The sequence below is a fragment of the Aequorivita sublithincola DSM 14238 genome (assembly GCF_000265385.1).
Taxonomy (GTDB): domain Bacteria; phylum Bacteroidota; class Bacteroidia; order Flavobacteriales; family Flavobacteriaceae; genus Aequorivita; species Aequorivita sublithincola.
The window spans coordinates 57,672-115,342 of the sequence record NC_018013.1; the positions used below are offsets into that span (position 1 = coordinate 57,672).

The window sequence follows — 57,671 nt, forward strand, 5'->3', positions numbered from 1 at the left end:
CTCTTTAGTTACAATAAAAAGTTACATTCGTTAAATCTCTATTCTTCAAAACTGCTGAATAATTTCTGGAAATAGCTCGAGGGCAAACTTCTGCCTCAAATTTCTGTAAAGTAATTCTATCTGTGTATTCAACTAAAAAGACAGCTTTTCCTGCAGCTATAAATGGTGTTAGTTCTTCGTAAAAATCATCTACAAAGGCATCCTCGGTTAAAATCCAATCGAATTCATCAAACAATCGTGGAATCAGTTCTTCAGAATTTTTTTGCCCGATTGAAAGCTTTCTACTGTGTGCCTGTTCAATCAACCAACGAGAATAGGCTATAGCATCTTCTTCAGAAACATCAAAGCCTGTATTGTTTTGATAGCCGTTCATATTGTCTGGTTCAATGCCGTCAAAACCTTTAGTTTTTATCATATTGAATCTAGCTTCCATAATTGGAGCCAATAATTGTATCTGCCGAACGTCCAACCACTTTTCATCTGGATAGCCTTCGTAATCATTTCCTATCACGGATTCGGGGAAATCATCCACATCTGGTCTATAGTTTTCCACGCTTCCAACGGAAAGATAGGCTATTACAGTTTTTCCTTGTGCTTTTAAACTTGCTACCAATTCTGGTGTTGCTGAAAAAGCATCAATATCTATAACATCGGCAACTGTGGTATAATTATTAGAAAGACTATCTAAGCGCCATTCAAAAGTTTTTCCTATTGGAATAACGTAGTTGGAATTGGGCTGTTGCGCTTCTTCAACAGTATCGTCATTACTAGAACAAGCTGTAAAAATGATAACTATAACTATTGAAAACAAAAATTTCATAATTGAGGAGTTTTTATTTGAACGCACTTTTTAAATTTTAAATTGTTCTTATAACTTTATTTAACAGTAGCTTATAAAAACATAAAACCCCTCCAAGATAACTTTGGAAGGGTTTTATTTTTATTGAAAACTAAAATTTATTCCTTGATAAGCCTTTTGGTTATTTGGCCTTCTTTACCTTGAATCATAATAAAATAAGTAGCAGATTCCAGTTGAGAAACATCAATATCCTCTTGAGAAGTCATATTTTCAAGATTAATTGTTGTTATCAATCTTCCACGGATATCATAAATACTTAATTTCTCCAATTGAAGGTTTTGTGAATTTACCAAAACCACCTTATCTTTTGCTGGATTTGGTAGCAGACTAAGGGAATTATAGTCAAAACTATCCACTCCGACCAAAATGGTCACGGTAAGTTCAAATGTACACGTTGCAGTATTTCCACTTAAATCTTGCGCAGTAAATGTAATGGTATGTACACCGTCTGAAAGTTGAGTTCCAGGTGCTGGATTCTGAGTTGTGTTAGTTACTGGATCAGTACAATTGTCTGTCACGGTTGCTTCACCATTAGCAAAGTAATCTGGCAAAGTATATAATCCACCCGTTGGAACAATCACCGTTTGATCTAATGGACAGCTTAGTATTGGTAGTTCTGTATCATTTATAGTAATATCGAAAGAACAAGATTGTACTGGGTTTACACCATCGTCATATTCAAATGTATTTGTAGTAGTTCCAACTGGGAAAGTACTTCCACTGGCCAAACCTGAGGTCTGTGTTAATGTTCCACCACTACAACCTACAGGCGAAACAACGGTATAATCCACTACAGCACCACATATTCCAGTATCATTACCTTGAGAAATATTACCTGGACAGCTAAGAGCTCCTCCGCCTCCACTGCTGATAACGTTTACCATAGCCACACAGTTGGCAGCTGCACCACTATCATTAGTAGCCTGCACTGGAACGTTATTTATTCCAATATCTGCACAGGTAAAAGTTACTGTAGCCGTCAAAGGACTTCCAGCAAGAACAGTGTATCCGCCACATTCAACAGCAATATCATACAATAAATCTTCTGCATTTACAGTTGCAACACCATTTCCGTCTAGTGTAACGTCTAGAACGGCAGCGGTAACTTCATAACCATATTCTATTCCCCAAGTGTTCAAAGTACCTGAGTCTCCACCTGCATTGTCTATTACCTTAAGTTCCCAAACACCGACGGTGCTTTCCCCATCAAATACTGATAAAGGATTGTTAGGGCTAAAAGAACCGTTAATTGTTGGCTCAGAACTTTCACATTCATCTTCCACTGGGTTAGCTGCTTCATCATCTAACGTAGCTACTATGTTATTTCCAGAACAACCAAATCCAGATGAGATTCTTCCTGGTCTGTCTATAATAAGAGCTGTAGTGCCAGAAGGCGATTTAATGGAAACCGAAATATCTCCCACCCAAGAATGAGTTATGTTCACATTCACATTCAAATCTGTAATAGAAACATCTTCGGTAACATTCATAGTTACTGTAACACCGGTTGAATTGCCATCAGGAATAGCAACTCCTGCAGTACTGGTTTGTGAACCGTTCATAGGAATTAAACCAGAACCCACACATATAATTTCTGGAGGATTATTGGTCACATTAATATCGTCCGTTAAAGTAGTCGGCGCGCCAGTACAGAAGTCGTTAACCATATAGGTTACAGTTACCAATCCAGGACCACCTACAGCTGGGTCAAAAGTATAAGTTGTTCCGTTGCCGTTGTCTGTTACACCTGGACCGCTATAAGTGCCACCTGCTGGAGAACCTCCAGATAGACCAGTTTGTATTCCATCAGAAAGGCATACTTCATCTATAACATTCAAACTTGAAAAGTTAGGAGGTAAATCAAAAGCTTCAGTTCCGTCCGTCTTACTGCTAGAAGAACCCTGACTTGCACTGAATCCTAAACCTCTTCTTGCGAATGCTTCCCAAATGGCGCAAACGTGAGCACCACCATACAATGCTTGATCTGCTGCTAAAATAGCATCTCGACCATCTACAAAACCAGGACTACAAGGTTGTAATTTCAAGCCTTCGGTAACGATTGCTAATGCAACATTGTTTCCACCTGTACCATTATAAACATCTGGATTAAAACCATCGGTGGCTATAATTTCCCAAGTTACATCCCATAACATTGTAGCCCAAATTTCTCCGATTCCGTGAGGAACTACTGCGGATTTGATATCATCGTAAGTATGGTCGTTCACAGCGAAATCTGTACTATATCGTTTTGTTCTCACACCATTTCCTGTTATAGGCTGGCCTAACAAATAGGTTCCTACACCACGGGCATCCGTACCAGTATCTCCTGGTTCAATAGTTAACAATAATCCGTAAAAATCACTCCAACCCTCTCCCATCTGCTCGGTGTTATTTAAACAGTTAGTGTTTAACGCTCCTCCAGTAAGTCTGTTAGAAACGCCGTGACAATATTCATGAGTTATAACTCCAGCATCAAGATCACCATCATGCGGTGGATTTGAATTGCTGCATAAAAACATATTCATTGTAGGATTTTGACCATCAGAAGGCGTACCAAAATTTGCATTACAATCTCCAGAAGCCTGGGCATTGGCATTTACGCTATCAGAACCTAAGCCTCCATTTCCATAGTTATTTTCTTGAAAGTTACCACCGGCTTCATCAAAACCATATTGGTAAAGAACGTCGTGAATAATATTGTTCCAATAAAATAAATTAGTAATATATGGAGCTGTATTTGAAGCTGGGTTCTGGTTTAAATCAATAGGAAAATCGAAAATTAAAGAAGCCGTTCCATCAGGACGTGCCGAACCTTTATGAGCATCCACGTTATTACCTGTTGTTACTGTAAATTCAGGACCAGCGACTCCATTAGTATCGTGCCAGCCAAAAGGAGAGGCTGTTGGATTGTCTGGATTATTTTGCAAAGTACGTGCTCCATGGTTAGGAGATTCTACCGGCATTGCGTAAACTCTGTAACCTCCAACCATCGCAGGGGAGAGTTCGAAAACAGAGGTTTGCGTAGTTTCCCTCTTATTATTTACAATTTCATTTTTGTTAAGTGGCCCAACAGCTGGTGAAATATTTACCGCTTCTGCACTGTGGAAATGTTCATTATGGCCATCCATAATATTACAGGAAACCGTCCAATTGTTTTTATCTATTATTTTTCCATTAGAAGCATCTACTCTAAAATTCCACCAATCAGATGAAGTAGTTTCGGCAATTGAAAGTTCCCAAATCAGTTGAGTGCCTAATCCTTCTCTATAATAGTACATCAGTTTAATAGGAATATTTACCAGAGAGATTCCAGCCTTATTATAAACGGCAGCTTTATTAATACCGCCAATATTTTTTACTTCGTTAAGATTCGAAATCTTGTAACCCATTTGGTTAGCAACCGATACAATGGCTGCACGAGCATCAATGACTTGCGAGCTATTTTTAACCGTAGCTTGCACATCGTTTAAAAACTTGTTGTGCTCCATCAAAACGCTTCCCGTTACATCGAAATGCACGCTGGATTCAGTTCCAAAAACCTCCAAACCATTGATGGCCTGCCGTAAATAGATATGGCGAACACCGCTGTTTTTACTTGTGCTTTCCTGTGAAATCACATAATCAGAACTTTTATTCTGAATTAATGTAGCTAAGGTTATTGTGCATTGCTCCATAGCCTTTTGCGCCGCTTCCTTCTCTTTTTCGGCGTTTTTTTGTTGTGCCAAAATTGGAAGAGATGCCAAGCACAACATCATTAATACTAATGTAGATTTTTTCATTTTAAATATAGAATTGGTTTAAGTGATAAATTTAAAGTAAAATCTTACATATTAATCAAATATTTTAGGTTAATTCATAAATTATTTAACATTATGAATAAATAAAGCATAAAAAAAGCCTCCCAATTGGGAGGCTGTGTCTTAAAAAAATTGTGTGTATTAAAGCACTTTTACGTTTACCGCATTCAATCCTTTTTTTCCTTCTTGTAGATCAAATTCTACTTCGTCACCTTCGCGAACTTCGTCGATTAGGCCTGTAACGTGTACAAAATGTTCTTTGTTTGTTCCTTCTTCAGTGATAAAACCAAATCCTTTAGTGTCGTTGAAGAATTTTACTGTTCCTTTGTTCATTGTATTTAAATAAAATAATTAATATAAGCCGCAAAGATAGTATTATTATTGACAAATTATGATTTTAACAAGAATTATTTTAAAAAACTAAAATCGCAACGTTTCTTCTAGTCATTAAATCTTGAGTAATCAAATTCAGTTAAGCCAATTAATTAGTTACTTTCAACTTTTCTTTTTTTACTTTCAACCTTATTATTCAACCATTCTGGATAATCCGTATTATCCTCTGCTTCTAAGATTGTTATTGATTGGTCAGTCTCCGTTTTTAATAAGTCCTTTTGCTTCAAATTCAAAATTTCTCCAGCAGTCTGTAGCCCCGAATAACCAGCTCCTGCAACTCCGTGGCTTACGATACTGGCACCGCACAAATAGAGATTTTTTATTTCGCTTTTGGCTTTATATGCGAATGGCCCAATTTGCATTAGTTTTTTTTCGGTTCCATAAACACTTCCGTCCGTTGAATTTATGTAATATTGGTTCGTGATAGGCGTGCCCAATTCTTTATGAACAATATGTTCTCGAATATTAGGTAATACTTTCTCCAAAGTTTTTATCATTTTCTCTGTAAGCAATTCTTTAAACTGAAGATATTCTTCGGAACGAGGTTCTTTTTCGTCTTTAAATTTTTCAAAAAGTTTATAATCTAGATATGTGATCGCTTCAATACTATGGTGTTTTCCGTCAAAACTAGAAGGATCTTTTAAGGTTGTGCAACTAACAAACATTCCTTCAATTGCCTCATCATTTGTTATATCTGGCATCATCATTCGCTCGTAAACCCTATCCATATCTTCGTTTGGCATTAACCAAATATTTCCAGAATCGAGTCCGGCAGCTTTCACATCCATAGCCACAGTAAGGAAAAGCATTAAAGAGGAGCAAGAATACTTCGTTCTATTTAATTTTTTCTGAAGGCTTTTACTCAAGTTTTCTTCACCTATAAGTTTTTGATAGGTGATATTTGGATCTGCATTGGAAATGACTTGTTTTGCAAACAACTTCTCCCCGCTTTCCAATTCCACGCCAATAACGGTTTTTTTCTTTCCTCCTTCTAAAAGGATTTTTTTAACAGATTGCTGCGTTTTTACAATTCCATTATGCTTTTTGATTGCTGTTGTCATCGCCTTTACAATCGCGCCGCCGCCGCCGCAAGGATAAAAACCGCCGTGAAAATAATGATCCATAACTGCACAATGCAACGGGAAACTCGCTTTTGCAGGAGCAAGCCCGTGATCGCCAAACTGAATATTGAGAATTTTTTTGAGCAATGGATCTTTAATATGCCAATCAATAACTCTTTTTAAGCTAAATAGCGCATACTTACCCATATGCTTAGTGCGAAAAGGAATAGTGAGATGTTGCCAAAATCCTTCAACATTTGGAAGCTTTTGTAGCTCGGAGCTTACAGTTCTGACAAGGTTTAAGTACTTTTTTATATTATTTTCTTCCTTTGGAAATTTTTCAACCAAAGCCGAAACCAAATCATCAAAATTTCCTGGAAAGTTAAAACGTTCCTCACCAATGTAAGCGTGCTCGTATGCTGAAGGATTCATTCTGAAAAAAGTAAGATCGTCCGCAATCCCCAATGATTCATATAGTTTTGCTGTGGATTGCCCTTTTTCCAATAGCCCAACATAATGAACGCCTGGCGTAAAACGATGTCCATTTAGATAAAAACTGTGGCACCAACCCCCGGGAACGTCGTGTTGTTCTAAAACTAAGACTTTCTGGCCAGCACGCGACAAAATAATAGCTGCCGTAAGTCCGCCAACGCCACTGCCTATAATAATTGTATCAAAATGACTTTCAGGAAAATTAGACGAATTATTTTTCAAGCTTATATTTCTGTTTAAAATTCTTTATACGAATCTAAACAAATCTATCACTTTTCTTCAGAAAGAAATACGGCTAGTTGAAAATTTCAAAAATTTACAATTCGACTATGACCTGATTTCTCATAATATCATCAAAAGTTTCTCTTTTTCTAATTAAATGTGCTTTGTCTTTATACCAAAGCACTTCCGCTGGGCGGTAACGAGAGTTATAATTGCTCGCCATAGTGAAGCAATACGCGCCTGCATTGTGAAAAGAAAGAATATCGCCTTCGTGAATTTCCGGAATTCTACGATTGTTTGCAAATGTGTCCGTCTCGCAGATATAACCAGTTACTGTGTAAAAACGATCTCTTCCTTTAGGGCGAGAAATGTTTGAAATTTCGTGTTGCGAACCGTAAAGCATCGGACGGATTAAATGATTGAAACCGCTATCAACTTGAGCGAAAACTGTGGAAGTGGTTTGTTTTATAACATTTACATTTACTAAAAACTGTCCGGCTTCACTCACCAAAAATTTTCCTGGCTCAAAAGCCAATGTTAGTTTTTTACCGTATTTTTTACTGAATTCATTAAAACGTTTGCTCAGTTTTTTACCAAGCTCTTCAACGTTTGTTTCAATATCGCCTTCTTTATAAGGAACTTTAAAACCACTTCCGAAGTCAATAAATTCAAGATTATCAAAATTTTCTGCTGCATTGAAAAGTATTTCTGAAGCGTAAAGAAAAACATCAATATCAAGAATATCACTTCCTGTATGCATATGAATTCCGTTGATATTCATCCCTGTATTTTCAACAATACGCTTAAGCAAAGGCATTTGGTGGATTGAAATTCCAAACTTACTATCAATATGCCCCACGGAAATGTTAGCATTTCCGCCTGCCATTACGTGTGGGTTTATGCGAATGCAAACTGGAGTTTTAGGATGCTTTGTTCCAAACTGCTCCAATATAGAAAGATTGTCAATATTTATCTGCACGCCGAGTTTTACAGCTTTTTCTATTTCTTCCAGAGAAATTCCGTTAGGCGTATAAATAATAATTTCAGGTTTTGCGCCTGCTTCCAAGCCGAGCATCACTTCTTGGATTGAAACCGTATCTAAACCACTACCCATATTAATGAGTAATTTCAAAACTGAAATATTTGAAAGCGCTTTTACGGCATAATATATTCTCAACTTCTCTACCTTATCAAAAGCGCTGGTCAAACGTTTATACTGCTTTTCAATTTTAGCAGCGTCATAAACATAAACTGGGCTCCCAAATTCTTGGGCAATTACCAAAAGGTCTTGATTTTTCATCGGTGAAAAGTGAGTTTTTAAAAATTAAGGCGTAAAAATAAGGATGTCTTCAGAAATACTTCATTAATAATCAATTAAAATTTCAATTTATCAACTTTTGAAAATGTGCTTCTATAAACCTTCAAAAAACATTAGTGCATTCCTGTTACATTTGTTATTTTTGCAATCCATAAACAAGAACAAAACCGCTACTATGAATTTACACGAATACCAAGGAAAAGAAATCTTAAACAGTTTTGGCGTTGAAATACAACGCGGCATCGTGGCAACTACTCCAAAAGAGGCAGTAGAAGCCGCAAAAAAACTTACAGAAACAACCGGAACGGGCTGGCACGTAATTAAGGCTCAAGTTCACGCAGGTGGTCGTGGTAAAGGTGGTGGTGTAAAACTTGCGAAGAACTTACAAGAAGTTGAAACGATTGCAGGAAACATCATTGGGATGGATCTTGTAACTCCACAAACTTCTGCTGAAGGGAAACGAGTTCATCAAGTTTTGGTTACTGAAGATGTTTATTACCCTGGTGATAGCGAGCCAGAAGAATATTATATGAGTGTTCTTTTAAACCGCTCTACAGGAAGAAACATGATTATGTATTCTACCGAAGGTGGAATGGATATTGAAACCGTTGCTGAAGAAACTCCGCATTTAATTTTTACTGAAGAAGTTGATCCAGCTGTTGGCCTTTTGGGCTTTCAAGCTAGAAGAGTCGCTTTCAACCTTGGATTGAGCGGCAAAGCCTTTAAGGAAATGACAAAATTTGTTACTGCACTTTACAAAGCATATAATGAATCTGATTCTTCTCTTTTCGAAATAAATCCTGTTTTAAAAACAAGTGACGATAGAATTATTGCGGTTGATGCTAAAGTGAGTATTGACGACAATGCACTTTTCCGTCATAAAGATTATATGGAAATGCGCGACAAACGCGAGGAAAATCCTGTAGAAGTTGAAGCACAAGAAAAAGGACTAAACTATGTGGATCTTGACGGAAACGTTGGTTGTATGGTTAATGGCGCCGGACTTGCAATGGCAACAATGGATCTTATTAAGCAAGCTGGTGGTGAGCCTGCAAACTTTCTTGACGTAGGTGGAACTGCAAATGCTGAGCGAGTTGAAGCTGCTTTCAAATTAATTTTGAAAGACCCGAACGTAAAAGCAATTTTGGTAAATATTTTTGGTGGAATCGTACGTTGCGACCGTGTGGCACAAGGAATTATTGACGCTTATAAAAATATGGGAACTATCAATGTGCCTATCATTGTGCGTTTACAAGGAACAAATGCAGATGTTGCAAAGAAAATGATTGATGACAGCGGATTGGATGTTCAAAGTGCGATTGAATTTCAAGAAGCTGCAGATAAAGTGAAAGCTGTATTGGCCTAACTATCATCAACATAAACTATTGAAAAAGCCTTTTGGATTTGTCTGAAAGGCTTTTTTTATGACTCTTTTTTCAATCCCGCTAAGGCTCTTAAAATACGGTCGTCTTTTTTAGAATCAAAATCCATATCGCTTATTAAAACATCCAATTCTTCTGTAATTTCCGTTGTATATGATTTGTCTTCTACTGGTTGATTTTGTAAATACTTCAACATCCAAATCAATTTTTGCACTACTATCGGATCGTGTTTGCAATAGGTGCGCAAAGAAGCCATAACGTTATAAAGCAATTCTTTAAATTGGATAATGGCAATTTTTATATGAGCTTCATTCTCAGTTATTAGTACGCCTGTATCATTCTTTTTCATTCGAAGCGCAAAGAGTTCGGTTAAATAATCAATAGCGTTAACAGCGGTTCCTGGATCATTTATTCCAGGCGACATTGCTTTTACAGCAATCTCGGTAATTTGTTTAAACGCTAAGGTATAATTGTCGCGAATGTATTCTCCTCGCGCGAAATTTATATTTGAAAATATATCATCTACAATCTTTTTATCCAGCAGTTTACTCGTTTTTAAAACTGAATTGTTCTTCAAAACAAACAAGCCTTTTGGCACCGTTATATAAACACGAACATCATTCTCTTTACAAATATCGGTTATGTTTTTAATTGAAATATTCTGAAAATAACCACTTCTATTAGAAGTATAACTGTGCCATTCCGTAGTATCTGGAAAATGCGCAACAAGCATTTTAGAAGCTTTCTCTTCGGCTTCAATAACTTCATTTAGTCGATCTATCGCCTCAGCATAAATTCCGTCCATTATATTATTTATCTGAATGCTTTGCGAAATATTATGAATGAAAAATATAAAAGCTGAAAGACAAACAATAGTAAAGAAAACACCTAGAAGTATAGAAAAACCAGGAAGAGTATATTTCTCTTCGCTAGTATTTACAGAAAAAAGGGTAAATATATTATAAACGATTGTCGCTAAAAAAACACCTAATATAATTTGATGTCTTTTGTTAGAAATAAGTCCTGGAAGCAAGCGCGGCGAAAAATTACTCGATGCCTGACTCAACAATAGCATCACCATTGAAAAACTGAAAACCATCATAGAAATTAGGCCACCAATACACGTACTCAGCACATTAAGCGCAGTATCACCATCTTCCACCATTAGCATAGGGAAAACATCGATTATTTTTCTAGAAATACCTTGTTTCTCTAAAATAATCATTCCTAAAGCTAGGAAGAATCCTGCTGTCGCTATAAGTGATGGATAAAAAGCAATTTTACTTTTTACAGTTCTAAAAAAAGTAGCAATTCGTATAAAGAAATGTTTCATCTGAATTTTTTATAAGACATAATGACATATAAAAATCATTGAATTCGGTCAGAATGTCTTGTTTTTAACAATGGAATTGTTGTTGACTATTGATTAATGAAATTAGTAAAAATTTAAACAATATAGACCTATGAAAACAGTTAATAAAAACAATATGTGGTTGCCAGGACTTTTGGACAATTTATTTTTAGAGAATCGTCTTGATGGCTTAAATAATTATGAAACATTTAGCAATCCAGCGATAAATATCATCGAAAATTTGCCGAATTTTGTAGTCGAATTGGCAGTGCCTGGATTAAAGAAAGAAGATTTTACCATTGAATTTGAGGAAGATACACTAAAAGTGGCCTCTAAGAAGGTAGAAGAGAAGAAAGAAGAAACTGATTCTAAATTTAGAAGAAGGGAATTCAATTTTAAGAGTTTTGAACGCTCTTTTAAACTTCCAGAAAACATAAAAACTGAAGATATTCAGGCCAATTACGAAAATGGAATCCTGAGAGTCACGCTTCCAAAGATGGAAGAAAAGAAAGTATTGAAGAAAATGGTTGAGATTTCATAATTGAAATTTAATTTGGTTAGTTAGTTGAAAATGACCGCGTGCTACTCAATCGGTGCGCGGTTTTTTCATGGGATTAATTCGTACCTCTTCTTCGTCTTCCCCCTGTGCTTTTCTGCTCTCTTTTTAAATTTCGTTCTTCTCGTCTAATAACTTCCGGTTTTTTAGGCTCTTCTTTTATTTGTCGACTTTCTTTTCCGTAAACTTTTGGCATTCCATCGCTATCCTTTACTGAATCTCTTAGTGTTTTCAACTCTTCCGAAGTAAGGTCTCGCCACTCTCCTACTGGTAAATCTCCCAATACTAAATTCATAATTCGGATTCGCTGTAGCGCAACAACTTCATACCCCAAATATTCGCACATTCTACGAATCTGTCTATTTAAGCCTTGAACCAAAAATATTTTAAATTCAAAACGGCTAATGCGTTCTACTTTGCAACGTTTAGTTACCGTGTCCAAAATTGGAATTCCCGAGCCCATTCTTTTTATAAATTCGTCAGTAACGTGTCTATCAACTTTTACAATGTATTCTTTTTCGTGTGCGTTGCCAGCGCGAAGAATTTTGTTTACAATATCGCCTTCATTCGTCAACAAAAGTAATCCTTCACTAGGTTTGTCCAATCTTCCAACGGGAAAAATTCGTTCGGGATGATTTACAAAATCCACTACATTATCATCAAAACGGGTATCTGTAGTGCAAGTTATTCCAACTGGTTTGTTCAGCATTATGAACACTTCCTTCGTGTTTTCGGCAATTGGTTTTCCATCCACACAAACGGTATCACCGGGCATAACTCTATCGCCAAGGGTGCTTTTTTCTCCATTTATAGTTACGCGACCTTTTTCAATTAACGTATCGGCTTCGCGACGAGAGCAAAATCCACTATCGCTAATGGCTTTGTTTATTCTAACGGAATCTGGATGGTTCATTTTTTTTTTTACAAAGATACCATTATTGAAGGGCAAAAGGAAAAGGTTAAAATTGATTTAATTCGTCTATTAAACTTTCTGAAAAATTGTAGATTCATCAAAAAATTTAAAAAATGGCAATACTCGGTTCAATTATAAAAGCAGCGATCGACCTTCGAGGAGCAATAGTTTCAGAAAATTCTCCTACTGAATCACAAACTGAAGTACTTAAAAAACTTCTTGAAACGGCAAAAGACACGGCTTTCGGTAAATATTACGGTTTTGCTAAAATTCTTGAAGCAGAAGATATTCAGAAAATATTTGCTGAAAAAGTTCCCTATTTCGATTATCACGAAATGGAAACGGAATGGTGGAGCAAAACTCAAGAAGGTTTAGAAGATATTACTTGGCCCGGATGCCCAAAATATTTTGCACGAAGTAGCGGAACAACTGGAAAAACCTCTAAAAAAATTCCTGTAACTGATGACATGATAGAAGCCATTCGCACTTCAGGAATTAAACAAGTTGGTGCATTGACAAATTTTGATATCGCTTCAGAATTTTATGATAAGGAGATAATGATGCTTGGTAGTAGCACAAATTTGGAGGCACAAAATCAATTTCTGGAAGGCGAGATAAGCGGAATTAGTGCAAGCAATATTCCCTTTTGGTTTCGTGGATTCTACAAACCAGGTGAAGAAATTGCCTTAATGGAAGATTGGGACGAAAAAGTAGAAACCATCTGCAAGCGAGCGAAAGACTGGGATATTGGCGCATTAAGCGGGATTCCTTCCTGGATGGAATTGATGATGAAAAAAGTAATGGAATATCACGGCGCAAAGAATATTCACGAGGTTTGGCCCAACTTGAAAGTTTATACTACTGGCGGCGTAGCTTTTCAACCCTATGAAAAGAGTTTTAATCAATTGTTGGCGCATCCTATAATTGTTATTGATACGTATCTGGCTTCCGAAGGCTTTTTGGCTTTTCAAAATAGACCCGATACTACTTCAATGAAACTGGTTACGGACAATGGAATTTATTTTGAATTTGTTCCCTTCAAACCTGAATATATTAACGAGGACGGTTCACTATCCCAAGATGCTCCTGCCCTAACCCTGGCAGAAGTTGAGACAGACACAGATTATGTTTTGATTATTAGTACCGTTTCAGGTGCTTGGCGTTATTTAATTGGAGATACAATCGCTTTTACAGATGTTGAAAAAGCAGAGATTAAAATTACGGGACGTACTAAATTCTTCCTAAACGTAGTAGGTTCACAACTTTCGGTAAATAAAATGGAAGTCGCTTTACGCGAAATGGAGGATAAATTTGATATAAAAATCCCAGAATTTACTTTAGCCGCAGTGAAAATTAACGATGAATTTCATCATCACTGGTATTTGGGAACTGAAACCGATATTAATTCTGAAGAAATCGCGCAGGCTTTGGATGAAGCTTTAAAAGAGGCCAATAAAAACTACGAAGTTGCACGTTCTAAAGCTTTGAAAGGCGTAAAAGTAACTACCGTGAGTACTGAAGTATTCCAAGAATGGAATGCCAAAAACAAAAAGAAAGGCGGACAGGTAAAGATGGAAAAGGTTATGGGTGAAGAAAAGTTTGCAGATTGGGAAGCGTTTGTGAAAGCTGAAACTTCAAAATAATTATTCCTTCTCTCCTGTAATTTCTGGTTCTTCGTGGACTTTATTTTCATTAATAAGTTCCATAACTTCTTCTGGTGAAATATATAGACGACGGATTCGCTCTTTGTATTTTTCAGAAAGATTGGCGTTATCGAGAATGAAATTTTTCGTTTTCAAGATATAATCGCCCATTCCGTGAGAGATTGCGAAAGTGTCCGCAGCACGTTCCACTTCTTTGATGTGTGCGGAGGAAAAGATATATTTCATTCCAAAAATTAGCATTCCCATGTTTGTTCGGTGACTGTAATCCAAAACGTGACCCAGTTCGTGACCTATCCAACCGACTTTTACGTCGGAAGGAATATCGTCCATCGTAAACTCTTCTCCTTCAATTTGAATTTTTCGACTAATTAAAATAATGTATTCTCTGTTATTTTTCGATTTAAAAAAACTTGCGAATCGCGGCTGCGCTTGCATTGTGGATTTTTTAATATTGTCTTTAAACTTAAACTCAACTGCGGTATCGTATAATTCGGGATAAAAGGAAAGCGCCTCTAAAGCTTCTTTTTTAATACTTTCAGGGATGATTTTGTTGTCTAAGTTGATTTCTTGCATAGGATTCATAGAAAGAGTAAAATACAAAATAGGTTTTATGAGGAACGTTAAAAGCATTATAAAGTTATGAGTGTGGAGTTATGAGGTAATTCGGGATTAGAGATTCGTTAATTTGGGATTCGGAATTTTGGTTGATTTGTTTCATAAAGTTAATGATGCACCTGACAAATTAATTAAGAATGCGCGCGATGAATAAATTTAAGAATGCACGCGATAAATCGCGTGCCTACACTTCACCTAATTGCTTTTGATAGGTTTTTATTTTATCGCGAAGTTTGGCGGCCATCATAAAATCTAACTCTTTGGCGGCTTTTTCCATTGCTTTACGGGTATCGCGGACTTTCTTTTCTATTTGGGGTTTTGTTAAATATTCCACTTCAGATTCTGCAGCTAGGCTTTCAGCATTTTCAAAAGTATAGGCTTCTTGTTTCGATTTTGTTAGGGCGTTTTCAAAAGACTTTTTGATTGCTGTTGGCGTTATGCCGTGTTCTGCGTTATAGGCTGCCTGCTTCTCTCTTTTGTAATTTGTACTGTCAATCGTTTTCTGCATACTGTTGGTTATTTTATCAGCATACATAATTGCTTTTCCGTTTAGGTTTCGAGCCGCGCGACCTACGGTTTGGGTTAGCGAACGTTCGCTTCTTAAAAAACCTTCTTTGTCGGCATCTAGAATTGCAACCAATGAAACTTCAGGTAAATCCAAACCTTCTCTTAAAAGGTTTACTCCTACTAAAACATCAAACAAACCTAGACGTAAATCCTGCATGATTTCTACACGTTCCAAAGTGTCCACATCACTGTGAATATAACGAGTGCGGACTTGTACGCGGATTAAATATTTGGTGAGTTCCTCCGCCATTCTTTTGGTTAAAGTAGTTACCAAAATACGTTCGTCTTTTTCTATGCGAAGTTGAATTTCTTCCAACAAATCGTCTATTTGGTTTAAACTTGGGCGCACTTCAATTGGCGGATCTAGCAAACCTGTTGGGCGAATAATTTGTTCTACAAAAACGCCGCCGCTCTTTTCCATTTCGTAATCTGCGGGCGTCGCGCTTACGTAGATTACTTGGTTTTGCATGGCTTCAAATTCTTCAAACTTTAATGGGCGATTGTCCATTGCGGCTGGTAAACGGAAACCGTATTCTACCAAATTCTCCTTTCGGGAGCGGTCACCGCCGTACATTGCGCCTACTTGCGGGATGGAAACGTGGCTTTCATCTACGATCATTAAGTAATCCTTCGGAAAAAAGTCCAACAAACAGAACGGGCGCGTTCCTGGTAAACGTTGGTCTAAGTAACGTGAATAGTTTTCAATCCCGCTGCAATAACCGAGTTCGCGAATCATTTCTAGGTCAAAATTGGTGCGTTCTTCCAAGCGTTTTGCTTCTAAATGTTTTCCTATTTCTTTGAAATATTCAATCTGCAAAACCAAATCATCTTGAATGCCTCTGATGGCACCTTGCAAAACATCTGGCGAGGTAACAAACATATTTGCTGGATATATAGTCAGTCGTTCGTATTTTGCTTTTATGTTGTTGTTAAGCGGATCGAAGACTTCGATTTCTTCAACCTCATCTCCGAAGAAATGAATTCTGAATGCGTCGTCTGCATAACCTGGAAAAACATCTACTGTATCTCCTTTTATTCGGAAACGACCGTGATTAAATTCTGCTTCGGTTCGTGAATAGAGACTTTGCACCAAACGGTGTAGCAATTTTGTTCGGGAAATGATTTGTCCTTTTTCTAAACTGATTACGTTTTTCTGAAATTCCGCAGGGTTTCCGATACCGTATAGGCAAGAAACTGAAGAAACCACCATAACATCCCTCCTGCCCGAAAGCAATGAGGAAGTTGTGCTCAGTCGCATTTTTTCAATCTCTTCGTTTATGGAGAGGTCTTTTTCTATATAAGTTCCGCTGCTGGGAATGAAGGCTTCGGGTTGGTAATAATCATAATAGGAAACAAAATATTCCACGGCGTTTTCGGGGAAAAGGTTTTTGAATTCTGTGTAAAGCTGTGCGGCGAGGGTTTTGTTGTGCGCCAAGACTAGGGTTGGCTTTTGAACTTGTTCAATGACATTCGCCACGGTAAAGGTTTTTCCGGAGCCGGTTACGCCTAAGAGGGTTTGGTATTTTTCATCGGAATTTAGTCCTTCCACTAAAGCTTTTATTGCCTTTGGCTGGTCGCCTGTGGGTTGAAACTCTGAGGCTATTTTAAAATTCATATTTTCTTTTTCGTTGCTTTACAAAAGTAGTGAAAATAGAAGTGATTAGTGAATAGTCAATAGTGAGAAGTGAGTCGTGAGAAGTTTTTGGATTGTGGTGGAGATTTGTGATTGCACGAGCGGGACGCTCGCGCTAACTGGGGGATTCTAAAACAACCCTTTCACGGCAGCTACTTCCAGTCCATATATTAAAAACAAAGCCGCTAATGCGGCTTATGTTTTATATTATAAAATTAAATACCGCGTCCATTGGCGCGACTAAAACTTTTTAGTAATATGAAATGATATAAGTAGTGGTATCTCCCATATCATCTTCATTTACGACGGTAGGATAACCACCATCATCGTATGTGTATATGTAGTTTAAGGAATCTCCCCCAACTTCATTGATGGATGTAATATTGTTTTTAAAGTAAGGAAAACTGTACCCTTCAAAACCGCTCACATAAATGCCATCAAAATCCTCAAAAAATTCAAGGAAACGTTCTATATATACAGATTCAAACTGCCCATAAAAGGGATTTATTTTAGAGTCATAGGTTATGGTGAATTCTGCGAGTGGGTTAGCATTATTGTCAAAGGATTTCGCAGAAACCATATTGCCATTTGCATCATAACCAAAGATGGTGTACTGGTAACTTTCAATAAACTTGGTTACTTGTCCCGCGCCGTTAAGTTCCATTTGTAACTCTGAAGGAGTATTGCCGCCAAAAATGCCGCTTGCGTTAACGGTGTTGCCATCGTAAGTTATAGCTATATCGTTAACATCATTACTGTAGCTGGATAAACGGCCATCGGCATTGTAAGTAAATGTACTTACACCGCTATATGGGGAGGTTCCAGTCTCTTCAAAACTCCATTTAGTTAATCTCTTTTCTGAATCGTAAATGAAGTCTGATGTGAAAGTAAGATTTGGGCGAGTCCCGTTGAAAGTTGCCAAGAGGTTATCTGCATTATAAGTATACTCTACTTTTAAATCATTGGATATTATTTCGGATTTGACCAGTTTGCCGGAAGGCGGGTCCGGGTCTGGGTTAGAATCGTCATCAGACGAACAGGAGATAAAAATTGCGTTAAGCAAGATAAGCGCAAGGATGAATTTTGTTTTTTTCATAAGTTTTTATTGTTAAAGGTTGTAATATTTTTTTTCAATGCGCGACAAATGTAGTGAAAATGAAATAATGGTGAAAAGTGAGACTCTAAGGAGTGAGAAATTAGTCGCGAATAAGGGATCGGGAGAAATTTTTGTGTTGTGGAAGCTTCTTTCTGCTATTAATTACTAAACCAATCAAACCTGTACTGAATAAAAAGAAATGTCTCGTACTAAAATACGGCTACAGGTTAAAATTGATTTTAAGCTATTAATTTATAGACCATATTCGGTGTTATGCCTTCGCCCTTTTTTGTTTGTCATATTACGTTGTTACTAAATTCCTTCTCGTATTTTTTTTCCGCCTTTTTTTTGAAAAACAATGTGTTAAAAATAGAGTGGTTAATTAAACGCATAACAACTAATGGAATTAAGAATAAAATCAAACCAATTATGTTAGATAGCCAAATAGGGAATGTTTGAAATTGCTTATTTATGAACCAAATAGAAGTTACAAAAAATATAAAGATTAAGTAAAAAATTATATTTTTATAGTCCCGTTTGATTTTACTTTTTACATAGATTTCCTTTTCTTTCATTAATTCTTCTATGACCTTATTTACCATTTTAATTGCACTTTCAGGGGAGCAAGAAGCTTGAATATGAAATTTCCCTTCACTTATTATATTACTAGTTTTTATTGCTAATTTACCAATATAACCTTCAGCTTTTTTGTTTTTAGTGTCTTCGATTACCAATGCTTTTTGTAATTCAGTAAGGTTTAAATCAGTATTATTTGAGAGTTGATTTTTTATATGCCTTTTGGTTTGTAGAGTTGTGAAGTCTTTTTTTACCATCCATTGAACATATTTAAAGTTAGGATTAATAAATATTATTGGTTCTTTAATATTATTATCAGCACTATGCTTTGCAATCGAACTACCGTCAATGAATTTTCCATCAGCTAGTTTGATTTTAAAAATATTTGAATTAAATTTTTCCTTTACTTTTTCTTCTCCCAATTTTTCAAGCTCTTATTTAGAGACTTCCTTCAATTCCATTTCATTTTTGACTGTTTCAAATCAAATTCAAGAGAAAAATTAATTACCGAATTTATAATTGTTTGGACTTTTTGTTCGTAGTCTATCATATTCGTTTATTATCGGTTGTGTGGTTTTTCAGGGTGAGGCATAACATGCGGATAAACACTATATAGCATTTATTCCCATTATATGTTTTATAGTTTACCTCCAAATATAAATAAAAACCCAACTACTTCCCCATCACCGCCATCAAGGTTTCTACCTTAGTTTTCAACATCTTATTCTCCTCCAGCACAGCAATGCGTTCCTGCAAAAGCAAGGTTGGGTTCGGGGCGTTGGTGGTAAAGTTTGGCTGCAGCTAAGCGGCGAGGCCATTTAAAAATTGATTTTACTATCATTCACTAAAAGACTCGTCATACATATAACTAATCTTGCCTTCCGTAATAACAATTTCTTGATTGCCGTCACTCAGTTTTCCAGAAAAAGTCATCCGGAAGCAACTTTTTGTATTTACAAGTACGTTGCTTTGCAATTCCCCATCCAGAAAGTCACCCCTAAAGATTATGTTGTCCTTGTACTGAGAATATATAAATTGTTCAATGATGTTTTTGCCCGTGGCTTTGTAGGGAAGATAAATAGCAATGTCCTGTTCTCCTAATGGATTCTGTACGTTTCTGCCTACGTTTATTATCAATTCATAACCGTCAGACCTAATACCAATTCCACGACCATAAGCATAAAAGGTTTGAGTTTCGCCATTTACAATCATTGTTACTACGGTTTCTTGGCAGATTGCAATTTCATCATTTTTGGAATCGTCTTCGGAACAAGAACTGAACAATACTATTACTGAAATAAAGAATATTCTAAAAATTAGGGAAGTTGTTTTCATAGTTTTTAGGACTGTTTGATGATAGATTTTCTATTTAAAAAAAGCAATATAACTAAAATTAGTACAACACCAAGCAACAGTCCAAATCACATATTCATTAATAAATTCTATTAAAATGATGACATTTTTCAAATTCTCCGATATATGATTGTAAAGTGGGAATACTTAAACATCATTACCATCTTTCTTACAAATTTATTCTAACCATTTAAACCATAACACAATGAATGAGCAAAATATTTCCCTATTAATTCGTCACATCGGAGGCTCCAAAAAAGGACAGGTTGAAAAATTTTTAGCTGCTAGTACTCCTGAAATTCGAATAGGCCGCGGATTAGATAACAATGTAAGCTTCGACCCTGTTAAGGAAGATACCATCAGTCGCGATCATTGCCGTATTCATCAAGATAGCACAAATCATGAGCTCTTCTTCATCTCGGACAGTCATAGCAAAAACGGAACATTCGTAAATGATGTACCGATTGCCGGTAAAACTGAACTTTTTGCTGGTGACATCGTAAAACTTGGCAAGGAGGGCCCTTCCTTTGAATTTGATCTTGATCCACGCCCACAGTCGCATATTAAAAAGACTCGCGTTATCGATCCAATTATTGCAAAAGAAACGAAGATGCATACTGCTGCGGATTTGCCTAAGGCCACTTCAGAGAAGTTGCCACCTGTTAAAGAAGGTATCGGCAAGAATACCATGCAACACATGATTCTCGAATCAGAAAAGAAAAGTAAGACTGGTTTAATGATAACTATAATCGCTGTTATGCTGCTGGCTGCAACAGGAGGCTACCTGTTTTATAAGAATAAGAATGTAAAGGAAATCGTTCACGTAACGGATCCTAAAACTACCTTTACTCCTTCCGAAATAGCGAAGGCGAACAAAGAGAAAGTGGTATATGTAGAGATGGCCTGGAAGCTTACAAGTACAGCTTCTAGCGAGGAAATGTATCAAGTTTATTATCCTGTTGTTCAGAATAAAAAAATTGTTGGATACCAAGGTGGTTATATTCAAAATGAGCAGGGAGCAATCGTACCATATTTGGTAACAAAGGGCGACTATCTCAAGGCTTTCAGTAATTATCAAGGTATAGAACTTGATCTCATTGCGAGCGGTGGAAGCGGTAGTGGCTTTGTTGTGGATGATCGCGGTTTTATTGCTACAAACAGGCATGTGGCTTCCAATTGGCTTACAAGTTTTCACTTTCAAGAGTATGCTTTTCCAGGTGTGATTGCAGAACCTAATAATGACGGACAAATGGCTCCTGCGTGGGATAAACAAGTTTCAAAAGAAATGATTGGGGAATGGGTTCCTGGCAATGATAAGCGCTACACCGGTGTAAATACTTATCTAGACGTGACCTTTGCCAATAACTCGCAAAGAACACCAGCCAAGATTGTCCGTATCTCCTCTACACATGACGTAGCTATGATTAAAATTGATTTGCCTGAATCTTTACCAAAGGTGGAACTTTATGACAGTTATGATGAAATTGCTCCTGGTGATGCTACAATAGTTATGGGATATCCTGGAATAGCGCCAGCACAACTTGTACTTAAGCGTTCTCAAGATGTATTTAATTCCAACCCAAATATCACTTCTGTTCCCGTTCTTACTGTTAGCACAGGAAACGTTGGGCGAATGGTTCGTGGTTCCGAAAAGAACAGCAAGATTGATGATTACCAATCTTCTTTCGGTGACTATTATCAGCTTACTATCAATTCTACTGGTGGTGGTAATAGCGGTGGACCTATGTTTGATGACAAGGGACGCGTAGTGGGTGTTTATAGCGCCGGCAAATGGGAGCCAGGTACTGCGATTAGTTTCGCTGTTCCAATTAAATATGTAATGGAGTTAATGGGGCGTCAGGAAGTTATTAAATAGACATCTTTTTCAATCAACAGTTTTTAAGACGATTACTGTCACTTTTTCCACCAGCTCTTTAATCAGAGCAGGTGGAAGACAGTAACCAAGCATTTAACAATACTAAATATGAAGTTTTTGTTTTCAAAAAAAAATAATAAGGTAACTGATTCAGCTAAAACTGGTCAAAGCGGGATAGCAAATTTTTGTGAAGTCTATGCGGTTTCAGAAACAGGTCCGGTACGCAATCACAACGAAGACTCCATCGGTTTTTCTTTTCTGGAAAATGATAAGAAAAATCTTATCGCCGTAGTTGCAGATGGTATGGGAGGACACAATGCAGGTGAAGTGGCCAGCAAGATGGCTTGCGATTTATTGCTTGACTACTGCGTCGAAAACTGGAAACAATACGCTCCGGAAACACTGCTTCATAAAGCATTTATGAAAGCACATCAAGAAATTATAGAAACCGGAAACTCAAATTCCGAGCAAAAGGGAATGGGTACCACAGCAACCGCAGTGATTATTAAGCAGGATGTTTGTTATATCGGCCACATTGGTGATAGTCGCGCTTATCTGTTACGTAACAGTAACTTAAAACAACTGAGCAGAGATCATACTCTGGTCAATCAAATGTTTGAAAGTGGTGAGATTACAGAGCAAGAGCGGGATCAACATCCAATGAAAAATGTATTATTACAAGCATTGGGGACCACGCCAACAATAGAACCTCAGATTTCCGCTGATGGATGGGCAATACAGAAAGGCGATCGTTTATTTCTCTGTTCCGATGGGGTTTATGATGCACTTAGTGTGGAAGACATCAAAGATTTACTTTTAATGAAACAACCAGAATTTGTATTGGAATGTCTCAGCACGACGGCTACGTCTCGCAATGTTTCTGACAACTTCTCCGCTTTATTGATAGATATTTCAACGGGTATGCAATCCATTCCTTCGGTAACAAAAGAACAAAACATAATATAATGAGCAGACAAGGTAGCCAGTATGAAATTATCCAAAAGCTTGGCGAAGGCGGAATGGGAACGGTATATCTCGCAAAAGACACCTTGATTGACAGATTGGTTGCTATAAAACAACTTCACCGAAATTCAGGATCCGAAGAAGAAAGCTTGGGAGAACGTTTTCAGGCAGAAGCACTTGCACTCGCTAAACTGAATCACCCAAATGTTACCCATCTCTACTCGTTCATTCCTCTGGAAGACACCTATTGGATGATAATGGAATACGTGGAAGGAAAGACGCTCGAAGGCTGGCTTTTCATCCATAAAAAAATTACGCACCAGCTCGCCGCCAGCATTGCAGTACAAATACTTGATGGTTTATTCCACGCACACCGTAAGGGAATCATTCACCGCGATATTAAACCTGCAAATGTGATGATTAATGAAGATGGAGAAGTAAAAGTTATGGACTTCGGTATTGCTAGAATGCGCAACGCACAGCGTATTACCAGTCACGGTAAGTCAGTAGGAACGCTGGAATATATGGCGCCAGAACAAATTCAAGGTCAAGAAGGTGATGAGCGAACAGACGTTTATGCAGTGGGTAATATTCTTTACGAAATGCTTTGCGGCGCCACCCCTTTTCATAGTGACACTGATTATAGATTGATGAAGGACAAGCTGGAGAAACAGCCAGAATCCATCCTTCGGGAGAATCCTACGGTTCCTGATTCTTTTGAGAAAATAATTTTTAAAGCCCTTCAGCGCAATCCAGACAAGAGATACCAGACCGCTCGGGAAATGAAAATCGCAATTGAGAAATGTCTAGATGGAACGCTCCTAGATCAGGCTACCCTTTCTAAAGTTCTTAAAGCGTCACAGGTTTTCACAGAGCCAGAAAAAGGAAATGAAATCATCTCCGTCAGCAAAATTTTAACTCGGGCAAAATCGATCTCGGGAAGGTTTAAAGTTCCAAATGTGGGTGGGTTTAAGATTCCCGCTGTTGGTAAAGTTAATAAGCCATATCTAATTCTGGGCGTCACCGTTTTATTGTGCGCTATTCTCTTAATTTGGGGTGGAGGATCAGATAGCAACAAAAAGGATGATATACCTAAAACCCCTGTTGCCGTTACTTGGGAAGATCCTGCAGATGAGACAGAACAAGACGTTGTAGATCAAAATTCGAATAATTTTGAGGAAACACCAAGCGAAATGTATAAGCGTATTGCTAAACAACCAGAGGACAAAGCAAAAACTCTGGTGAAGGAGAAGAAGAACGTTAAAACAATTGAAAACAACCAATCTAATAAATCTGATAGCAAGCCAACGAATACATCCAAAAAAATTGAGCAAAGTGAAAACAATAAGCGCAGCGAGAGCAATGAAGGTAATGAGCGCAGTGAAAAAATAGAGGAAAAGCGTACGGTTCCCAATACTCCTGCAGAAGTTCCTGCGGGAAAATCAATTCTTGTGACTTTAAGTGAGGATATAAGTTCCGAGGAAAAAGAACGTGATGGAAAATTTATTCGGCTCACTTGTAATGAAGATGTAGTTTCAGACAACAGGATTATTATTCTTAAAGGCGCAGCAGTGACAGGAAAGATTGTGGACTGCGTACCATCAAACAGCAGAAAGAAAGCCTTGATTGGCTTTGTAATCATTGGGGTGGAAGCAGTTGACGGGAGCACTGTTAAACTAAAGTCGAAACGTTTTAAATTATATGCCGATGTTTCTGAAAAAGCCATAAGCTATCGTTCGGGACAGACTTTTGAAGCAATATTGCAACGCGGTAGGGTGCAATAGGTGGTTTGTTATTTTAAATTTCAAACTTATTGTCACTAACGGTTTATGTTAATTAAACGCGGAGAATGTTAGGATAGTTTTGGATAAAATTTTTGGAAGAAAGGTTTAGTTTTTACCTCAGTACTTTGTTATGCTTTGTGTTTTGCGCTCGCTTGTCTATTAATTGTTCCCTTTCTTAATCACGAATATCAAGTTCCTAATTTTCATATATTTTATTCAAGATATAGATAGTGTTTATTTAGAGAAATAAAAAATCAGAGATTATTACACTTTTTAAAATCTCCGCTTTTTTAACCGCATCATTAAGCTTTTAGCAATTCGCTATATTGATTTTTATAGAAGTAAAGCATACTTATGTTGAGAAGCAAAAGCACCAATGCTCCATAAATTTTTTGTGGGTCTAATGCGATATGAAAGAGGACAGCATTGAAAGAAACACTCATTAATATAACTGCCATTAAAGCACCATACTTATTAAAAACAAAAGCGAGAGCCGAAACAATCTCTACAATTCCTACGACTTGCATTGCACCAGTAGATGATAAATTCGCAAAATATGCATTCGCTTCAGTTGTCATTTCTGGAAAAGGGATATAATTGAAAAAATGGTCAAATCCGAAAAAAAGCAGAAATATTCCGAAAATAATTCTAATAATCATAAATAGTTTGTTTTTCATAGCTTTTTCTGGGGTTAAAGGTATTGTTAAATTTTCATCAAATCTTATTTTATACTAATAGATAAATTTATTCAGTCGTGTTTTTCTTACATGTTATTTAAGGCACGTCTCCGTATTTGAAACGTAGCGTGTAAAAAGACACTATCGTTTCGGAGTATACACGAGCCGAATTTTTAAATTTTTCTTTTTATCTTTATTTTACTAAAAGCCAAATTTAAAAATTTGGCGGTCTTCGGAAACACACACAAACCTTTGTTAAAGCCTATATTAGCTATGTTTTATATACATTGTTAGTCACCGTATTTTTGACTTTTCAAATGGTCTTTTATCTGAAGTAGTCATTTTATATTGTTCCAAAGCCTCTTCCAGAGTAAGATCTGTTGGCATATTTTCAATGAATGTCATAACTGATGTAAATATGAACGATATGTTGCTTTTTGAATTAAAATCAGATTTTGTTGCAATGTCATCTAATTGATCAGCATTCCATTTTTTTCTTATTCTATTGGCACTCTCATATTTTTCCTTATTCAAATTTGGAAGCCATATTTTGTTATTTAGAGAATCTGGCAACAAGTGATGTCTATATTGCCAAGTTGAGTAAACCTCAAAATTTCCTTTATCTTTATCATTTTGGAAATGCAGGTAAGAGATTGCCTGTTCAGGATCAAATCGTCCCTCATTTACTGCCTTGCAAAGAATTGGTTCAAGATCAATTATGTTTTTATTGCTGCTTCTTCTTTGAGATGTATGAACTAAAACCACATCATGATTTTGCCCTCTTAAAGATTTTCTAAAACCGAGCTCTATCTGAGAAGGGAAGCCAAGAGAATCAGTTATTGAAAGTATCCTGTTCATATTTATTATTCGATTAGCTTGAATAGTGTCATCATGAGTATCATACTTTGGTCTGAACAATTGATCTCTTTCCCAAATTGATTTGAATTCATTTCTTAATCTTGAGTCATATTCAGTTGTTCTTTTCTCTATAAAAGAATTCCAGAGGTTTTCATCTATATATGTGTTGACAAAAATTGACTTTAGCAAACTTAAATCATCAGAATTATTTATAAGTAGTTGAAGATTTAAATTTCTTTCATCTAAATTATTAGAGAGTTGATTTGAAAGTGCGGCATTATAAACATCAGGACCAAAAGGTTTTTTGATTTCTCTAAATGCCAATGAGTAATTTTTGGATGCTCTATCGAAATCACCATCACAAATTGCAATTTCAGCTTTATTAGTTAGAATGTGATATTTAGTAATTGCTTCATTATTGTAGTTGCATTTCGTTAATTCAGTGATGGCAGAATTTTCAGACTTAATATTCGTCTCATTACGGTTTTTACAACCTACTTGAATTGTCAGAATAATTATAATGATTGTTATTCTCATTTTTTAAATTTTATGTTCGTTAAGGCACATAGTTTACAAAGTTAAAGCCACATGCTTTACACTAGATTCTGACTTAGTCTAATTGATACTTGTTTATCTCTGATTTTATTTTCATTAAAGTATCCTAAAAATACGTTTCTATAAAATACCCTCCAAATTCCATTTCCCTGATCTTCGGCACCAACGTATTTTCCCTTAAGTCCAGCAGTTAAATATACCCAATAATATGACTTCCAGCGCAGAGATGCATTTTGGCAAACTTTCATCACTTTCATGGCCGATGGGTAATCATATTTTGGGATCTTTTCAGGGTATGGCCTATTGGAAAAATCATGGCAATCTGCGGGAGTTTTCATTCCTAAAGCTTCGTGGGGTCTAATGTGGTTATATTCTTTTACAAACCGATTTAAACTACGTTGCTGGGCCTTTAGATCGAATGATGAGGGTTTGGCGCAAGCTGCCTTTAAATCACGGTGCATACGCTCGTGTTGTCCATTCTGGTCTGGTCTTGCGGGATCGGAATAGACAGGATCTATTCCCAGTTCAATAAACCAATAAGATAACCTGGTATATCTTTGAATGGCAGCTACAGATCCAAAGGGACTTCCGTTGTCGGTATGTATCTGTTTTGGGATGCCATATTTTCTGAAAACCTTTGTAAACTCTTGCTTAACAGAGATAAAATTTTCCTTGTAATGTCCTTTTGCAGTAAACAAAAACCTGCTTTTGGAATCGGCAATAGTAAGCGGATGACAGTATATTTTATTACCCATTAAAAACTTCCCCTTATAGTCTGCGCTCCAAACTTCATTGCACTTCTTAGGATCGAAAATTGGATACACAGGCTTGACTCTTCTGCTTCGTTTTTGAGGTTTAACTAGACCATTTTTAGAAAGGATGTTGTGAACCGTGACCACACTTGGGATAAGTTCCTCTGGATACTGTTTAAACAACAATATGCGGATTTTCTTGGCACCCCAGAGCATGTGTTTGTTCTTTAATTTTAGAATTGAATCCGCTACTTCTTGATCGGTTCTATTAGGGTGGTTAATCGGAGCTCTTTCTAGCTCAATTAACCCAGATAAACCCATTTTTTCATACCGAGAAATCAACTTGTAAGCAGTAGGCCGGGATATATTAAATGACCTACAAAGTTCTGTAATGGTGTAATTTTGAGTTAACCATTCGTGAATAAATTCTACTTTTTGTTCCATTTTAGTTTTTGCTTTCCAGACCATGATAAATCGCTTTTTCAAGCAATTTATGAATCTTAAAAGTGTAAACTATGTCCCTTTAACTTTGTAAAGGATGTCCCTTTACCGTACCTAAATGTGCTACAACGTTAAGCGGATATGATCCGTACCGTCTCAAGACCTTTTATAAAGATACTATAATTCGGAAAATTGGAATAGCTTTAAATGATATGCCGAAAAAAGGTATGGGTTATATCCGCCTGTTGTGTTTAGGTTTTTTGGGCCCACCCATGGATCTTTTGGCAACAACAAAACCGGAGTTTTGGCGACCCGGCATACAGCTGCTGCGCAAGAGTGCCTGGGCGATTTTTTGATATGCGGTTTATTCTTTGGATAAACAGCCGTCTCAAAAAGTAATTTTAAGCCCGCAATGCGCTAAAAATCAGGGCACAAAAGGCAGCGAACCCTTGACATTGTGATTTTTTTTCGCTACCTTGACCAAGTCTTCTTACGTTGACAACGTTTGGAAATGCCAATTTCCACGATGCAATCGACAAGACTTGGACGCACAAGTGCGTTTTCTGTCCAGATTTTCCCCGCTAAAAAACCAATTTAAAATTCGGCCAGAACAATAGGTCGGTAAAATTAAATGCAACGTGTTTGTGTATGATTAGTTGCGTGATTAAGCACGAAAATTAGCAAATAAAAACTGAATAGAAAATCCGCGAGGATTTTCGTAAGTAGCCTAAAACCAAGCAATTAATTATACACGGTGTTGGCAAATCGTTTTTTTATTCTTTAAGCGACTAAATTCAGTCCGCAATTTTTACATTCAGTTTCATTTGTCAAAATTCCGCAATTACAAGCAGGGCATTTGTCAGTCACGTTTATTATTTCTTGATTATAGTCTTTTTTTAATTCGTTTAATAATTCAGAGTCTTTTTCCTCAATAAAATTCAAATTCCGTTTTCCAAAAGGTTGAAACCAAGATTTTAATTCAGTCCAATAAATTTTGTATTTATTTTCTTTTTGTGAAAATCCAATTATTTTATATTCAGATTTTGCAGAAACTAATTTGTCAAATGTCAATCCTTTATTATGATTAAAAATATTCCTTTGTCTTTCTTTCTTATCCAGAGCTTTGTATTCAATAAATGAACATTCTTTCTCGTTAAGAAATTCGATAATTTCAGATGTCTTTATTTTTGGTTTAAAAAACAATGGATAGAGAAAATATTTTACGGTCAGAAACCATATTGATAAAACAATTAGAATTGCAATTATTATTAAAAATATCGAATTTTCCATTCAGTTCTGTAATGTTTGCCAACGTTTGGTGTAAGAATAGTTGCGTGGGTTAAACACCTAAAATAGTAAAAATTGACCGAGCCTGTGGAAATTCCGCAGGAATTTCCAAGTAGGCGAGAACTAGCAATTATTTTTACACAGTGTTGCCAAACGTTTTTCTTCTTTTATGTCTTCTAATTTGGATTAAAAACAGGAAAGTTGATAATAGAATTATTAAATATGGAGTATATGTCGGCCAACCTCCATTTGAAATTTCAATTAGCATATAAACTGAAAATCCATTTAAAGTTAGAATGAATAATGAAGCTAATGAGTCAAAGTATGAGTTCTTTTTAATGGTCTGTTTAAGTGACCAAATAACTTCAATAGTTGCAATCACTATTGGTAAGTATATCCAAATTATAGCTCCAAATTCCATTTGATTTTCAGGATCTATTTTAGTATTTCAACTTTTTGGTTCATTCTCCAACCTTTTGATAACATTTCACTTTCAGTTAAATAGAAGTTGTTCTTAATTTCCGTTATTTTAATTTTTAAGGTGTCTTTGTTCAATTCTGGCCAAGGGTCGATTCCTTGTAAAACTTTTCTATTATAAATTAAATATTCACATTCGTCCGTCCACTTAATATCAAATTCGCTTATCCGTTCTCCATCTCTAAAGTTTTCGATTTGCTTATTTTCATTTCTCGTAATAATCGTTAATGAGCCATCTTCATTTTCAGTTTGAAATTTTCCAACTCTTAGAAAATCACAGTTCGTTTTGTCAGAAGACACAGAGGAAATAAATATTATTATGATTAGTAGTAGGGTTTTCATTTTTTAAATGTTTGGCAACGTTAAGCGGATATGATCCGTACCGTCTCAAGACCTTTTATAAAGATACTATAATTCGGAAAATTGGAATAGCTTTAAATGATATGCCGAAAAAAGGTATGGGTTATATCCGCCTGTTGTGTTTAGGTTTTTTGGGCCCACCCATGGATCTTTTGGCAACAACAAAACCGGAGTTTTGGCGACCCGGCATACAGCTGCTGCGCAAGAGTGCCTGGGCGATTTTTTGATATGCGGTTTATCCTTTGGATAAACAGCCGTCTCAAAAAGTAATTTTAAGCCCGCAATGCGCTAAAAATCAGGGCACAAAAGGCAGCGAACCCTTGACATTGTGATTTTTTTTCGCTACCTTGACCAAGTCTTCTTACGTTGACAACGTTTGGAAATGCCAATTTCCACGATGCAATCGACAAGACTTGGACGCACAAGTGCGTTTTCTGTCCAGATTTTCCCCGCTAAAAAACCAATTTAAAATTCGGCCAGAACAATAGGTCGGTAAAATTAAATGCAACGTTTATGTATATGAGCTGTGGCGTGTTTTGGCACGAACCTCTCTAAATAAAAACTGACTTTAGAAAATCCGCAGGATTTTCCAAGTAAGGACAGACCAAGCCATAGCTTATATAATGTGTTGTGTGCAGTTTTTTATTCCGTTATTCTTTTCTTTAAATCCATTCTCTCGTGTAATATTCTTGTTATTTCAACATAACTTTCGCTTAAAGTCCTGTAAAATATAATATGTCGATTTGCCTTCATTCCGAGTAGTTGCTTTGATATTCCTTCGTAGCTTTTTCTCAAATCTGGATTTTCAGCAATTTCTTGACAGTTAGAAATTAGTTCGTCGTAATATTTGTCAGCTTGATTTTCCGACCAAACCTCAAAAGTATAATCCCAAATCTTTGATATATCCTCAACAGCTTTGTTGGTTAATTTATATTCAGCCATTAGAGTGCTTTTTCGCTTTGAGAGATTCAAGATGTTTTTTTGGGTCAAAGTCGTGAGCTATTCCGCTGTCAATTCCTTCTTGAATTGCGTTTTTTAAAGCAATCACTTTACTTTCTTCCTCTTCTAAAAGTCTTAATCCTGCGCGTATAACTTCACTAACATTTTTAAACCTTCCTTCGCTTACACAACTTTGAACGAATTGGTCAAAATAATTTCCGAGTGATATTGATGTGTTCTTGTTCATTTGATTACTATTTTACTCAAATATACCAAAAATTGGTATAATGGGAAAATTTTTCTCAAATTGTACACAACGTTTAGTATAAAAGAAGTAGGGCTGTAAATAAGCAATTGCCTTTCGGATTATCCACAAGCCAAATCTTTTGCATTTAGTTTTATATTATTCATCTAAAAGCCAAATCAAAAGATTTGGCGACTTCGCAAACAAGGCTGAATCATTGGGTTTAGCATTTATTTGCCCTATTTTTTTTATACATTGTTGCCCACAGTTACTCTGCGTATTGCTTTTCCAAATCATTAATATTACTTAGATAAATTTCAGTAAGATATTCATTGTATGGGTCGTTAATTTTATAATTCAGAGTCTGTTTTGACTTTTCTAAATATTCTCTTGCTTTTGGAAGACTATCCAATTCCCTATAAACTTTAGATAGATAATAGTATGCCTCCGTTGTTTTATCCGATTGCTCTAATGCTTTTTTAAATTCTGCAATTGAAGACTCATAATTTCTAAGTTTAAACTCACAAATTCCAAGGTAAACAAAGGACTGAATATCTGCCCAACCTGCTGTCTGGTTTACAATATTGCGTTTGAAACATACGATTGCTTTTTCGTATTCTTTTTTTCCGTAATAACTTTCGCCACGAAGAAAATCAATATTTTCTCCCCAAGGTGCATCGTTAAAATTAGGCGTCAACGAATCCAATCTGTTGAAATCAGATAGTGCACCATCAAAATCCCTCAAAAATCTTAATTTCATATAACCACGATAACCTAAGTGCAATGTTGGGTCTAATTCCACAGCTTTATCAAGATATTTAAATCCTTGGTTATAATCGCCAGCTTTGTTAAACCGAATAGAATATTGCATATATTCATTACTATCAGTTGAAGTAAAGCTTTCAACACTTTGAGCTTTTTCTGCGGACTTTTTATTCATCCCTTGCACTTTGATGAAGCCGTAAATACCGATTCCAATTATTCCAATCAAAATGATGCCAAAAATAATACCTGTTATCTTAAAAAATTTCTTCAATTTTTCCGTTTTTTATTGTTAACCGAATCAAATAGTAAGTCTTAGTTTCCGTATCGTTCTGCCAATCTCTAAGGTTTTGCGAAATTTTTTCAAGTTCCGCTATTAACTTGCCATTGTTAAAGTCTGTTGGTTTATATTCTGCATTAATTTGAAAATTTTCTTGATTGCAATATTTCCCATATTTATCAATGTGAATTTTTAGAGTTATATAACCGTTTGCTGGTACGATGTCAGTTTCTTTGTCTTTAATTTCCTGAAATGCTTTTCGTATAGTAAAATTTTCGCCTTGAATTTTTGAATTATGGGGCGTGCCAAACATTGTAGTTGTCCAATAAGCTGAAGAATGTTCTTCACAGTTTGTTTCTTTTTTTCCACACGATAAAAGAGATATAAAAAGTGATAATATAATTGCAATTTGTTTTTTCATAATTGTGGGCAACGTTTATGTATATGAGCTGTGGCGTGTTAAAGCACGAACCTCTCCAAATAAAAACTAGCTTTGGGAAATCCATAGATTTTCCAAATGGGCAAAGACCAAGCCATAGCTTATATACGGTGTTGCCCATAGTGCTTTCCGCAATGTAGTTCAATAATCTTGTATCAAAACTTCAGTCGGAATGTTCAATTTGGCGTTTAACTTTCTAATCATTTCTAAAGTCAGTTTGCGCTTTTTGTTCATTATTTCGCTCACTCGACTTTTAAAACCAATCATATCGACCAAATCTTTTTGTTTTAAGCCCATTTGTTCCATTCTAAAATTAATGGCTGAAATTGGGTCTGGCATTCCGATAGGAAAATTCTCGTTTTCGTAGTTGTCAATTACGATTGCAAGAATTTCTAATTCGTCGCCTTCATTAGTTCCTTTTTTGGAATCAAAGATTATTTCTAAATGCTCAAGTGCTTTTTTGTAATCCGCCTCGTTTCTAATCGGTTTAATATTCATCCTAAATTTCGTTTGCGTTAATTTTGTCATATTCGGCGTGTGTTCCTATAAATCGTATCCACGCAAGTTGGTACTCAAAATTAAATTTTACAATCAGTCGGTAATCGTTGCCTTTAATATTGAAGACAATCCGATTATCTTTCAAAATACTTGCGTTTGGATATTCCGATTTGAGGTCGTTAATAGATGACCAATTTGATTTTTCGGTTTCACGATACCACGTTTTCAATTGAAGTTCGCAATTTCCGTGCTTTTCCCAAAAATCTCGTAGTGTTCCTCTCGAAAATATTTTCACATTAAAGTATTTGTCGCAAATATAATAAAAAAAGTTACCAAAATGATAACTTTTGTATTTTTTTTCAGCATTATGGGCAACTATTAGATATACGCAATTTAACAAAAAAGTGCTTATATACAACCCAATTGGGTCGGTTAGCAGCATGTTTTAACGCAATTGCTTATATACAACCTTATAGCTGTATATAAGCAACTATAAAATAATAAAGCCTCCTGCTATTTTTCAATTTTAATCTGATAACTATCCAAAAGCCCAACAACTTCGGGCAAGCAGAACTTTGCGCCTTTTATTCGGTTTTGGTCTGGGTTTATGGAATAGTGGGTGGAATTTCTAAAATCTGCTTGTTCCAGGATTGTGTTTTGGAAGGTGGCGTTTTGCAAATTGCAGTTGGTGAGATTGGTGCTTTTTAAATCTGCTTCGGTGAAATCTACGCTTTGCAGTAGGCAGTTTATAAAGGAACTTCTGCTGAGTTTCATTTTATAGAAAATAGAATGGTCTAATTGGCAAGTGTGAAATTTGGCGGCGAAACCAAATGCATTGCAAGCATCAAATTGCAAACCGAGCATTTTGCAGTTTTTGAATTGCACATCTTGAAAGGATGCGTTTTTTAAATTGGCGTTGCTGAAGTTGCAGTCTATAAATTCACATTCCAAAAGGCGGATTCCTGAAAGCACTGTATTTGAAAAATTACAATTGATGAAAGTGCAATATTCATACTCCCCTATTTCCAGTGGGATTACTGAAAAATCTACTTTTGTGAAGGTTTGCTCGTCTGTGTATTTGGTGTTCATTATTGGGGAAGTTTGTGTTTTTTTTGAATGATTGAAAGTGAGAAATTCAATTTTGTTTAGGGAAACGAAATGTTCAAGTCGGTTTTTTTCAGTGTGATTCGGTAAGGAGATTTCATGATGATACTATCATTTAAGAATATCAAAGATAAAATCAATTAGCTATAACTGATGATTTGAAACGAAATTTTCACAATTTAATAGAAGCCAATTATTTCATGAAATTGTATTTTATAACTTTTCCCTAGAACTCGCTTTTAACGAACCTTAAGCATTATCTTTAAAACTAAAATTCTATATTGACTTCGCTATGGTTTTGAAAAAGAGTTTAAATTTTTATAAGAATATTCCTAAAAGCAAACTACCGCTTACGGAACTTTTAAAAAATGAGACCCTATTCTATAATGTTCCTAAAAGCTGGTCTATAGTTGTAACAGACATAGAAAATTCTACCGAAGCGGTTAATAGAGGCGCTCATAACGATGTTAATCTGAGCGCTACGGGAAGTATCGTGACTGTTTTAAATACTTTAAAAGCGCTTAACCAAAAAAATAAGATTCCTTATTTTTTTGGCGGCGATGGTTCAACTTTTATCATTCCGAATGCGGTGTTGGAGCCCGTCCTGGAGGCTCTAAATAATTTTAGCGAACACATTAAAAAAACAGTGGAGCTAAATTTAAGAGTAGGTCATTTAGGGGTTGAACAAGTTTACGCCAATAATGTTAGCTTAAGAATTTCCAAGGTTAGACATAATAAATATTTTACAACACCTGTGGTTTTAGGAAATGGTCTTAAATACGCAGAACATCTCATTAAAGAAAATTTTAAAGTTTCGGACATTAATAGTACTGAAAATACTACCCCAAATTTAGAAGGGATGGAATGTAGGTGGGATGAAATTTATCCAAACGAAACGGATAAAAAAGTAATTTGCCTACTTGTAGATTGTGATGACGAAAGCAAGCAAGCCGAAGTATATGGCGCCATAATGAATGAGATTGAATTGATTTTCGGGAATTTAGAAAAGCGCAACCCAATTTCAACGTTGAAATTGAAACTCAATACCTCTTTAGCCAAGATTAGAAAAGAGATGCTTATGAAACTCGGGAAGCACCAAATTACTTATTTGATTAGCAATTGGGTTGTGACTCATATTGGAAAATATTATTTCCAGTTTTTTAAATCAGGCAAATTATATAAACATAGAATCACCCAATTATCGGACACTATAATGCTAGATGGTTTTCTAAATACTGTAATTACTGGAACCGACGAACAAGTGGATAAACTAAAAATTCTGTTAGATGATTTAGAATTGAGAAAAGAAATTATTTATGGAATGCACATCACGCACGCTTCCATAATGTCTTGTTATATAGAAGATCGAGAGGAAAAACACGTTCATTTTGTAGATGGTACTGAAGGCGGATATACCAGTGCGGCTATAATGTTTAAGGATAAGTTGAAAAAGTTAGAGTTTAGAAATACATAAAATAGCTTCAACGTTCTTAATAATTGGCGTAGTTATTTGGCAATTCTACGTTTATAAAATGATCAAATTCTTCTTTTATTTTATAACCTTCCTTAAGATATTGAAATAAATAGGACACTTTTTTTCTGAAGTTTAGTTTAATAGCCCATATTCCAAAAAGCCAAATTGGAGCGTAACAGTTGTAGTTTATTTTATTGTCTTCTATCTTATATTCAAAAACCAAAATAGCGCCGCCAAAAGCACTTTTAATGAAGGTATCAAACCCTTTTACTTTGGTTAATTTAAAACTAACAGATTCGGCGAGCCAATCTGTGCTGAAGAATTCCTTGTCATTATTAAATTGAACTTTTTCAAATCCTTTGCTTTGGAACCATTTTTTAACATCGTTATGGACGGTATGATTTTCAGTTGGATTCATCGCTAGTCTCTATTTTGAAATATCCTTTTCTTTCGCAAATCTGTTTGTTCTCTGCATCTGGAACTGCTCAAAAGTTGTCTCATTATAACTGTTTTCAGCTTTAAAAATTAATTGCTGACCTTTTTAATAATTTGCTCTCTGATTGGTTGTTTTGTTTTTAGAGCGTTGGCACTTTCTCAATTACTATTTCATTCCCAGCCTTATCGTAATATATCCAAGTCATTTTATCGAGATTCACAATCCACTTTTCAATTCCTGTTTCGGCGCAATGTTTACAAAATGTAAGATAGTCTGTTTCCCCCTTTTGATGGATTTTTAAGTATTGACTGAACTTGTTTTTGTCGCTCTTGTTGGCTATTGTTAGGCGTCATATTTCGATTTGGATTTTGTTTGAAATTCGTTTTCGCCGAAATAATTTGTATGACTGTCTATAACCCAAGTTTCAAATCCTGTTACGCCAATTTCTTTAATCTCTTTAATGTATTTCGGAAATTCTGCTCCAGATTTAACTTTGCTGTTTGCTGACTCTATTTGTTTTATTGTGAACATTTTTTGTGAGGTTCGATTTTTTTGTTTTTTTGAGGGTATGTTTTGTAACCATCTTGTATAAGAATAGTAGGGCGGAAAAAAGACAACTACCTTTCGGTTAATCACAAGCTGTCCCGACGCTTCGGGATTAAATTTTTCTAATTATCTTTCTTTTCTAAATTTGTCAAATTTAAAAATTTGGCGACCTCACAAAAATGCCTGAACCTCTGTGATAGCAACGACTCGCACCATGTTTTATATACGGTTTTGCCAGTATTGCTTTCGTCACGTAGTTAACGTTCTGCTCTTTTTTGTAGTAGCTGTTTTCTTTTGAATTCGTGCAGATTTCTTCTTTTTCTTTTCGGCAAAATATTCTCTTAATGCTATTTCCTCTTTTTTGGTAAGTGAACCTTGTCCACCTATAAAATCTGGTTCGTTTATCTGCTTTTTCATAAATCTAAATTTTTGAAATATTTATCAATCAGTTTGATGGCAGCCTGTGTTTCAATTATCATTACTCGTCCTCCAAAATGGAATGCACCGAGAGTTTTTTAGTAATGTTCAATAAGTTGTGATTTTGATAAAAACGAAACGTTGCCTTCGTGTCCACGTTGAAATGAAAGTCGGCAAGCAAATGCGTCAAGATTTCCAGGAACACCTGCGTACATTTTTCCGCTACCAATGTTGAACGGTGCATTTTCAACCAAATGCATATACACGTAGTCTTCTTTAATTTCCAAGCACATTAAACCTTGAATTACTGTTGGATTACCGAGAATTGTCAATTTATAAACCTCTCTTTCAGGTTGTCAATGTTCAAATTTCCAGTTGAAAAGCCATTTATTCTTTTTCGTTACAGCTTTTAAATCGGTTGTAGAAACTAAAGAAACAACAGAATGAAAACTGTCGCCAGTTACCACGTTTTCAATTGAATTTGTCAGTTTATCGATTAGGAAATCAAGTTCTATATTTTCTTTCTTCTTCACTTGTCTAATTTACTAAAAATCACCAAATTAGACTAATTTTTAATTTCGGAAGTTGGTTTTTTTGCATTACCGGCAACATGCGTATAAACAACATATCCAATTAAGTTTATCCCGCAAATGTTCAAAAGCACGTAGCTATTCCCCAAATATAAAATAAAAACTCATTATTTCTACATTATGGCTTGGCTCTCTTTCAGAATATAATTGCTTTCAAAAAGGTACAGTTTCAAGCTAATTTATAAAAAAATAATCACCAAAATAGAACTGATAGAAATAAAAATCCAAAGTGAAACTCCTAAGATCATTGGTTTCCAACCTGCGGATTTTATTTTATCTAAAGAAAGTCCGGCGCCAATTAGAAATAACGTAAGTACCAATAATGATTTTGAGATGCTGGTAATGCTTCCGGTAATAACGCTTGGAATGGCAAGATAGCTGTTCATTATAATCGCTAAAATGAAAAGGAAGATGAAGTATGGTATTTTGACACTTTTCCCTTTTCCTTTAAAAAGAAATACGGAAAGTATGGAAAGCGGTATAATCCAAAGTGCGCGTGCAAGTTTTACTGTTGTAGCTACTTTTAGCGCTTCTTCGCCAAAGGTATATGCGGCGCCAACAACAGAGCTAGTGTCGTGAATGGCAATGGCGCACCAAAGACCAAATTGGTGCTGGCTAAGACCAAACAAATGTCCCAGAGGTGGAAAAACAATCAAAGCGATGGAATTCAATAAAAAGATAACTCCCAAAGAAATTGAAATATCTTTTTCCGAAGCATTAATAACTGGAGCAACAGCGGCAATGGCGCTACCTCCACAAATTGCGGTTCCAGAGCTAATTAGGTGACTGCTTTTACGATTCATTTTTAGGAGTCTTCCCAAGAAATAACCGAGTATTAATGTGATTGAAATTGAAAAAACAGTCAGAATAAATCCATCTTGACCTGCTGCAAGAGTTTCTTTTAAATTCATTCCAAAACCTAAACCTACTACGGCTATTTTCAAAAGCCAATTTACTGCTTTACTGTTTAATGAAAGAAATGGATGGCCAAGAAAATAGGAAAAGAGAAATCCGCCCACAAGTGCAACTGGGCTGCTAACGTAGCCCGAAATACACAAAACCATACTGATTATAAAAAGTACTTTTATAAGGGTTTCGTTATCCTTTATAATCTTTTTCATCTTAGATTGTTTTCTGTTTTATTGCGAAGATGTTCAAAATTATTCAAAACTATTCATTTGAAAAAGAAATTGTGATTTAGTCTTTATCCTTTGGATCGTCATTATTTTTTCTAAAAACATCTTCATCCTTAAAAACAATAGTTCTATGAGGATATGCCAAATCAATCCCTTCGTTATCGAAGCGTTTTTTTATAATTTCCAATAAATCACAATGCATATTGAAAGCATCGCCATAATCGCGAGCCCACGTCCACGCTCTAACGGTCAATGTAGATTCGTTGATTGAAATAAGCGAAGTACGCACTTTCGGTTTTCCGTCTAAAATATCTATTTCAGTGCGGTTGTCTATAAGCAAAGGATGTTTTTCACATTCCTCTTGCATTATTTTTTTGGCGAGTTCCAAATTGCTTTCGTAAGAAATTTGAAACTCTATACGTTCGCAGATTTTCAATTCGCCTAAATTGTAATTGATAAGTTTTTCTTTGTTGATGATGGCGTTGGGTATTACAATCATCTTATTTTCAAAATTGCGGATTACGGTATGGCGCAGCGTAATATCTACAACCGTTCCAATCATTGTATCTGTTACTTTTATAACATCGCCAATTCTAAAAGGTTTAAAAGAAATGATAAACACACCGCCCACCAAATTTGATAATGCTTCCTGAGATGCAACACCCGCAATAAGTGCGATAACTCCTGCCCCACCAAGAGCAGTCTGCGCTACACCTTTTAAGGACGGAAAAGCCAAAAGCGCGAAAAGAACTCCGGTGGTATATATTCCTATAATGGCTACATAGCGCAGAAACTTAAAACTTGTGGAATCTTCCAAGTTTTCAATCTTCCGTTTAATGCTCATTCGGAACCACATATTTGTGGAGGCTGCGCCAACTATGGTTACAACAGCCACAATTCCTAAATAAAGGATTATGTTGAAATTATGTTTAAGAGCTTCCTGCTTTTCTTCATTCACAAAAAGAATACTCAAAGAAATTAAACCCAAAACAAGCCAAAGTGCATTTAAAATTCTTCGCACCCAATTAATGGTCTTCGGCTGTTCATTAGGATATTTTTTCTTTTCCTGTTTAATTAACCATTTATGAAAGAGGTTGGTTAACAAACGAAGTATGATTACGGAGCCAACTACAACCAAAGTCCAAATAATCTGTTCTTTATGGATTTCGAAAAAATCTAACATAGAATTATACTTGTTTTATTATTTTAAATTGAATGTTTTAACGCGACTTAGTTTGGGATTGGTTATTATGCTTTCTTCTTTTCCCTTATCAGATAAATACCCCACAAGATAAGCAATCCGCCAATTACATAATAGATGGTAAATTTTTCACCATCCAGCAAGCCCCAAATTACGGCAACCAATGGTAGCAAATAAGTAACCGTACTTGCAAAAACTGCTGATGTTTTCTGAATTAATTTGTAGTATAAAATCATGGCGATTGCTGTGCCCACAACGGTCAAAACACTTAAATAACCTAAAGCTTCCCAAGTTTGTGGATTGGCTTCAAAATGACTGAAAAATCCTGATAATACTAATATAATTAACGAAGGAATCATCCAAACCGAAAATACCGCTCCCGAAAGTTTTACTGAAGGAACGTGTTGCAGTTTTTCTTTAATTATAAGTCCAGCCACTGCATAACAAGCTGTTGCAAGAACCACTAAAAGTGCGTAACCAATTTTAGATTCTTCTGAAGTGGTTTCTGAAAAATACATGAGCATCGCAGCACCAGCAAAACCGATTAATGCTCCAAAAACCTGAAGCCATTTGCTTTTTATTCCGAAGAGGAAAAAACCCAATATCAATACGAAAACTGGCACCAAAGAATCTAAAATTCCTGCCATTGAACTGCTCACACGAGTTTGTGCAATTGGAAAAAGGTACATTGGTAGAAAATTCCCGAAGAAACCCGTTAAAGCAACCCAGAACAAGGTTTTCTTATCCATTTTACGGAGTGCAGGAAAACCGAGATAACCTAGAATTAATCCCGAGATCGCAACTCTAAAAGCGCCAATTTCATAAGGCGAAAAAACCAATAAGGATTTCTTTATCAAAATAAAGGAACTGCCCCAAGTGAGGCCTATAATTATAAGCAGAATCCATTTGTTGTCGAAACTTTTTCCCATAAGTCTGCAAAGATAAAAGCAATTGCGTGATGCAATTGCTTTTAGAACATAATTTACAATTATCTTTTACTACTCCAATGTTTGCTATCCGGAACCATTGATGAAAACTGTTTGTATACTTACGCATTCATAAATCGAAGAAGATTCTATTAAAATTTCATCAATTCAATCCTTAACGATTTATCTGAAGTTAGATTGAATTGACAATCCTCAAAAGAAGGCGCTGAGAATTTAGGTTTAAAGTTGTTTGAAAATGCGTAGGGTTCTTTTGGAATGCCGAATAAATTCTGATTACATATTTTATCATCGTTTAGATCCTGAAACATTGAAATTGCATAGGTTCCAGGTGGAATATCCTTAATTACAAACGTTTCAGAAGTATTTTTCACTTTGACTGTTTTACTTTTATAGGCTTGTCCTTCTTCTAAAAACCGTTCATTACTATTAAAAAGACCTATTTCAAGAGTTCCTTTTACGTTTTCAATATTGTGAATTGTTACTGTTAGTGTATGGGTTTGACTTTGTGCATTGACAAATAACAGCGGGAATAATAGGAGTAAGTATTTCATAGAAAATTTTTTTTTGTGAATGGTTTCAATAATAGGTTCTGCTTTGCCACGACTCAATTCAATAAAAGAACTGCTCTTTTAATTTTTTATCATTGTTCTTAAAAGCTTCTAAAGGTTCAGATTGTTTTAAGAGGTAATATTTAATCGGCTTTCTAAATAATGAAGCTCCAATTTTTTTAAGGCTAGAAACTTTTTCCGCCTCAATTTCGAAATAATCCTTCAAACTATGGCTTCTAAAATGAAGAATATTTTCCAAATCGTCGCCGTCCTCATAAAAGCCACAATGGAAGTTCTTTTCAGCAAACGCGTTTTCTGGAAAACTTAGTTCCCCGAGACCAAAAATTTCGAATGAGCGCTCTAAAAATCCTTCGTAATCAATTCTACAAGACTCGCCTCCACCAAGATTGAATATTCTTTTTGAAAGCGCATCCTGCTTTCCTATGGTTTTAACGAAAGCCCGAGCTGTGTCTTGCGGCGTCGCAATTTCCAGCGAAGTGTTTAATGGTTGGTGAAACATTAGTTTAGACATTTTGTGGCCGCCCATAATGGCAGCCAATCTAAAAATTGTCCAATCCAATTTGCTTTGCTGAACAATCTCTTCCGAAGCTATTTTCGTGAGCGCATATTCATCTCCAGGACTCGGTGTTAATGGATCCGTCACAGAAATGTATGGATTTACCAACCGATCACCATAAACGGAAATTGAGGAACTGTAAATAAAAAAACAGTTTGGTGAATGCTTTTCTAACATTTCAACTAAATTTCGCGTGCCTTCGGTATTTACTTTTTTGGCAGGTTCAGGAAAATCGTCCGCAACAGGTGGAATGATTGCGGCTAAATGAATTACATAATCCTTATTCGCCGCAATCTTTTTAACATCATTTTTATTGGTGATATCTCCGTAAATCAATTCCACTTTATCTTTAAAACCATCTAATTTCTTGATGGAATTTTTCGTTTTCTTGTCAAAAATGGTAATTGCTAGATTCGGAATGTTGAGCAATTGCTTCAAAACTTCGAATCCTACAGTACCTGAAGCACCTGTTAATAAAACTGATTTCTTATCCATTTAATTGATAATGTATTTTGATGATTTCGATTTAATTAAAAATATACTGCTTCAAAAACTGCAAGTGGCGCTCTTCGGCCTACATTCAATGAAAGCGTGTCGCCATTAATAGTATAATTATCTGCCAATTCAAAAATCTTTAGAAATTCTGCTTCGTTAACATTCACATCTGGGCAAGCCATTAATGTGGTCGCCATTTGTGAAAAACGAATTCTGTTGCCTTCTTCCAAAGTATAAGATCCCATCATCGTGTTGCAACCTGCAAAACCTGTTACTCGATTATCATCGGTTTTCAACATAAAATAAATTTCCTTTGCTTGGTTTTTAGACATTACTACATTTTGTCCTTCCAAGGTTTTCAATTTCCAATATTTCTCTGTGATGGTTTCAGATTTATTTTCAAGTTTTCTGAAGGTTGCCAAAGGGGCTCGCTTCCCAACATTTAATGAAAGTATGTTTCCAGTAATGGTGTAATTGTCTGCCAAACCAAAAATCTCTAAAAACTCAGATTCATTGAAAGCCTTATCAGGGCAAGCCATTTTTGTAGCTCCTAAGGCTGAAAAATTTATGCGATTTCCATCTTCTAATTTAAAGTTTCCAAAAAACCTGTTACAGCCAGAATAGCCAGAAATACGGTTTTCCTTTGCATCCATGGTGAAACTGATTTCCTCTCCACTTTTCGGAGTGTCTATCTTTTTGCCTTCTAGAGTTTCTAGAACCCATTTGGTTTCAGTAATGGTTTTTTCGTCATTCGTATTATCACCATTCATAATTTCTTTGTTTTGGGTGGTTCCACAACCGTAGAGAGTTAGCGCAGCTATGGCAATTGTAAAAAGTTGAATTTTCATAGTTAGTGTTTTTATAGGTTTTTAATTCTTAGAGTGTTTTTTGAAGTTTTCAAAATCTATTTCGGAAAACTACCTTTTTACGTTCAAAATACATCTTAGTGAAAAGCTAAATAAAAGCAAAGGTTTCAACAACACGATAGTGGTTTGGCACAAAGCGAGCCATGATTCATAAATACGCTCATTCTTCCCATTTTTTGGGAAATGTTTCACTATTTACGAAAAGACAAATGCGATACAAGAATTAATGCTGATAACACAATGCCAAGAGTTGAAACCCCAACCCACTGATAATGTTGCCAAGCTAAAGCCCCTAAAATAGTTCCCAAACCACCACCAATGAAAAAGGAAACCATATAAACTGTATTTATTCTATTTCTACCCTCTGGATTCTTTGCGAATATTATGTTTTGATTGGTAATGTGAAGTGCTTGTAATCCAAGATCAATCAAAATTACCCCAACTACTAAACCGAAAATTGAATTTCCAGAAACAAGAAATATTACCCAAGAAACAATTAGAAGAACAGCAGAAAATATAATGATTTTATCTTTGTTTATTTTGTCGTTCAACTTACCTACTACCGTTGCACCAAGGGCTCCGGCGATTCCTAAAAGTCCGAACAAACCAGAAATTGTGCTGCCATAACCAAAATTATCTTCCATTAAGAAAACCAAAGTAGTCCAAAAAGCACTTAAGCCCGCAAAGGCCAATGCGCCACGGAGCGATGCCAAACGCAGCGAAGGTTCTGTTTTAAAATAATGTAGAATGGATTTTAATAAACTACCGTAACTCCCTGGAAAATGTGGATTTAGTTTAGGTAGTTTCGCATTTAATATGAAGAATAAAAACACCATTAAAATAGAAGCAGCGTAATAAATAATACGCCAACCAAATTGCTCGCCCACAAAACCGCTAATAACCCTACTTCCTAAAATACCAATCAGAAGTCCGCTCATTACGATTCCAATGGCGCGGCCTCTTCCTTTATCGTCACTAAGTTGAGCCGCCATAGGTACAAAAAGTTGCGGAATGGAGGAAGTAAACCCAATAACAAAACTGCTAATAATCAATAGTAACAGGCTTGTCGAGGTCGCTGCTGCTAAAAGTGAAAGCACCATAAGTAGGAAATCCAATTTCAGGATGCGATGATTTGAAATTTTGTCGCCAAGCGGAATTATAAATAATAATCCAAAGGCATACCCTATTTGAGTACTGAGAGCCACATTGCTTACTGCTGCTTCGGACACGCCGTAATCTTGGGCTATTTCATGCAGCAAAGGCTGGTTATAGTAGAGATTTGCTACTATAAGGCCAGCCGAAATGCTCATTAAATATAATGTGGAATTCGTGAGTTTTGGAGTCATTTTAAAAATTTAAAATCAACTTCCGCGATATGTGGAATAACCAAAGGCGGATAATGTGATTGGAACGTGGTAGTGATTTTTACCTGTAATCTTAAAGGCAACCTCAACAAAAGGATAGAATGTTTCTTCTTTCATTTTTTTAAAATAATCTTCAATCATAAAGGTGAATCTATAAGTACCTTCATTATTTTCATTTGAAGGTAAAAAGTCATTTACACGTCCACTTTCCGAAGTTTTTTTCTCCGAAACGAAATCCCAAGTATTTGTTTGGGGATTCATTTTTTCCAACTTGATTGTTACTCCTTCTGCAGGTAATCCTGCGGAAACATCCAAGATGTGTGTTGAGAGTTGAAATTCTTTTTGTTGTGCGAAACCTGCGCTTGTTGCAAATATCACTAATACTGCTAAAAATAAAGTTTTCATTTTTTCTTTTTTAAAGGTTACTAATTTTTGTTGTAATTCCCACAGCAGGAATTTCTGCTGCTTTTGCTATAATATCATCGTTTTCTGCGCTTCCGCCTCCGGCAACTCCAATGCTTCCTACTACATTTCCATGCCAATAAATAGGTGTTCCTCCACTTAGCAATAAAAGTTCTGGTAGTGTATTTAGATTTTCAGAATCTGGATTATTTTGAGCTGCTCGCATTAATTGTAGCGTACCTTGTTTTGTTGAAAGCGATGTGAAAGCTTTTCTGCGCGCCGCTTCAGTATTGTGCGGACCAATATTCTTGCCTCTAGCTGCTAGAATAACTTCTCCAGAAGCATCCAAAATTACAATTGTTGCAGTTTTTCCTAACGATTCTGCTTTGCTAGTAGCATTTAGCATTAACTGTTGGGCGGCAGCCAAGTTTATTGTGGGAATGTTCTCTATGAATTTACTCCCAGTCTCTTGATTGGAAGTTTGTGCCATCATCATAAATGGGAAGGTTAAAAAGAGAAATAATAAGTGAGTCTTTTTCATTGTTTAATTTTTTTACAAAAATATTAAACAAAATCACTTTTAGCGTTGATCTACGTCAACGATTTATTTTTTGTGATAACATTATACTTTTCACTCTTATTGATCTTCCAATTTGCTTTGTTGCTGTTCTTCTTTACGTTTAGTTTCCTTTTGAACATATATATTATGCTGCATCTCAGCAGTAAAATCCTTTTTGCGCGCGTAAATGCTGTGTATTCCTTCTGCTTTACCATATACTGTTACGACGTCATTCGGGAGTAATTTAAAATCGCCCATTGGTGAGCCAAAATAATCTTCATTATCCCTATCTATCCCTAAGATCGTTATGCCTTCCTTTCTTAGCTCGAGATCCTTTAAAGTTTTGTTGGCAAGCCAATCATTTTCTCCAATTCTTTTTTCACTTATTTTATAATCATCCTTTAAGTGAAGAACTGCTGCATAATCTTGTATTTCTAAATCTGTATATTTCTTCAGCATTCTATCTATAAGTTTAGAAAGTCCGCGATCTACCCATTTACTTTTTATAGCCCAATAAATAAGGCTTAATCCAACAACCACAATTCCTAAACCGTATAATTTTGAAGATAAAGTATCAGGTAATACAAAAGTTAAAATCAGCGAAGACATTACAGTTACAATTCCCGCATTCCCGATTAGCATCAAATTAAAAATAATTTTTCGACGAACTGGATGATTCATTATTTTTTCAGATTCTGAAGTCGTAAAACCTGCGCCAGTATAGGCGGAACGAGCTTGAAATCTTGCACTTTGGGTTGAGAGTCCAGTATAGGTTAACGCAATTGTTGCGATTTTGGTAATTAATGCTGAAAGGGCTACTACTAGAAATAAGGTGATTGCTGCAATCATATTTTTAAGTTTTTAATTATAAACCGTTTCTAAGTTTTGTAATATATCGAGCTAGTCTAATCTCCCATTTACAATTTTGCTTTAGTTCTGCTTAAGGTTGCGGGCGAAATACCCAAATAGGAAGCCGCCATTTTATTGGAAACTCTCAAAAGAAAAGTGGGTTGATTTTTAATAACCCATTTCACTTTTTCTAAGGCATTAAAACCTTGAAAACCATAAATACGCTGCTGGGCTGTTATAAAACCAAGTTCTAAAATTTCTCGATAAATTTTGTCGAATTGTGAAAACTCATTTACTAATTTGTAAAAATCTACACGAGAAATTTTTAATAATTCAGATTTTTCAATGGCTTCCATATATTCGCAAGCTGGTTTTTGATCAATAAAACTTGGAAGGGCAGTACAAAACATATTCTCAAATGCGAAATAGCGCGAAGTTTCAATGCCATCATTATTAATTGTAAACAACCGAAGACAACCGCTATTTATAAAATAATAATGCTGACTCACATCTTCAAAACCTAGCAGTATTGAGTTTCTAGAAACTTTTTCGAAGTCAAATTTGGAGGAAATCCGCTCCAGTTCTGAAGTTGAGAAGATAGCTCTTTCCGATAAATATTTTTCTAGTTGTTCAAACATTTAAAAAATACTCTAAATTAATTATTGGTAAATCTAGGTTGATTAATAAGAAAACGCTGATATTAAAATCAAAAAATAAATCCAGGTTTTAGAATAAATTTACTAAAACCTGGATTTATATATATGCATTTGCTTAATTATTCCAATTCCGCCTTTCGTAAACAATCTGCGTTATTTTTTTAAAACTTTCTTTGTGAATTCCATAATTGGCTGGACTTAGTAGATCTTTCATATCTGCATTCAGAGCATCTACAAGTTTGTCAAATTTCATCTTTCTTTCAGCTTCGGTATAGCCATATTTTTTCAATCCCAATCGGGACATTTTGTAGGTATAATAATTTAAAAGTGAAAGATAGTTATCTCGTCCTTCTTCGTTTAACTTCATTTTAAGCACTTGCTCATAATGCCAAAACTGAAGATTATCTTTGTCTTGTGAACTAAAAATGATTTCAGTTTCAAAAGGATTTTCGTCAGCAGTTTTTTCTTGTGCAAAGGCGTTTAAGTTGAAGCAAAGAAGGATATTTAAAAATAGTATGTATTTCATATTTCAATTCTTAGTGATTAGTATTTTCGTTTAATTGTATAGATTTTATAAAAATAAGCTATTGCTTTGAAAAGCTACTATTAAGTTTTATTAATTCTCTTTCAAAGGTTATGCGAACCAAAAAACCTTATAAAAAAGGCTATCAATTATGGATAGCCTTTTTTACAATTAGAGATGTTTTAAATCTATCTTTTTACAATTTTAAAAGATTTATTTTGCCCGTCAATAGCAATCTTTACAATATAAACACCACTGTTAAGTGTAGATAAATTCAATGTCTCATTAACTTCTGATAGCTTTTTTGAAATCACCACTTGCCCCAATACATTGTATAAAGTAATATCGCTCATTGGCTTATCTGCCTTCAGAATCATTTGATTATTGTTATCTAGGAAATAAGTAAAGCCTTGAAATTCATTATCGCCGATACTGAGTGTCCCCGCGGTTACTCTAAGATCATCCAAACCAAGCATCCACTGGTCTGACGTTTGATGCCTAAAGGCAAGGTAAATATCCTGACCTATGTAAGGATTAAGATCTAAATTTATGGTTCTGCCTAAATAAGTTGGAAGCGTTTCGGAATAAATAGGAGTGGCGGCCAAAATCTCTGCTTGCGTATTGCCCGTTGTAACGGTGACATAATAGGTCTCACTAAAAAAATTACTGGAAGTACCGCCGGCCACAAAGTAAGTAAGTTCTACGTCTGTTGCGCCCGCAGGTATACTAATTTTAGGAAAAACAAGAATATTGTTGGCATTTAAGGCACCTTGACCACCATTATTGTTAGCGCCTAAAGTAATGTAAGACGCAGACATAATAAAGTTGCCATCATAAATAAGGTACATATCTTGCGTAAAATTGGTTGGTTTTGTGAGGCCCCAATTATAACCATCTCCATCTACATCATAGGATAGAAATGTAGTGGGAATGTCTGTGTCTTCACCCACGTTGTCACCAACGGTATAAGATTCAAAATCTTCTTCATAAATAACGTTTTGGGCGTTCAAGGCAAGCGCAGCAAAGATTGTTGCGAATAGGGTAATTTTCTTCATTTTTATAGATTTGGGGGTTTGTATATTACCAAAATAATTGTAAAACAATTAATTCCCAAATTAAATTAAAGGAATTATCGTTCAATCTAGCGAATTTAAAGAATAATGTGGGCAATCTTTAAATTAAAAACCCACATTATTCTATAATAACTTTAATTACTTCAAAGGCTTCCCTTCTTGATCTAAAGATCCCGCTTTAATAATTATTAGTTTATCTACGTCAATATATTTTTTGATGGCTGCATTAACTTGCTCCAAGGTAACAGCTTCCAACATTGCAGGATATTCATAGATATAACTTGGTTGCTCGCCGCGTTGAACAACTGCTAGAATGTTACTTGCCATTCCTCGAGTAGTGGCCAAACCAATTTTAAAAGCACCAATCAAACTAGATTTTTTGTCTTTTAACTCTGCAGCGGTGATACCTTCCTCAGACCATTTTTTAAGTTCCTTCAAAGTTGCGTCTTCACCTGTTGCGAATAATTCCGGGTTAAATGACGCATTTATGTACCAATAACCATCTGCAAAAGTAAATCCGTTTTGGCGTGAAGAAATACCATACGTTAAACCAGCTTCATCGCGAACGGTAAGCATCAGTCTTCCTGAAAAACCACCGCCTAAAACGCTGTTTCCAATATAAAAAGGAAGAAAATCTGCATTGCTACGTCGCATTCCCGTGTATTGACCTATAAAAAGTTCCGCACTTGGCTTTTCTGGGATTGTTACAACTTTTACTAGTGCATCACCTTTTTTAGTGTCAAATGTTTTCGAAGTTCTCTTTACACCGCCGCTCCAATTTTTAAAATTATTTTCCAAAGATTTATAAACGGTTTTTGTATCCACATCTCCAACTGCAACAAGGTGCATATCTGCTGGTCCAAAATATTTTTTATGAAAGGCTTTTATATCAGCTAATTTCACATTTTCAATATTTTCAATAGTCTTTTCAATGGACGAAGTGTAATTTGGATGTCCAACAGGATATAGGTTCTGCGTAAGAGCAATGCTTCCTTGTGTTCCAGGATCTGAAAGACCTGGTTGCATATTCCCTATAAACTGTTGCTTTAGCAAATCAAATTCCTTTTCATCGAAAAGTGGATTGCGCAATTCCTCAGCCAAGAGTGCAATTACAGTATCAACGTCCTTTGATAAGGATTTAAAACCTAAACTTACGTGATCATTGTCTGAGCCCACGTAAATATCAACACCCAGTTTTTCAAGTTTTTGTGAAAACTGAAATTTGTCGTTTTTAGTAGTTCCTTTGCTTAACATTGAAGTTGTAAGCGTTGGGATCATCTCGTTGTTTTTTCCATCGAAAAAATCACCAATTGGAAAACTTCCGGCTACAGTAACATATCCTTTAGCACCCGTTTTCTTTATAATAACATCAATGCCAGCAACTGTTTTTCTGATGAAATCTTCATTACTTGGAATTTCTGTTACAGCTTTAACTTCTACTTCTGAAATAGTCTTTACCTCATTTAATCCATCCACAAACATTTCAGGATTTCTGTAGAAATATTTTCCGTCTGTTTCGGCATTGCGTTTTGCAGCTCCTTCCACAGTTTCAGCATTCGCTCCAGCTTTTTTTGGAATAAAAAATCCTGTAGTACTTTGGTCAAGCACTAAATATTTGTTGGCAACTCGTTTAACATCGGCAGCGGTAACTTTTGCAAGTTTTTTGCTTTCGTTGATGTATTCCGTCCAATCTCCACCAGATATAAATTCAGTCAATTCTGAAGCGATGCTTCCTGAACCGTCTCTTCCTAAAATAGTTTGAGCGTTTAGATTCGCAATAATTCTATCAATATCTGCTTGTAAAACACCGTCTTTCTTAACTTTTTCAAGAGTTTCCAAAAGTTTGGTATTCATTTCTTCTGAATTTTTTTCAGGATCAAATCCTAAACTCACAGTAAACAATCCATTTTCAGCAAATTGTGAAGCTGAAGCCGCTGCGTAATAAGCAAGACCAGCATCTACAAATTCCTTGCTTAAAACTGATGAAGGACCACTGCCCAAAGCATCTGCCAAAATTATTAAGGCTGGAATGTCTTCGTGTAATGTTCCTGGAATTTTATAGGCCACGGTGTTTACACTCGTTTCGCCCGCTTTGCTTATTTGAATTTTACGAGGCCCGTATTGTGGCGGCTCTTCTGTGTAAGGTTGTGGAATAGTATGGCTTGCTTTTGAAATTTTTCCGAAGTAAGAATCTACCAATTTAAACAAATTGTCTTTCTGGAAATCGCCAACTACCGTTAACCAAGCGTTGTTAGGCCAGTAATACGTGTCATAAAAATCACGCAAAACTTTCATCGGCATATTTTCAATATCTGAACGCCATCCAATAGTGGAATGGTGATAGCCGTGAGCCATATAGGCTGTTGCCCAAATTTCTTTGGAAAGTAGTGAATTTGGATTGTTTTCACCACGTTCAAATTCGTTACGAACCACGGTCATTTCTGCTTCTTTGTCTTCTTTCAACAAAAGAAGGTTGCGCATTCTGTCTGCTTCAATTTCAATAGCAAGTTCAATTTTATCGCTTGGAATAGTTTCGTAATAGTTAGTACGGTCATTCCAAGTTGTGGCGTTCATCTGGGCGCCATAACGTGTTAATTCAGAATCGATAGAGGTACCTTTCTTTTTATTGAATTTTTCGGTTCCTTTAAACATTAGGTGTTCCAAAAGGTGTGTAGAACCTGTATTTCCAGGAACTTCATACTTTGAACCTACGTCGTAAACCATTTGAACGTTTACCACAGGCGCGGCGTTGTCCTGAACTAAAAGTATTTTTAGTCCGTTGGGAGTGTAAAGATATTCTATAACTCCATCCAATTCCTGTACTTTTTCAAATTTGGAATTAGTAGTTTGGGCGATTGTCGATTGCTGAACTATTAGCAATAAAGCTAAAAGGATCAGTGATTTAAGCGAAAAAATATGTTTCATAGTTTACTTTTTTATAATATGAATGTTAGAATATTCGATGTAATTTGCTAGGTTGAAATAGTAAGTAGAAAAAAGGGCCGCCGAAAATAAATTCTTTGGCCTTTTTCTAGAAATCTCGGGGGAACAAATCAGGGAACAGTCCCGAGAAAACTTACTAACCAACTAAAAACAAATCAAAAACTATATATTCAATGAATTAAATAATTCTATTAATTGAGGATCTGAAGGACGTGGCGCATCATAGCTCACGATGATTCCTTCAGGATCCAAAAGGATAAATCTTGGAATACCTTGTATGTAATAATCTTGGATAAATTTTGAATCTATTTCATTATCGGCCAAAAGTTGCATGCTCATCAATTCTTTATCAACAATCATTTTGCGCCATTTGTCCTCGTCTTTTTTACGATCTATGGAAATTCCAACAAATTGAATGTTTTTCCCTTCATATTCCTTTTCAATTTCAATAAGGTAAGGCATTTCATAAATGCAAGGAACACACCATGTAGCCCAAACATCTATATAAACATACTTTCCCTTAAGGTCTGCGATAGAAGTTGTTCCACCTTTATAATTTACATAATCAGTAAATTCAGGGGATTTCATTCCTGGACTCAAAGCTGCATTGATCTCTAATTGTTGAAGATGCTGCGCTTGGATATCTGTTTCAAATTTTGCGATGTTTTCTTTTTCTGAAGCAATAAAAGCTGGAGATAATTCAGATTTTTTATTTTCTAAATTATCAGTCAAGTCTTTGGAATAGGCCGAAGTCTTTGCATCAAAGGCGCTGGTTTCAAGTGCGAGGTATTCTTTGTAATCTTCGCCCATCAACTCGCCACTTTTCTTTCCCTTATAGCGAAGAAAGTTGTTTTCTTCTGAACCGTTTCCGGTATAAGAAATCGTTTTTAAAATTTTACCAGCGTCAAAATTTAATTCAACATCCATATCATTAGCAAGATAAACATTGAAAACATCATTGTAAACAGCACTGAAATAGGCTGGTTCCTTTAATTTTAACGTATCGCGAAAAGCTCCGTTTTCATCAACTTTAATAACAACGTTTTCTGAAGTTTTTGGATCGAAAAGTCGAAGAACTTCATTCTCAATAGGGTTTGAGATTTTTCCGTGAATCACGGCATAGTCCTTTGGCGGTTGTTCCTGCTTACAGGCAGCGAAAAGACAAATAATTGCAATTAGAAATAGATTTTTCATTTTAGTGTTTTTTTAATGGGTTATTAAACTTAACAGGAAGATTGCTTCTCCAGATAGCTATCGGGATAGCATGACGACTGTTAAGTCTCAAAAGGTTTATTAGTATCCTGAATTTTGAACCAGCGCATTGTTTCCTATCAATACTTCAGCAGGATATGGCAATACAAACTTGTTTTCGTTATTGAGGGTTGGTTTGATTGATGAAGCATCCAAATTGCCCAAGATGTCATAACGCACGAGGTCAAAAAGCGGCTCACCGTTTTCATAGAAAAGCTCCAATAATTTTTCTTTACGAATGTCTTCCAATAAAGTAGGAACATCTATAAAATCTTTAGGGTCCACTCCTGCTCTATCCCGAATTGTGTTTAGGCTTAAAAGCGCAAGTCCGGTATCACCGCCAGCACGAGTCAAGGCTTCTGCGTGAACTAAGTACATTTCTGCTAATCTCAAATGGTACAATGTATTATTTTGTGAACTTGCAAAACTGTTAAAAGGATATTTTGCTTGTCCATTAACACCCTGTGTGTCATCGGAATATGCAAAACTAAAGCGTGGATCGTAATTTGAACCAGCACCAGTTAAATCACCATCGTTTGGGTCTCCAACTTGTGCATCGGCAAGCGAACGCAAATATTCGCTGTAAGTAGTTCTGTTTATCACATTCATATTCGTTCCACCTTCAGCACCAGGGCCGCAGAATGGTGCGAAAATAACTTCTGGAGAATAAAATTGATTCTGAAATATGTCTGTATAGCTAAATTCCAATTCATAACCTTCACCATTAAATATTACTTCTTCAGCAAGGGTAGCGGCTTCAGCATATTTGCCTTCGTACAATTTTACTTTTGCAAGCAATGCTTTTGCGGCAAGACTTCCGCTGTAAAAATGGTCTATAAAAACTGGGCCATTAACCACGGCGTATTCCAAATCTGCTTCAATTAAATTGTAAACTTCTTGCACTGAATTACGTGGTTTTGATTCTAATTCTGTAGAAAAAGTAGTTCTCAAAACTATACCGTACTTAGAACTTACATCATAATACTGCCCAAAATAGCGCAACAAGTTAAAATGTGCAAAAGCTCTTTGAAATTTTGCTTCGGAAATCATTCCTGCTTTACGCTCGTCTGAAATTCCAATCGCTTTACCAGCTTCCAACTCTTGAATTAAAAAGTTGGCTGTATTTATTATTTTGTATTGACCGCTGTAGAGATTAGTCAAAAATTTATTTTCAACAGGAACTTCATTTGTATTAAACCCTGTACTACCGCTTACGCCGTTTGTTAATACTCCTTCATCTCCATATCCGGCTAAATGAAGTGGAAAGAAACTAACGTCGAATTCACGACCCAAATCATAAACGCCGTTTAACACTAGTTGTGCAGATGCCTCGTCGCGAATGGTATTTTCAACTGTTAATTGATTGATGGGCTGAATATCGTCAATACTGCAACTAGAAATTGTAACTGCAATTGCGAGTATTACTAATTTTTGAAATGTGTTTATATATTTTTTCATCTGTTTTGTTTTTAAAATTGAAGTTGAAATCCAAGTGAAAATGATTTTGACAATGGATACGGATCTTCTGCATTTGTTTGGTCAACAATGGATCCTCTATCGGAAATTGCTTCGGGATCTATTCCTGGCCATTCAGTCCAAGTTGCTATATTGCTAGCAGTAATCATAAGTCTTGCACTGTCTAAACCTATTCTTTCCATTAAATAAGCGTCGAAGTTATAGGCCAACTGTAAACTCTTTAATCGTAAATAGGAAGTATCAAATAAGTACCTGTCAGAAATACGACCACTCCCAGATGGATCTGTATAAAGCGCGCGCGCATAACGAGCATTCGGGTTTTCTGGAGTCCAAGTGTTTAAAGCATATTCGCTATACTTATTTTCGCCTTGGCTGTTGTATGTTCCAGTAGCAACGCCGTCCCAAATGGTTTCGGCTCCTACAGAATATTGTAATAATGCAGAAAGACTGAAAGCTTTATATTTAAATGTGTTAGAGATTCCTCCAAAATATTCTGGCTCAATGCTACCTATAATCGTTCTATCTGCGGATGTAATTTCGCCATCGCCATTAACGTCCTCAAACATATAATCGCCTACACTTGTTGAAAATTGATCGTAAAATCCAGTTGGGGAAGCTGCATTTAACGCATCTACCTCACCTTGATCTTGGAAGATTTTAACAACTTTATACCCTTTTATGGTTCCTACTGGCTCGCCTTCTATATAATTATCTAAAAGAAAGTTACTTATGGTAGCACCATTAATTTTATCTAATTTATTTCGGTTGAAAGCCCAATTTACATTTGCACTCCAAGTAAAATCGTCAGTTCTAACAATATCGCCTCCTAGGCTTAGCTCTATTCCTTTGTTAGTCATGTCTATAAAATTGGAGAAATATGTACTTGGGCCCAACTCCAATGGGAAAGGTGTACGTACTAAAGCTCCTTCAGTTTTACGTTTGTAAGCATCTACACTACCGCGCAATCTAGAATTGAAGAAAGCAAAATCTAACCCTAAGTTTATTTCTTCAGTTGTTTCCCATCCTATATTTTTGTTTGGAAAGATATCTGAAGGAATTACGGCAGAACCTCCATTATAGATGTCGCCTGAACCGGTTTCAAAGAAAGGTAAATAAGCAAAATCTCTAACGTTTGTAGATCCTACACGACCTAAACTTGCACGAAGTTTAATGATGTTTATCTTTTCATTGTTATAAAGGAAATCTTCATTGGCAATATTCCAACTTGCGGAAAGTGATGGGAAGTTTCCTCTTTTGTTTCCTGGTCCAAATTTAGACGAAGAATCTGATCTGTAATTTATGGTCGCGTTATACCTATTTTTATAGTTATAGGTTAATCTACTAAAAACTGAATTTAATCCGCTTTCAACGCGGCTGCTAGCATATCCTATAACAGATTCTGCTGAAGAGGCGTTAATTAGCACCTCATCATCTGGGAAACCTGCGTAAAACTGACTTGAATTATCAAAATTTGTTCTATCCCACGCAAAACCTCCAAGAATATTAAAGTGGTGGTTGGATAGTTTGAAATCGTAATTAGCAGTAAGATTTGTGGTAACATTGGAAACCGTTCCATCAGATTCAGTTAAATAAGCATCGTTTGGAAATATCACAAAGTCTGTTTGTGTAATTTTTGGGATAAAAACACTGCTCGTATTATTGAAAACAGCAACATTCACATCTGCTTTTACTTTCAAGTTTTCAATTGGTTCAACTTCTAAATAACTGTTACCAATAAAGTTGTATGATTTTTTAAGATTTACATTCTGTAAACGCATTAAAGGGTTTGGCTCTAAAGTCTCAAAACCATAACTATAATCAGGCTGTCCATAAAGCTGCCCAAATTCATTATAAACTGGAAGATCTGGACGTGCTTTGGCAATTGAAGTGTTTATATTGTATTGTCCAAAACCTTCATCTTCTCCTGAGTCTGTTTTGGTATGACTTACACTTACAGAACCACCCATTTTAATATAATCGTTTACATCATTATCCAATGACATACTTAAATTGTATTGCTTCATTTCATCTTTTACAGTAAGACCTTCTTGATCTATTCCGGAAAGACTTAATGAATATCTGCTTTTATTTCCGCCACCTATTATGCTAAAGTTGGCTTGTTTTGTAATTGCAACATCTCTAAAAACAACATCATTCCAATTTGTATCAGCTTTTCCGAAGTAGTCCTCACGTAGACCGTCATAATTTACTTCAAAGGTTGAAAAATCCAGTTCTACATTTCCAATATTATTAAGGTCAAAACTGAAGAATGGATCCAATTGGCCCGCATTCATCGCATCAACAGAGTTACCAATTAATTGATCGTAAAACGCTCTATATTGTTTCGCATTAAGAACGTTTAATGTGTTTATTGGCTCAGCCAAAGTTGTGGAAGTGGTAAAACTAATTGTAGGTTTTTGTCCCTTTTTTCCACGTTTTGTTTGTACAATAATAACACCATTTGCTCCACGAGAACCATAAATAGAAGTTGCAGCAACATCTTTTAATATATCAAAACGCTCAATATCGTTAGGATTTATAGTTAATAGTGGATTAGCACCATTCAACCCATCAATATTAAAAGCAACCCCATCTATAACATATAGCGGTTGGTTGAGATTGAATGAAGATAGTGGCGAAGTAATACCCCGAATGTTTAAACGCACTGGCGATCCCAAACGGCCACTTCCTTGAGATACCTGAACCCCTTTTACCAATCCGCCCAAAGCGCGATCAAAACCAATATTTCCTAGAGATGATTGTACTATTTCTTCCGTGTTAACAGAAGAAACTGCGCCTGTAACATTTTCACGTTTTTGTTCGCCATAACCAATTAGCACAACTTCGTCTAACTGACTTAAATCTTCAGTCATCACGAGATTGATGGTGATATTACCGTTTACTTCGAAACGTTCGGTTTTATAACCCAAAGAAGAAAACACCAAAACGTTTTGACCATCAGCCAAAGTAATCGTGTACTGTCAATCAAAATTTGTTACCGTTCCTTTATTTGTACCTTCAATAAGAACCGTTACACCAGCCAAAGGCATTCCCGTTTTATCGGTAATGGTTCCTTGAATAGGTTGTTGTAGCGCAGTAGATGAAGATGAAATAATATTAAGTCCTGAAGGATTCGAAGTCTTTTTTAGCACAATTTGCTTTCCTAAAATTTGGTAGGAAATGTCGCTATTACTAAAA

At 35.8% G+C, this 57,671-nt stretch carries 56 protein-coding genes (2 of these 56 cut by a window edge); 8 read left to right on the top strand and 48 right to left on the bottom strand.

Features of this window, described 5'->3' with window-relative positions; translation table 11 throughout:
* Nucleotides 1-8, top strand: partial view of an NAD(P)H-dependent flavin oxidoreductase gene (locus AEQSU_RS00250; protein ID WP_014780841.1) — the end only. The gene continues 934 nt to the left of window position 1, outside the view; 8 of the gene's 942 nt are visible here — the last part of the coding sequence; the start codon falls outside the window, past its left edge; the stop codon is at nucleotides 6-8.
* Here the strand turns inward: AEQSU_RS00250 and AEQSU_RS00255 are convergent.
* From AEQSU_RS00255 to lysA, 5 genes are all read right to left on the bottom strand, one after another.
* Nucleotides 5-820, bottom strand: coding sequence for an endo alpha-1,4 polygalactosaminidase (locus AEQSU_RS00255; protein ID WP_014780842.1), 816 nt, complete (start codon nucleotides 818-820; stop codon nucleotides 5-7). The genes AEQSU_RS00250 and AEQSU_RS00255 overlap by 4 nt on opposite strands.
* 137 nt (nucleotides 821-957) lie before the next feature.
* Complete coding sequence (locus tag AEQSU_RS16025) at nucleotides 958-4,638, bottom strand: M36 family metallopeptidase (RefSeq protein ID WP_157429229.1); 3,681 nt, start codon at nucleotides 4,636-4,638, stop codon at nucleotides 958-960.
* 159 nt (nucleotides 4,639-4,797) lie between these two features.
* Nucleotides 4,798-4,989, bottom strand: coding sequence for a cold-shock protein (locus AEQSU_RS00265; RefSeq protein WP_014780844.1), 192 nt, complete (start codon nucleotides 4,987-4,989; stop codon nucleotides 4,798-4,800).
* 152 nt (nucleotides 4,990-5,141) lie between these two features.
* On the bottom strand, nucleotides 5,142-6,824 hold the full coding sequence (locus AEQSU_RS00270; protein ID WP_014780845.1) for a phytoene desaturase family protein: 1,683 nt from the start codon (nucleotides 6,822-6,824) through the stop codon (nucleotides 5,142-5,144).
* 94 nt (nucleotides 6,825-6,918) lie between these two features.
* Nucleotides 6,919-8,124, bottom strand: a complete 1,206-nt coding sequence (gene lysA / locus AEQSU_RS00275; RefSeq protein WP_014780846.1) for a diaminopimelate decarboxylase — start codon at nucleotides 8,122-8,124, stop codon at nucleotides 6,919-6,921.
* Between the two features lie 193 nt (nucleotides 8,125-8,317).
* Between lysA and sucC the strand changes: the two genes are divergently transcribed.
* Complete coding sequence (sucC, locus tag AEQSU_RS00280) at nucleotides 8,318-9,508, top strand: ADP-forming succinate--CoA ligase subunit beta (RefSeq protein ID WP_014780847.1); 1,191 nt, start codon at nucleotides 8,318-8,320, stop codon at nucleotides 9,506-9,508.
* Between the two features lie 56 nt (nucleotides 9,509-9,564).
* On the opposite strand, the gene AEQSU_RS00285 is transcribed toward sucC, so the two are convergent.
* Nucleotides 9,565-10,857: a DUF2254 domain-containing protein gene (locus AEQSU_RS00285; protein WP_014780848.1), complete on the bottom strand. Its 1,293-nt coding sequence runs from the start codon at nucleotides 10,855-10,857 to the stop codon at nucleotides 9,565-9,567.
* A gap of 130 nt (nucleotides 10,858-10,987) precedes the next feature.
* Between AEQSU_RS00285 and AEQSU_RS00290 the strand changes: the two genes are divergently transcribed.
* Nucleotides 10,988-11,416: an Hsp20/alpha crystallin family protein gene (locus tag AEQSU_RS00290; protein WP_014780849.1), complete on the top strand. Its 429-nt coding sequence runs from the start codon at nucleotides 10,988-10,990 to the stop codon at nucleotides 11,414-11,416.
* A 73-nt stretch (nucleotides 11,417-11,489) separates the two neighbouring features.
* Here AEQSU_RS00290 and rluF read toward each other — a convergent pair whose 3' ends face one another.
* Nucleotides 11,490-12,344, bottom strand: a complete 855-nt coding sequence (gene rluF, locus AEQSU_RS00295) for a 23S rRNA pseudouridine(2604) synthase RluF (RefSeq protein ID WP_014780850.1) — start codon at nucleotides 12,342-12,344, stop codon at nucleotides 11,490-11,492.
* Between the two features lie 113 nt (nucleotides 12,345-12,457).
* Here rluF and AEQSU_RS00300 point away from each other — a divergent pair, with 113 nt between their 5' ends.
* Nucleotides 12,458-13,987, top strand: a complete 1,530-nt coding sequence (locus AEQSU_RS00300) for a GH3 family acyl-acid amido synthetase (protein WP_014780851.1) — start codon at nucleotides 12,458-12,460, stop codon at nucleotides 13,985-13,987.
* Here AEQSU_RS00300 and AEQSU_RS00305 read toward each other — a convergent pair whose 3' ends face one another.
* The 5 genes from AEQSU_RS00305 to AEQSU_RS00325 form a co-directional block, all read right to left on the bottom strand.
* A complete protein-coding gene (locus AEQSU_RS00305) occupies nucleotides 13,988-14,581 on the bottom strand; it encodes a hypothetical protein (RefSeq protein WP_042492181.1) in 594 nt (197 codons plus the stop codon).
* Between the two features lie 226 nt (nucleotides 14,582-14,807).
* Nucleotides 14,808-16,805: an excinuclease ABC subunit UvrB gene (uvrB, locus tag AEQSU_RS00310; RefSeq protein ID WP_014780853.1), complete on the bottom strand. Its 1,998-nt coding sequence runs from the start codon at nucleotides 16,803-16,805 to the stop codon at nucleotides 14,808-14,810.
* A 268-nt stretch (nucleotides 16,806-17,073) separates the two neighbouring features.
* A complete protein-coding gene (locus tag AEQSU_RS00315; RefSeq protein ID WP_014780854.1) occupies nucleotides 17,074-17,919 on the bottom strand; it encodes a hypothetical protein in 846 nt (281 codons plus the stop codon).
* A 296-nt stretch (nucleotides 17,920-18,215) separates the two neighbouring features.
* Nucleotides 18,216-18,917 carry a hypothetical protein gene (locus AEQSU_RS00320; protein ID WP_014780855.1) on the bottom strand — a complete coding sequence of 234 codons (702 nt, stop codon included), beginning with the start codon at nucleotides 18,915-18,917 and terminating at the stop codon, nucleotides 18,216-18,218.
* Between the two features lie 415 nt (nucleotides 18,918-19,332).
* Entirely contained in the window at nucleotides 19,333-19,830 is a 498-nt protein-coding gene (locus AEQSU_RS00325) for a hypothetical protein (protein WP_014780856.1), read from the bottom strand.
* 223 nt (nucleotides 19,831-20,053) lie between these two features.
* Between AEQSU_RS00325 and AEQSU_RS00330 the strand changes: the two genes are divergently transcribed.
* The 3 genes from AEQSU_RS00330 to AEQSU_RS16030 all read left to right on the top strand — a co-directional run bounded on the left by AEQSU_RS00330 (nucleotide 20,054) and on the right by AEQSU_RS16030 (nucleotide 24,471).
* On the top strand, nucleotides 20,054-21,724 hold the full coding sequence (locus AEQSU_RS00330; protein WP_014780857.1) for a trypsin-like peptidase domain-containing protein: 1,671 nt from the start codon (nucleotides 20,054-20,056) through the stop codon (nucleotides 21,722-21,724).
* A gap of 108 nt (nucleotides 21,725-21,832) precedes the next feature.
* Nucleotides 21,833-22,690, top strand: a complete 858-nt coding sequence (locus tag AEQSU_RS00335; RefSeq protein ID WP_014780858.1) for a PP2C family protein-serine/threonine phosphatase — start codon at nucleotides 21,833-21,835, stop codon at nucleotides 22,688-22,690.
* Nucleotides 22,690-24,471 (top strand): serine/threonine protein kinase, encoded by a 1,782-nt coding sequence (locus AEQSU_RS16030; RefSeq protein ID WP_014780859.1) that lies wholly within the window; start codon nucleotides 22,690-22,692, stop codon nucleotides 24,469-24,471. The genes AEQSU_RS00335 and AEQSU_RS16030 overlap by 1 nt, the downstream gene beginning before the upstream one ends.
* 302 nt (nucleotides 24,472-24,773) lie before the next feature.
* Here AEQSU_RS16030 and AEQSU_RS00345 read toward each other — a convergent pair whose 3' ends face one another.
* The 12 genes from AEQSU_RS00345 to AEQSU_RS00410 form a co-directional block, all read right to left on the bottom strand.
* The gene (locus AEQSU_RS00345; RefSeq protein ID WP_014780860.1) at nucleotides 24,774-25,148 is read right to left on the bottom strand and encodes a hypothetical protein; all 375 of its coding nucleotides are present in this window, start codon (nucleotides 25,146-25,148) and stop codon (nucleotides 24,774-24,776) included.
* 294 nt (nucleotides 25,149-25,442) lie between these two features.
* Nucleotides 25,443-26,543 carry a hypothetical protein gene (locus tag AEQSU_RS00350; protein ID WP_014780861.1) on the bottom strand — a complete coding sequence of 367 codons (1,101 nt, stop codon included), beginning with the start codon at nucleotides 26,541-26,543 and terminating at the stop codon, nucleotides 25,443-25,445.
* Nucleotides 26,544-26,599: 56 nt separating this feature from the next.
* Complete coding sequence (locus AEQSU_RS00355; protein ID WP_014780862.1) at nucleotides 26,600-27,781, bottom strand: integrase core domain-containing protein; 1,182 nt, start codon at nucleotides 27,779-27,781, stop codon at nucleotides 26,600-26,602.
* Nucleotides 27,782-28,534: 753 nt separating this feature from the next.
* On the bottom strand, nucleotides 28,535-29,044 hold the full coding sequence (locus AEQSU_RS00360; RefSeq protein WP_014780863.1) for a hypothetical protein: 510 nt from the start codon (nucleotides 29,042-29,044) through the stop codon (nucleotides 28,535-28,537).
* A gap of 432 nt (nucleotides 29,045-29,476) precedes the next feature.
* Complete coding sequence (locus tag AEQSU_RS00370) at nucleotides 29,477-29,860, bottom strand: hypothetical protein (protein ID WP_014780865.1); 384 nt, start codon at nucleotides 29,858-29,860, stop codon at nucleotides 29,477-29,479.
* A 660-nt stretch (nucleotides 29,861-30,520) separates the two neighbouring features.
* Nucleotides 30,521-30,820 carry a type II toxin-antitoxin system RelE/ParE family toxin gene (locus AEQSU_RS00380; protein ID WP_014780866.1) on the bottom strand — a complete coding sequence of 100 codons (300 nt, stop codon included), beginning with the start codon at nucleotides 30,818-30,820 and terminating at the stop codon, nucleotides 30,521-30,523.
* The gene (locus AEQSU_RS00385) at nucleotides 30,813-31,064 is read right to left on the bottom strand and encodes a type II toxin-antitoxin system ParD family antitoxin (RefSeq protein ID WP_014780867.1); all 252 of its coding nucleotides are present in this window, start codon (nucleotides 31,062-31,064) and stop codon (nucleotides 30,813-30,815) included. Before AEQSU_RS00385 ends, AEQSU_RS00380 begins: the two co-directional genes overlap by 8 nt.
* A 265-nt stretch (nucleotides 31,065-31,329) precedes the next feature.
* The gene (locus AEQSU_RS00390) at nucleotides 31,330-32,097 is read right to left on the bottom strand and encodes a tetratricopeptide repeat protein (protein ID WP_014780868.1); all 768 of its coding nucleotides are present in this window, start codon (nucleotides 32,095-32,097) and stop codon (nucleotides 31,330-31,332) included.
* On the bottom strand, nucleotides 32,081-32,524 hold the full coding sequence (locus AEQSU_RS00395) for a hypothetical protein (protein ID WP_014780869.1): 444 nt from the start codon (nucleotides 32,522-32,524) through the stop codon (nucleotides 32,081-32,083). Before AEQSU_RS00395 ends, AEQSU_RS00390 begins: the two co-directional genes overlap by 17 nt.
* 159 nt (nucleotides 32,525-32,683) lie before the next feature.
* Entirely contained in the window at nucleotides 32,684-33,040 is a 357-nt protein-coding gene (locus AEQSU_RS00400) for a helix-turn-helix domain-containing protein (RefSeq protein ID WP_014780870.1), read from the bottom strand.
* A 1-nt stretch (nucleotide 33,041) separates the two neighbouring features.
* Complete coding sequence (locus tag AEQSU_RS00405; RefSeq protein ID WP_042492188.1) at nucleotides 33,042-33,335, bottom strand: type II toxin-antitoxin system HigB family toxin; 294 nt, start codon at nucleotides 33,333-33,335, stop codon at nucleotides 33,042-33,044.
* A 218-nt stretch (nucleotides 33,336-33,553) separates the two neighbouring features.
* Nucleotides 33,554-34,129 (bottom strand): pentapeptide repeat-containing protein, encoded by a 576-nt coding sequence (locus AEQSU_RS00410; RefSeq protein ID WP_014780872.1) that lies wholly within the window; start codon nucleotides 34,127-34,129, stop codon nucleotides 33,554-33,556.
* Between the two features lie 307 nt (nucleotides 34,130-34,436).
* On the opposite strand from AEQSU_RS00410, the gene AEQSU_RS00415 reads away from it, so the two are divergent.
* Nucleotides 34,437-35,618, top strand: coding sequence for a DUF3095 domain-containing protein (locus AEQSU_RS00415; protein ID WP_014780873.1), 1,182 nt, complete (start codon nucleotides 34,437-34,439; stop codon nucleotides 35,616-35,618).
* Nucleotides 35,619-35,634: 16 nt separating this feature from the next.
* Here the strand turns inward: AEQSU_RS00415 and AEQSU_RS00420 are convergent, their stop codons facing one another.
* The 24 genes from AEQSU_RS00420 to AEQSU_RS16865 all read right to left on the bottom strand — a co-directional run.
* Nucleotides 35,635-36,036: a hypothetical protein gene (locus AEQSU_RS00420; RefSeq protein WP_014780874.1), complete on the bottom strand. Its 402-nt coding sequence runs from the start codon at nucleotides 36,034-36,036 to the stop codon at nucleotides 35,635-35,637.
* 157 nt (nucleotides 36,037-36,193) lie between these two features.
* Nucleotides 36,194-36,394, bottom strand: coding sequence for a DUF1398 family protein (locus AEQSU_RS16965; RefSeq protein ID WP_342626291.1), 201 nt, complete (start codon nucleotides 36,392-36,394; stop codon nucleotides 36,194-36,196).
* A 2-nt stretch (nucleotides 36,395-36,396) separates the two neighbouring features.
* Nucleotides 36,397-36,585, bottom strand: coding sequence for a DUF1398 family protein (locus tag AEQSU_RS16970; RefSeq protein ID WP_280956321.1), 189 nt, complete (start codon nucleotides 36,583-36,585; stop codon nucleotides 36,397-36,399).
* A 264-nt stretch (nucleotides 36,586-36,849) separates the two neighbouring features.
* Complete coding sequence (locus AEQSU_RS16550; protein WP_014780875.1) at nucleotides 36,850-37,017, bottom strand: hypothetical protein; 168 nt, start codon at nucleotides 37,015-37,017, stop codon at nucleotides 36,850-36,852.
* Nucleotides 37,018-37,115: 98 nt separating this feature from the next.
* The gene (locus AEQSU_RS16855; RefSeq protein WP_245529089.1) at nucleotides 37,116-37,349 is read right to left on the bottom strand and encodes a hypothetical protein; all 234 of its coding nucleotides are present in this window, start codon (nucleotides 37,347-37,349) and stop codon (nucleotides 37,116-37,118) included.
* Between the two features lie 24 nt (nucleotides 37,350-37,373).
* Complete coding sequence (locus AEQSU_RS16860; protein WP_245529091.1) at nucleotides 37,374-37,550, bottom strand: hypothetical protein; 177 nt, start codon at nucleotides 37,548-37,550, stop codon at nucleotides 37,374-37,376.
* Nucleotides 37,551-37,786: 236 nt separating this feature from the next.
* Nucleotides 37,787-38,728, bottom strand: a complete 942-nt coding sequence (locus tag AEQSU_RS00435) for a YeiH family protein (RefSeq protein ID WP_014780876.1) — start codon at nucleotides 38,726-38,728, stop codon at nucleotides 37,787-37,789.
* 76 nt (nucleotides 38,729-38,804) lie between these two features.
* Nucleotides 38,805-39,926 carry a mechanosensitive ion channel family protein gene (locus AEQSU_RS00440; protein ID WP_014780877.1) on the bottom strand — a complete coding sequence of 374 codons (1,122 nt, stop codon included), beginning with the start codon at nucleotides 39,924-39,926 and terminating at the stop codon, nucleotides 38,805-38,807.
* Between the two features lie 65 nt (nucleotides 39,927-39,991).
* Entirely contained in the window at nucleotides 39,992-40,873 is an 882-nt protein-coding gene (locus AEQSU_RS00445; RefSeq protein WP_014780878.1) for a DMT family transporter, read from the bottom strand.
* Between the two features lie 149 nt (nucleotides 40,874-41,022).
* Nucleotides 41,023-41,442 carry a DUF2141 domain-containing protein gene (locus AEQSU_RS00450; protein WP_014780879.1) on the bottom strand — a complete coding sequence of 140 codons (420 nt, stop codon included), beginning with the start codon at nucleotides 41,440-41,442 and terminating at the stop codon, nucleotides 41,023-41,025.
* Between the two features lie 58 nt (nucleotides 41,443-41,500).
* Complete coding sequence (locus AEQSU_RS00455) at nucleotides 41,501-42,511, bottom strand: NAD-dependent epimerase/dehydratase family protein (RefSeq protein WP_014780880.1); 1,011 nt, start codon at nucleotides 42,509-42,511, stop codon at nucleotides 41,501-41,503.
* Between the two features lie 35 nt (nucleotides 42,512-42,546).
* Nucleotides 42,547-43,359, bottom strand: a complete 813-nt coding sequence (locus AEQSU_RS00460) for an META domain-containing protein (protein ID WP_014780881.1) — start codon at nucleotides 43,357-43,359, stop codon at nucleotides 42,547-42,549.
* A 209-nt stretch (nucleotides 43,360-43,568) separates the two neighbouring features.
* On the bottom strand, nucleotides 43,569-44,723 hold the full coding sequence (locus tag AEQSU_RS00465) for an MFS transporter (RefSeq protein ID WP_014780882.1): 1,155 nt from the start codon (nucleotides 44,721-44,723) through the stop codon (nucleotides 43,569-43,571).
* Between the two features lie 15 nt (nucleotides 44,724-44,738).
* On the bottom strand, nucleotides 44,739-45,146 hold the full coding sequence (gene uraH / locus AEQSU_RS00470; protein ID WP_014780883.1) for a hydroxyisourate hydrolase: 408 nt from the start codon (nucleotides 45,144-45,146) through the stop codon (nucleotides 44,739-44,741).
* 10 nt (nucleotides 45,147-45,156) lie between these two features.
* Nucleotides 45,157-45,684 (bottom strand): GlcG/HbpS family heme-binding protein, encoded by a 528-nt coding sequence (locus AEQSU_RS00475; RefSeq protein WP_014780884.1) that lies wholly within the window; start codon nucleotides 45,682-45,684, stop codon nucleotides 45,157-45,159.
* A 96-nt stretch (nucleotides 45,685-45,780) separates the two neighbouring features.
* Entirely contained in the window at nucleotides 45,781-46,551 is a 771-nt protein-coding gene (locus AEQSU_RS00480) for a TrkA C-terminal domain-containing protein (RefSeq protein ID WP_014780885.1), read from the bottom strand.
* 68 nt (nucleotides 46,552-46,619) lie between these two features.
* The gene (locus AEQSU_RS00485; RefSeq protein WP_014780886.1) at nucleotides 46,620-47,189 is read right to left on the bottom strand and encodes a Crp/Fnr family transcriptional regulator; all 570 of its coding nucleotides are present in this window, start codon (nucleotides 47,187-47,189) and stop codon (nucleotides 46,620-46,622) included.
* A 133-nt stretch (nucleotides 47,190-47,322) separates the two neighbouring features.
* A complete protein-coding gene (locus AEQSU_RS00490) occupies nucleotides 47,323-47,733 on the bottom strand; it encodes a hypothetical protein (RefSeq protein WP_014780887.1) in 411 nt (136 codons plus the stop codon).
* Nucleotides 47,734-47,918: 185 nt separating this feature from the next.
* Entirely contained in the window at nucleotides 47,919-48,785 is an 867-nt protein-coding gene (locus AEQSU_RS00495; protein ID WP_014780888.1) for a T9SS-dependent choice-of-anchor J family protein, read from the bottom strand.
* A 156-nt stretch (nucleotides 48,786-48,941) separates the two neighbouring features.
* The gene (locus AEQSU_RS00500; protein ID WP_014780889.1) at nucleotides 48,942-51,728 is read right to left on the bottom strand and encodes a M16 family metallopeptidase; all 2,787 of its coding nucleotides are present in this window, start codon (nucleotides 51,726-51,728) and stop codon (nucleotides 48,942-48,944) included.
* Between the two features lie 180 nt (nucleotides 51,729-51,908).
* A complete protein-coding gene (locus tag AEQSU_RS00505; protein ID WP_014780890.1) occupies nucleotides 51,909-52,940 on the bottom strand; it encodes a TlpA family protein disulfide reductase in 1,032 nt (343 codons plus the stop codon).
* Between the two features lie 99 nt (nucleotides 52,941-53,039).
* The gene (locus tag AEQSU_RS00510) at nucleotides 53,040-54,455 is read right to left on the bottom strand and encodes a RagB/SusD family nutrient uptake outer membrane protein (protein ID WP_014780891.1); all 1,416 of its coding nucleotides are present in this window, start codon (nucleotides 54,453-54,455) and stop codon (nucleotides 53,040-53,042) included.
* Between the two features lie 11 nt (nucleotides 54,456-54,466).
* Nucleotides 54,467-57,445, bottom strand: coding sequence for a SusC/RagA family TonB-linked outer membrane protein (locus AEQSU_RS00515; protein ID WP_342626292.1), 2,979 nt, complete (start codon nucleotides 57,443-57,445; stop codon nucleotides 54,467-54,469).
* 9 nt (nucleotides 57,446-57,454) lie between these two features.
* Nucleotides 57,455-57,671, bottom strand: partial view of an STN and carboxypeptidase regulatory-like domain-containing protein gene (locus AEQSU_RS16865; protein ID WP_245529095.1) — the 3' end only. It continues 299 nt past the right edge of the window; only the last 217 of its 516 coding nucleotides appear in the window; its start codon lies off the right edge, out of view; the stop codon is at nucleotides 57,455-57,457.

What these genes read in the sequence shown, in the direction of transcription:
- AEQSU_RS00255 (WP_014780842.1), bottom strand. Translation starts at nt 820, where the DNA reads ATGAAATTTTTGTTTTCAATAGTTATAGTTATCATTTTTACAGCTTGT.
- AEQSU_RS16025 (WP_157429229.1), bottom strand. Translation starts at nt 4,638, where the DNA reads ATGAAAAAATCTACATTAGTATTAATGATGTTGTGCTTGGCATCTCTT.
- AEQSU_RS00265 (WP_014780844.1), bottom strand. Translation starts at nt 4,989, where the DNA reads ATGAACAAAGGAACAGTAAAATTCTTCAACGACACTAAAGGATTTGGT.
- lysA (WP_014780846.1), bottom strand. Translation starts at nt 8,124, where the DNA reads ATGAAAAATCAAGACCTTTTGGTAATTGCCCAAGAATTTGGGAGCCCA.
- sucC (WP_014780847.1), top strand. Translation starts at nt 8,318, where the DNA reads ATGAATTTACACGAATACCAAGGAAAAGAAATCTTAAACAGTTTTGGC.
- AEQSU_RS00285 (WP_014780848.1), bottom strand. Translation starts at nt 10,857, where the DNA reads ATGAAACATTTCTTTATACGAATTGCTACTTTTTTTAGAACTGTAAAA.
- AEQSU_RS00290 (WP_014780849.1), top strand. Translation starts at nt 10,988, where the DNA reads ATGAAAACAGTTAATAAAAACAATATGTGGTTGCCAGGACTTTTGGAC.
- rluF (WP_014780850.1), bottom strand. Translation starts at nt 12,344, where the DNA reads ATGAACCATCCAGATTCCGTTAGAATAAACAAAGCCATTAGCGATAGT.
- AEQSU_RS00300 (WP_014780851.1), top strand. Translation starts at nt 12,458, where the DNA reads ATGGCAATACTCGGTTCAATTATAAAAGCAGCGATCGACCTTCGAGGA.
- AEQSU_RS00305 (WP_042492181.1), bottom strand. Translation starts at nt 14,581, where the DNA reads ATGCAAGAAATCAACTTAGACAACAAAATCATCCCTGAAAGTATTAAA.
- uvrB (WP_014780853.1), bottom strand. Translation starts at nt 16,805, where the DNA reads ATGAATTTTAAAATAGCCTCAGAGTTTCAACCCACAGGCGACCAGCCA.
- AEQSU_RS00315 (WP_014780854.1), bottom strand. Translation starts at nt 17,919, where the DNA reads ATGAAAAAAACAAAATTCATCCTTGCGCTTATCTTGCTTAACGCAATT.
- AEQSU_RS00325 (WP_014780856.1), bottom strand. Translation starts at nt 19,830, where the DNA reads ATGAAAACAACTTCCCTAATTTTTAGAATATTCTTTATTTCAGTAATA.
- AEQSU_RS00330 (WP_014780857.1), top strand. Translation starts at nt 20,054, where the DNA reads ATGAATGAGCAAAATATTTCCCTATTAATTCGTCACATCGGAGGCTCC.
- AEQSU_RS00335 (WP_014780858.1), top strand. Translation starts at nt 21,833, where the DNA reads ATGAAGTTTTTGTTTTCAAAAAAAAATAATAAGGTAACTGATTCAGCT.
- AEQSU_RS16030 (WP_014780859.1), top strand. Translation starts at nt 22,690, where the DNA reads ATGAGCAGACAAGGTAGCCAGTATGAAATTATCCAAAAGCTTGGCGAA.
- AEQSU_RS00345 (WP_014780860.1), bottom strand. Translation starts at nt 25,148, where the DNA reads ATGAAAAACAAACTATTTATGATTATTAGAATTATTTTCGGAATATTT.
- AEQSU_RS00350 (WP_014780861.1), bottom strand. Translation starts at nt 26,543, where the DNA reads ATGAGAATAACAATCATTATAATTATTCTGACAATTCAAGTAGGTTGT.
- AEQSU_RS00355 (WP_014780862.1), bottom strand. Translation starts at nt 27,781, where the DNA reads ATGGTCTGGAAAGCAAAAACTAAAATGGAACAAAAAGTAGAATTTATT.
- AEQSU_RS00360 (WP_014780863.1), bottom strand. Translation starts at nt 29,044, where the DNA reads ATGGAAAATTCGATATTTTTAATAATAATTGCAATTCTAATTGTTTTA.
- AEQSU_RS00370 (WP_014780865.1), bottom strand. Translation starts at nt 29,860, where the DNA reads ATGAAAACCCTACTACTAATCATAATAATATTTATTTCCTCTGTGTCT.
- AEQSU_RS00380 (WP_014780866.1), bottom strand. Translation starts at nt 30,820, where the DNA reads ATGGCTGAATATAAATTAACCAACAAAGCTGTTGAGGATATATCAAAG.
- AEQSU_RS00385 (WP_014780867.1), bottom strand. Translation starts at nt 31,064, where the DNA reads ATGAACAAGAACACATCAATATCACTCGGAAATTATTTTGACCAATTC.
- AEQSU_RS00395 (WP_014780869.1), bottom strand. Translation starts at nt 32,524, where the DNA reads ATGAAAAAACAAATTGCAATTATATTATCACTTTTTATATCTCTTTTA.
- AEQSU_RS00400 (WP_014780870.1), bottom strand. Translation starts at nt 33,040, where the DNA reads ATGAATATTAAACCGATTAGAAACGAGGCGGATTACAAAAAAGCACTT.
- AEQSU_RS00410 (WP_014780872.1), bottom strand. Translation starts at nt 34,129, where the DNA reads ATGAACACCAAATACACAGACGAGCAAACCTTCACAAAAGTAGATTTT.
- AEQSU_RS00415 (WP_014780873.1), top strand. Translation starts at nt 34,437, where the DNA reads ATGGTTTTGAAAAAGAGTTTAAATTTTTATAAGAATATTCCTAAAAGC.
- AEQSU_RS00420 (WP_014780874.1), bottom strand. Translation starts at nt 36,036, where the DNA reads ATGAATCCAACTGAAAATCATACCGTCCATAACGATGTTAAAAAATGG.
- AEQSU_RS16970 (WP_280956321.1), bottom strand. Translation starts at nt 36,585, where the DNA reads ATGTTCACAATAAAACAAATAGAGTCAGCAAACAGCAAAGTTAAATCT.
- AEQSU_RS16550 (WP_014780875.1), bottom strand. Translation starts at nt 37,017, where the DNA reads ATGAAAAAGCAGATAAACGAACCAGATTTTATAGGTGGACAAGGTTCA.
- AEQSU_RS00435 (WP_014780876.1), bottom strand. Translation starts at nt 38,728, where the DNA reads ATGAAAAAGATTATAAAGGATAACGAAACCCTTATAAAAGTACTTTTT.
- AEQSU_RS00440 (WP_014780877.1), bottom strand. Translation starts at nt 39,926, where the DNA reads ATGTTAGATTTTTTCGAAATCCATAAAGAACAGATTATTTGGACTTTG.
- AEQSU_RS00445 (WP_014780878.1), bottom strand. Translation starts at nt 40,873, where the DNA reads ATGGGAAAAAGTTTCGACAACAAATGGATTCTGCTTATAATTATAGGC.
- AEQSU_RS00450 (WP_014780879.1), bottom strand. Translation starts at nt 41,442, where the DNA reads ATGAAATACTTACTCCTATTATTCCCGCTGTTATTTGTCAATGCACAA.
- AEQSU_RS00455 (WP_014780880.1), bottom strand. Translation starts at nt 42,511, where the DNA reads ATGGATAAGAAATCAGTTTTATTAACAGGTGCTTCAGGTACTGTAGGA.
- AEQSU_RS00460 (WP_014780881.1), bottom strand. Translation starts at nt 43,359, where the DNA reads ATGAAAATTCAACTTTTTACAATTGCCATAGCTGCGCTAACTCTCTAC.
- AEQSU_RS00465 (WP_014780882.1), bottom strand. Translation starts at nt 44,723, where the DNA reads ATGACTCCAAAACTCACGAATTCCACATTATATTTAATGAGCATTTCG.
- uraH (WP_014780883.1), bottom strand. Translation starts at nt 45,146, where the DNA reads ATGAAAACTTTATTTTTAGCAGTATTAGTGATATTTGCAACAAGCGCA.
- AEQSU_RS00475 (WP_014780884.1), bottom strand. Translation starts at nt 45,684, where the DNA reads ATGAAAAAGACTCACTTATTATTTCTCTTTTTAACCTTCCCATTTATG.
- AEQSU_RS00480 (WP_014780885.1), bottom strand. Translation starts at nt 46,551, where the DNA reads ATGATTGCAGCAATCACCTTATTTCTAGTAGTAGCCCTTTCAGCATTA.
- AEQSU_RS00485 (WP_014780886.1), bottom strand. Translation starts at nt 47,189, where the DNA reads ATGTTTGAACAACTAGAAAAATATTTATCGGAAAGAGCTATCTTCTCA.
- AEQSU_RS00490 (WP_014780887.1), bottom strand. Translation starts at nt 47,733, where the DNA reads ATGAAATACATACTATTTTTAAATATCCTTCTTTGCTTCAACTTAAAC.
- AEQSU_RS00495 (WP_014780888.1), bottom strand. Translation starts at nt 48,785, where the DNA reads ATGAAGAAAATTACCCTATTCGCAACAATCTTTGCTGCGCTTGCCTTG.
- AEQSU_RS00500 (WP_014780889.1), bottom strand. Translation starts at nt 51,728, where the DNA reads ATGAAACATATTTTTTCGCTTAAATCACTGATCCTTTTAGCTTTATTG.
- AEQSU_RS00505 (WP_014780890.1), bottom strand. Translation starts at nt 52,940, where the DNA reads ATGAAAAATCTATTTCTAATTGCAATTATTTGTCTTTTCGCTGCCTGT.
- AEQSU_RS00510 (WP_014780891.1), bottom strand. Translation starts at nt 54,455, where the DNA reads ATGAAAAAATATATAAACACATTTCAAAAATTAGTAATACTCGCAATT.